Origin of the sequence: Aquabacterium sp. (genome assembly GCF_049317225.1) — a bacterium.
Classification (GTDB): domain Bacteria; phylum Pseudomonadota; class Gammaproteobacteria; order Burkholderiales; family Burkholderiaceae_C; genus Aquabacterium.
This window is the reverse complement of the sequence record NZ_JBMOIR010000009.1, coordinates 57,672-115,342: the sequence shown is the minus strand read 5'-3', so window position 1 is coordinate 115,342 and position 57,671 is coordinate 57,672. Positions and strand designations below refer to the sequence as shown.

The 57,671-nt window shown below is 59.1% G+C and carries 53 protein-coding genes (2 of these 53 cut by a window edge); 11 read left to right on the top strand and 42 right to left on the bottom strand.

Going from position 1 to position 57,671, the window contains the following annotated elements; all coding sequences use genetic code 11:
• From der to ACOYNB_RS08295, 12 genes are all read right to left on the bottom strand, one after another.
• Positions 1 to 873, bottom strand: partial view of a ribosome biogenesis GTPase Der gene (der, locus tag ACOYNB_RS08350; protein ID WP_422838637.1) — the 5' portion only. 468 nt of this gene lie to the left of the window's left edge; the window shows 873 of its 1,341 coding nt (coding positions 1-873); the start codon lies at positions 871 to 873; the stop codon falls past the left edge of the window.
• 20 nt (positions 874 to 893) lie between these two features.
• Positions 894 to 2,039, bottom strand: a complete 1,146-nt coding sequence (locus tag ACOYNB_RS08345; protein WP_422838636.1) for a PQQ-binding-like beta-propeller repeat protein — start codon at positions 2,037 to 2,039, stop codon at positions 894 to 896.
• A 58-nt stretch (positions 2,040 to 2,097) separates the two neighbouring features.
• A complete protein-coding gene (locus tag ACOYNB_RS08340) occupies positions 2,098 to 2,778 on the bottom strand; it encodes a YfgM family protein (protein ID WP_422838635.1) in 681 nt (226 codons plus the stop codon).
• A 36-nt stretch (positions 2,779 to 2,814) separates the two neighbouring features.
• The gene (gene hisS / locus ACOYNB_RS08335; RefSeq protein WP_422838634.1) at positions 2,815 to 4,116 is read right to left on the bottom strand and encodes a histidine--tRNA ligase; all 1,302 of its coding nucleotides are present in this window, start codon (positions 4,114 to 4,116) and stop codon (positions 2,815 to 2,817) included.
• Positions 4,117 to 4,142: 26 nt separating this feature from the next.
• Positions 4,143 to 5,414, bottom strand: a complete 1,272-nt coding sequence (ispG, locus tag ACOYNB_RS08330) for a flavodoxin-dependent (E)-4-hydroxy-3-methylbut-2-enyl-diphosphate synthase (protein WP_422838633.1) — start codon at positions 5,412 to 5,414, stop codon at positions 4,143 to 4,145.
• Positions 5,411 to 6,427 carry a helix-turn-helix domain-containing protein gene (locus ACOYNB_RS08325; protein WP_422838632.1) on the bottom strand — a complete coding sequence of 339 codons (1,017 nt, stop codon included), beginning with the start codon at positions 6,425 to 6,427 and terminating at the stop codon, positions 5,411 to 5,413. Before ACOYNB_RS08325 ends, ispG begins: the two co-directional genes overlap by 4 nt.
• Positions 6,420 to 7,241 (bottom strand): type IV pilus biogenesis/stability protein PilW, encoded by an 822-nt coding sequence (pilW, locus tag ACOYNB_RS08320; protein WP_422838631.1) that lies wholly within the window; start codon positions 7,239 to 7,241, stop codon positions 6,420 to 6,422. The genes ACOYNB_RS08325 and pilW overlap by 8 nt, the downstream gene beginning before the upstream one ends.
• A gap of 56 nt (positions 7,242 to 7,297) precedes the next feature.
• Positions 7,298 to 8,440 carry a 23S rRNA (adenine(2503)-C(2))-methyltransferase RlmN gene (rlmN, locus tag ACOYNB_RS08315; protein WP_374255315.1) on the bottom strand — a complete coding sequence of 381 codons (1,143 nt, stop codon included), beginning with the start codon at positions 8,438 to 8,440 and terminating at the stop codon, positions 7,298 to 7,300.
• A gap of 30 nt (positions 8,441 to 8,470) precedes the next feature.
• On the bottom strand, positions 8,471 to 8,896 hold the full coding sequence (ndk, locus tag ACOYNB_RS08310) for a nucleoside-diphosphate kinase (RefSeq protein ID WP_374255314.1): 426 nt from the start codon (positions 8,894 to 8,896) through the stop codon (positions 8,471 to 8,473).
• Positions 8,897 to 9,000: 104 nt separating this feature from the next.
• Entirely contained in the window at positions 9,001 to 10,950 is a 1,950-nt protein-coding gene (gene rluB, locus ACOYNB_RS08305; RefSeq protein WP_422838630.1) for a 23S rRNA pseudouridine(2605) synthase RluB, read from the bottom strand.
• Entirely contained in the window at positions 10,947 to 11,702 is a 756-nt protein-coding gene (gene scpB, locus ACOYNB_RS08300; RefSeq protein WP_422838629.1) for an SMC-Scp complex subunit ScpB, read from the bottom strand. Before scpB ends, rluB begins: the two co-directional genes overlap by 4 nt.
• Positions 11,703 to 11,936: 234 nt before the next feature.
• Positions 11,937 to 13,061 carry an RluA family pseudouridine synthase gene (locus ACOYNB_RS08295; RefSeq protein WP_422838628.1) on the bottom strand — a complete coding sequence of 375 codons (1,125 nt, stop codon included), beginning with the start codon at positions 13,059 to 13,061 and terminating at the stop codon, positions 11,937 to 11,939.
• A 165-nt stretch (positions 13,062 to 13,226) separates the two neighbouring features.
• Between ACOYNB_RS08295 and ACOYNB_RS08290 the strand changes: the two genes are divergently transcribed.
• A complete protein-coding gene (locus ACOYNB_RS08290; protein ID WP_422838647.1) occupies positions 13,227 to 14,015 on the top strand; it encodes an outer membrane protein assembly factor BamD in 789 nt (262 codons plus the stop codon).
• A gap of 6 nt (positions 14,016 to 14,021) precedes the next feature.
• Here the strand turns inward: ACOYNB_RS08290 and aceK are convergent, their stop codons facing one another.
• Together aceK and can are read right to left on the bottom strand one after the other, a co-directional pair.
• Positions 14,022 to 15,923 (bottom strand): bifunctional isocitrate dehydrogenase kinase/phosphatase, encoded by a 1,902-nt coding sequence (aceK, locus tag ACOYNB_RS08285; RefSeq protein ID WP_422838627.1) that lies wholly within the window; start codon positions 15,921 to 15,923, stop codon positions 14,022 to 14,024.
• Between the two features lie 21 nt (positions 15,924 to 15,944).
• Positions 15,945 to 16,607: a carbonate dehydratase gene (can, locus tag ACOYNB_RS08280; RefSeq protein ID WP_374255306.1), complete on the bottom strand. Its 663-nt coding sequence runs from the start codon at positions 16,605 to 16,607 to the stop codon at positions 15,945 to 15,947.
• Positions 16,608 to 16,727: 120 nt separating this feature from the next.
• Here can and ACOYNB_RS08275 point away from each other — a divergent pair, with 120 nt between their 5' ends.
• The gene (locus ACOYNB_RS08275; RefSeq protein WP_422838626.1) at positions 16,728 to 17,816 is read left to right on the top strand and encodes an MBL fold metallo-hydrolase; all 1,089 of its coding nucleotides are present in this window, start codon (positions 16,728 to 16,730) and stop codon (positions 17,814 to 17,816) included.
• Between the two features lie 16 nt (positions 17,817 to 17,832).
• Here ACOYNB_RS08275 and ACOYNB_RS08270 read toward each other — a convergent pair whose 3' ends face one another.
• From ACOYNB_RS08270 to ACOYNB_RS08245, 6 genes are all read right to left on the bottom strand, one after another.
• On the bottom strand, positions 17,833 to 18,693 hold the full coding sequence (locus tag ACOYNB_RS08270; RefSeq protein ID WP_422838625.1) for a M48 family metallopeptidase: 861 nt from the start codon (positions 18,691 to 18,693) through the stop codon (positions 17,833 to 17,835).
• Positions 18,690 to 19,298, bottom strand: coding sequence for a D-glycero-beta-D-manno-heptose 1,7-bisphosphate 7-phosphatase (gene gmhB / locus ACOYNB_RS08265; protein WP_422838624.1), 609 nt, complete (start codon positions 19,296 to 19,298; stop codon positions 18,690 to 18,692). The genes ACOYNB_RS08270 and gmhB overlap by 4 nt, the downstream gene beginning before the upstream one ends.
• A gap of 35 nt (positions 19,299 to 19,333) precedes the next feature.
• Entirely contained in the window at positions 19,334 to 21,505 is a 2,172-nt protein-coding gene (gene glyS / locus ACOYNB_RS08260; RefSeq protein WP_422838623.1) for a glycine--tRNA ligase subunit beta, read from the bottom strand.
• Between the two features lie 2 nt (positions 21,506 to 21,507).
• Positions 21,508 to 22,428, bottom strand: a complete 921-nt coding sequence (glyQ, locus tag ACOYNB_RS08255; protein WP_422838646.1) for a glycine--tRNA ligase subunit alpha — start codon at positions 22,426 to 22,428, stop codon at positions 21,508 to 21,510.
• Between the two features lie 111 nt (positions 22,429 to 22,539).
• A complete protein-coding gene (gene lnt, locus ACOYNB_RS08250) occupies positions 22,540 to 24,087 on the bottom strand; it encodes an apolipoprotein N-acyltransferase (RefSeq protein WP_422838622.1) in 1,548 nt (515 codons plus the stop codon).
• A gap of 23 nt (positions 24,088 to 24,110) precedes the next feature.
• Positions 24,111 to 24,956 (bottom strand): HlyC/CorC family transporter, encoded by an 846-nt coding sequence (locus ACOYNB_RS08245; protein ID WP_422838621.1) that lies wholly within the window; start codon positions 24,954 to 24,956, stop codon positions 24,111 to 24,113.
• Positions 24,957 to 25,118: 162 nt separating this feature from the next.
• Between ACOYNB_RS08245 and ACOYNB_RS08240 the strand changes: the two genes are divergently transcribed.
• The 5 genes from ACOYNB_RS08240 to hslU all read left to right on the top strand — a co-directional run bounded on the left by ACOYNB_RS08240 (position 25,119) and on the right by hslU (position 30,672).
• Positions 25,119 to 26,180, top strand: a complete 1,062-nt coding sequence (locus tag ACOYNB_RS08240; RefSeq protein ID WP_422838620.1) for a CobW family GTP-binding protein — start codon at positions 25,119 to 25,121, stop codon at positions 26,178 to 26,180.
• Between the two features lie 244 nt (positions 26,181 to 26,424).
• Positions 26,425 to 26,898, top strand: coding sequence for an RNA polymerase-binding protein DksA (gene dksA / locus ACOYNB_RS08235; RefSeq protein WP_374255293.1), 474 nt, complete (start codon positions 26,425 to 26,427; stop codon positions 26,896 to 26,898).
• Positions 26,899 to 26,950: 52 nt separating this feature from the next.
• Positions 26,951 to 28,726, top strand: coding sequence for a hypothetical protein (locus tag ACOYNB_RS08230; RefSeq protein WP_422838619.1), 1,776 nt, complete (start codon positions 26,951 to 26,953; stop codon positions 28,724 to 28,726).
• A gap of 59 nt (positions 28,727 to 28,785) precedes the next feature.
• A complete protein-coding gene (hslV, locus tag ACOYNB_RS08225; protein WP_422838645.1) occupies positions 28,786 to 29,334 on the top strand; it encodes an ATP-dependent protease subunit HslV in 549 nt (182 codons plus the stop codon).
• A 3-nt stretch (positions 29,335 to 29,337) separates the two neighbouring features.
• Positions 29,338 to 30,672 carry an ATP-dependent protease ATPase subunit HslU gene (hslU, locus tag ACOYNB_RS08220; protein ID WP_422838644.1) on the top strand — a complete coding sequence of 445 codons (1,335 nt, stop codon included), beginning with the start codon at positions 29,338 to 29,340 and terminating at the stop codon, positions 30,670 to 30,672.
• On the opposite strand, the gene ACOYNB_RS08215 is transcribed toward hslU, so the two are convergent.
• Positions 30,662 to 31,438: a type III pantothenate kinase gene (locus ACOYNB_RS08215; protein ID WP_422838618.1), complete on the bottom strand. Its 777-nt coding sequence runs from the start codon at positions 31,436 to 31,438 to the stop codon at positions 30,662 to 30,664. The genes hslU and ACOYNB_RS08215 overlap by 11 nt on opposite strands.
• Positions 31,439 to 31,676: 238 nt before the next feature.
• Here ACOYNB_RS08215 and ACOYNB_RS08210 point away from each other — a divergent pair, with 238 nt between their 5' ends.
• Positions 31,677 to 32,252: a chalcone isomerase family protein gene (locus ACOYNB_RS08210; protein ID WP_422838617.1), complete on the top strand. Its 576-nt coding sequence runs from the start codon at positions 31,677 to 31,679 to the stop codon at positions 32,250 to 32,252.
• A gap of 58 nt (positions 32,253 to 32,310) precedes the next feature.
• Positions 32,311 to 33,213 carry an HDOD domain-containing protein gene (locus tag ACOYNB_RS08205; protein WP_422838616.1) on the top strand — a complete coding sequence of 301 codons (903 nt, stop codon included), beginning with the start codon at positions 32,311 to 32,313 and terminating at the stop codon, positions 33,211 to 33,213.
• A gap of 37 nt (positions 33,214 to 33,250) precedes the next feature.
• Here the strand turns inward: ACOYNB_RS08205 and ACOYNB_RS08200 are convergent, their stop codons facing one another.
• The 4 genes from ACOYNB_RS08200 to ACOYNB_RS08185 are packed head-to-tail and all read right to left on the bottom strand — an operon-like array spanning position 33,251 to position 36,434.
• The gene (locus tag ACOYNB_RS08200; RefSeq protein WP_422838615.1) at positions 33,251 to 34,210 is read right to left on the bottom strand and encodes a S49 family peptidase; all 960 of its coding nucleotides are present in this window, start codon (positions 34,208 to 34,210) and stop codon (positions 33,251 to 33,253) included.
• A gap of 27 nt (positions 34,211 to 34,237) precedes the next feature.
• Positions 34,238 to 34,621, bottom strand: a complete 384-nt coding sequence (locus tag ACOYNB_RS08195) for a Rieske (2Fe-2S) protein (protein ID WP_422838614.1) — start codon at positions 34,619 to 34,621, stop codon at positions 34,238 to 34,240.
• Positions 34,614 to 35,297, bottom strand: coding sequence for an HAD-IA family hydrolase (locus tag ACOYNB_RS08190; protein WP_422838613.1), 684 nt, complete (start codon positions 35,295 to 35,297; stop codon positions 34,614 to 34,616). The genes ACOYNB_RS08195 and ACOYNB_RS08190 overlap by 8 nt, the downstream gene beginning before the upstream one ends.
• Before the next feature lie 21 nt (positions 35,298 to 35,318).
• The gene (locus ACOYNB_RS08185) at positions 35,319 to 36,434 is read right to left on the bottom strand and encodes an RluA family pseudouridine synthase (protein ID WP_422838612.1); all 1,116 of its coding nucleotides are present in this window, start codon (positions 36,432 to 36,434) and stop codon (positions 35,319 to 35,321) included.
• 677 nt (positions 36,435 to 37,111) lie between these two features.
• On the opposite strand from ACOYNB_RS08185, the gene ACOYNB_RS08180 reads away from it, so the two are divergent.
• Together ACOYNB_RS08180 and ACOYNB_RS08175 are read left to right on the top strand one after the other, a co-directional pair.
• The gene (locus ACOYNB_RS08180) at positions 37,112 to 39,886 is read left to right on the top strand and encodes an Rne/Rng family ribonuclease (RefSeq protein ID WP_422838611.1); all 2,775 of its coding nucleotides are present in this window, start codon (positions 37,112 to 37,114) and stop codon (positions 39,884 to 39,886) included.
• A 245-nt stretch (positions 39,887 to 40,131) separates the two neighbouring features.
• Positions 40,132 to 41,928, top strand: a complete 1,797-nt coding sequence (locus ACOYNB_RS08175) for an AMP-dependent synthetase/ligase (protein ID WP_422838610.1) — start codon at positions 40,132 to 40,134, stop codon at positions 41,926 to 41,928.
• Positions 41,929 to 41,960: 32 nt separating this feature from the next.
• Here the strand turns inward: ACOYNB_RS08175 and nagZ are convergent, their stop codons facing one another.
• From nagZ to fabD, 17 genes are all read right to left on the bottom strand, one after another.
• A complete protein-coding gene (nagZ, locus tag ACOYNB_RS08170) occupies positions 41,961 to 43,082 on the bottom strand; it encodes a beta-N-acetylhexosaminidase (RefSeq protein ID WP_422838609.1) in 1,122 nt (373 codons plus the stop codon).
• A complete protein-coding gene (acpS, locus tag ACOYNB_RS08165; protein ID WP_422838608.1) occupies positions 43,079 to 43,483 on the bottom strand; it encodes a holo-ACP synthase in 405 nt (134 codons plus the stop codon). Before acpS ends, nagZ begins: the two co-directional genes overlap by 4 nt.
• Positions 43,480 to 44,295: a pyridoxine 5'-phosphate synthase gene (locus ACOYNB_RS08160; protein WP_422838607.1), complete on the bottom strand. Its 816-nt coding sequence runs from the start codon at positions 44,293 to 44,295 to the stop codon at positions 43,480 to 43,482. The genes acpS and ACOYNB_RS08160 overlap by 4 nt, the downstream gene beginning before the upstream one ends.
• Positions 44,292 to 45,071: a DNA repair protein RecO gene (gene recO / locus ACOYNB_RS08155; protein WP_422838606.1), complete on the bottom strand. Its 780-nt coding sequence runs from the start codon at positions 45,069 to 45,071 to the stop codon at positions 44,292 to 44,294. The genes ACOYNB_RS08160 and recO overlap by 4 nt, the downstream gene beginning before the upstream one ends.
• Positions 45,072 to 45,091: 20 nt before the next feature.
• Positions 45,092 to 46,051: a GTPase Era gene (gene era / locus ACOYNB_RS08150; RefSeq protein WP_420816895.1), complete on the bottom strand. Its 960-nt coding sequence runs from the start codon at positions 46,049 to 46,051 to the stop codon at positions 45,092 to 45,094.
• Positions 46,052 to 46,158: 107 nt separating this feature from the next.
• Positions 46,159 to 46,962 carry a ribonuclease III gene (rnc, locus tag ACOYNB_RS08145; protein WP_422838605.1) on the bottom strand — a complete coding sequence of 268 codons (804 nt, stop codon included), beginning with the start codon at positions 46,960 to 46,962 and terminating at the stop codon, positions 46,159 to 46,161.
• Positions 46,963 to 47,025: 63 nt separating this feature from the next.
• Positions 47,026 to 47,394: a DUF4845 domain-containing protein gene (locus ACOYNB_RS08140; protein WP_422838604.1), complete on the bottom strand. Its 369-nt coding sequence runs from the start codon at positions 47,392 to 47,394 to the stop codon at positions 47,026 to 47,028.
• 25 nt (positions 47,395 to 47,419) lie between these two features.
• A complete protein-coding gene (gene lepB / locus ACOYNB_RS08135; protein ID WP_422838603.1) occupies positions 47,420 to 48,391 on the bottom strand; it encodes a signal peptidase I in 972 nt (323 codons plus the stop codon).
• Positions 48,391 to 50,199, bottom strand: a complete 1,809-nt coding sequence (lepA, locus tag ACOYNB_RS08130) for a translation elongation factor 4 (protein ID WP_422838602.1) — start codon at positions 50,197 to 50,199, stop codon at positions 48,391 to 48,393. The genes lepB and lepA overlap by 1 nt, the downstream gene beginning before the upstream one ends.
• A gap of 384 nt (positions 50,200 to 50,583) precedes the next feature.
• Positions 50,584 to 52,125, bottom strand: coding sequence for a DegQ family serine endoprotease (locus ACOYNB_RS08125; RefSeq protein WP_422838601.1), 1,542 nt, complete (start codon positions 52,123 to 52,125; stop codon positions 50,584 to 50,586).
• A 162-nt stretch (positions 52,126 to 52,287) separates the two neighbouring features.
• On the bottom strand, positions 52,288 to 53,037 hold the full coding sequence (locus ACOYNB_RS08120; protein WP_422838600.1) for a sigma-E factor negative regulatory protein: 750 nt from the start codon (positions 53,035 to 53,037) through the stop codon (positions 52,288 to 52,290).
• Positions 53,038 to 53,131: 94 nt separating this feature from the next.
• A complete protein-coding gene (gene rpoE / locus ACOYNB_RS08115) occupies positions 53,132 to 53,821 on the bottom strand; it encodes an RNA polymerase sigma factor RpoE (RefSeq protein ID WP_422838599.1) in 690 nt (229 codons plus the stop codon).
• Entirely contained in the window at positions 53,818 to 54,504 is a 687-nt protein-coding gene (locus ACOYNB_RS08110; RefSeq protein ID WP_422838598.1) for a hypothetical protein, read from the bottom strand. Before ACOYNB_RS08110 ends, rpoE begins: the two co-directional genes overlap by 4 nt.
• Before the next feature lie 38 nt (positions 54,505 to 54,542).
• Positions 54,543 to 55,787 (bottom strand): beta-ketoacyl-ACP synthase II, encoded by a 1,245-nt coding sequence (gene fabF, locus ACOYNB_RS08105; RefSeq protein WP_422838597.1) that lies wholly within the window; start codon positions 55,785 to 55,787, stop codon positions 54,543 to 54,545.
• 71 nt (positions 55,788 to 55,858) lie between these two features.
• Positions 55,859 to 56,098, bottom strand: a complete 240-nt coding sequence (gene acpP, locus ACOYNB_RS08100) for an acyl carrier protein (protein ID WP_109036166.1) — start codon at positions 56,096 to 56,098, stop codon at positions 55,859 to 55,861.
• Positions 56,099 to 56,206: 108 nt separating this feature from the next.
• Positions 56,207 to 56,953: a 3-oxoacyl-ACP reductase FabG gene (gene fabG / locus ACOYNB_RS08095; RefSeq protein ID WP_422838596.1), complete on the bottom strand. Its 747-nt coding sequence runs from the start codon at positions 56,951 to 56,953 to the stop codon at positions 56,207 to 56,209.
• A protein-coding gene (gene fabD / locus ACOYNB_RS08090; protein ID WP_422838595.1) for an ACP S-malonyltransferase crosses the window boundary here: on the bottom strand, positions 56,950 to 57,671 show its 3' portion. It continues 217 nt past the right edge of the window; the window shows 722 of its 939 coding nt (coding positions 218-939); its start codon lies beyond the right edge, outside the window; the stop codon is at positions 56,950 to 56,952. The genes fabG and fabD overlap by 4 nt, the downstream gene beginning before the upstream one ends.

Genomic DNA, 57,671 nt, shown 5'->3' with positions numbered 1-57,671 from the left:
GCCTGACTCCAGCACATAGCCGGCGATATGAGCGTCCTGCTCGGTCACACCTTGAGTAGCGTCAACCAGCAGCAGGACCACATTGGCATCGGAGATCGCCTGCAGAGTCTTGACCACCGAGAATTTCTCGATGGCCTCGAACACCTTGCCCTTGCGGCGCAAACCGGCGGTATCGATCAGCTCGTAAATCTTGCCGTCGCGCTCAAATGGGACGGTGATGGCGTCGCGGGTGGTGCCAGGCATGTCGAACGCCACCAAGCGCTCTTCACCCAGCCATGTGTTGATCAGCGTGGACTTGCCGACGTTTGGACGGCCAGCCACCGCCAGGCGAATGGGCCGCTCGGGATCGTCCAGATCCAGTTCGTCCTCATCCTCTTCGGTGATGAAGTCTTCTAACGCCATGTCGAGCAAGCTGCGAATGCCCTGCCCGTGCGCAGACGACACCGGAATCGGCTCACCCATACCCAACTCATAGAACTCAGCCAAATGCGGCGAGTCCTTCATGCCCTCGGCCTTGTTGGCCGCCAGCAGCACCTTCTTTTCGGTGCTGCGCAGATAACGGGCGATGTCGTGGTCTTGGGCGGAGAGGCCGCTTCGTGCATCCACGACAAAAATCACAGCATCGGCCTCAGCGACAGCTTGGCGTGTCTGCTTGGCCATTTCCTTGAAGATGCCAGACGTGCAATCAGGTTCAAACCCGCCCGTGTCGATGGCGATGAATTCGTGGGAGCCCATGCGGCCCTCACCGTAGTGGCGGTCGCGGGTCAGGCCAGCGTAATCAGCCACGATCGCATCGCGGCTTTTGGTCAGGCGATTGAACAACGTCGACTTGCCGACGTTGGGTCGTCCGACCAGCGCAATGACAGGTTTCATTTCAGTCCAAAAAAAACAGTTCAGTTCAAACGCAGTGCGTACACAGTGCCTTTGCGCGTCGTCACCAAGATGGTTTGATTCACCACCACGGGCGCCGCAGCGGCACCACTGTCCAACTCCACGCGCGTCAGGGTACGCCCATCGGCTGCAGCCAAAACATGGAGGTACCCGTCGTTATCCAACGTCACGACACGATCACCAACGACAGCTGGCGCACTCAGGCCACGATGCGTAAAACGATCAACTCGCCAAGCGATATCACCGGTCTCAGCCTTCCAAGCACTCAGTCGATCTGCACCATCAGCCCCAACAACCAAGGAGGTACTGGCTGCCACAGCTTGCACACCCGACTGCGGACGAGTCCATTTCAGACCACCTCGGCTGACGTCCACGCATGCAACCGACAATTGGAAAGCACGCACGCAAATATCATTGTCTGCAGCACGGGCGAGCGGACCGACCAGATCCGCCAAGCGCTCTACCTCGTTGGAGCCACGCGGTGTACCGACGGTCAGGTCAAAACGAGGCACACCCTTGACAGGGTCCAGCCCAACCAACCTTGCACCCTGCCCCACCAAAAGGGTGTCGCGCCAAGCCCCGACTACACCGGGAGAAGCCAAGGCCAGCGCATCGCCCCCCGGACGCTGGTATTGCCATAGCCACCGACCATCGAGCACGTCGTATGCACGAACACTGCGATCGACAGCCTGTACAAAAACGCGCTCGCCGGCGACAAACGGTGCGGTGATCACTCGCCCGGGCAAATGTTCGGTCCAAACCGGCTTACCTTGATCGAACACCCGCAGGTCGTTGTTGACGTCCACCACGGCGGCGTACCGACCATCACCACCGACTGCTGCGGTCAATTCAGATCCGGCACGCAAGCGCCACACCTCCTGACCGCTGGCAACATTCAGAGCCAACACATCACCGTCGGTGTTGGCGACAGTCACCACACCCTTGTTCACGGCCAGCGAGACAGGGCCGTTGGCTCCACTGAAGAACGCCCCTGTGCGTTTGGACCAGACTGTGTTGACACGCACTGCAGAGTCGGCCAGACGCTCCAGAGGCGCAGGCTCTGGCTTGGTTGACCCGCAAGCAGTCAAGGTGAGCAGCGCCGTTGCGGACAACAGACTCAGCCAAGTACGACGAGATGAATTAGACATGGTTACCTGCGAGGTACGCAAAGAGGTCATAAGGGGCCGCCGGGTCAGCGAGGAGCGGTTAGTTGCTTGCAGCGTGCTCTGCCGCCTTAGGCTGGTCTGCTGCCGGAGATTGTCCCAATGCAGTCAACTTGCCTTCAATGAAACGACGGTAGTCCACCGAAGCATCCATTTGCTGCCAAGCGGACTGATACGCTTTAACCGCGTCATCCTTCTTGCCTTGCGCCAACAAGATATCGCCACGACGATCATCCACCAAAGGCTTGAACTCGGCAGGCACTTCGGCAGACAAAGTTTTTTCAGCGTCGGCAAACGCCTTCGCATCCATTTGCATGCCGGCCAGACGCAGGCGGGCGATGGCGACCAGGTTGGCATTCTTACCAGACTCGACCTCCCAAGCCAAGGCACTCTTGGCCTGATCCGCATTCTGGTGATCGGCAGCGACCTTGGCTGCCAACAAGGCCCCCTGCTCAGCAAAGGTGGTGCCGGCATAGTCCTTCTTCAAGTCTGCAAACGCTTGCAGGGCTTTTTCGGTGTTGCCCGAGCCCGCGGCTCGATCGAGTTCCTCGTACAGGCCGCCCGCAGCTTGCGCACGCTTTTGCTGCCAGAATTGATAGCCCGTCCATGCTGCGTAGCCCCCCAGAGCCAAGGTCAACACCCAGGTGATCAGGTTGCCGTACTGTTTCCAGAAGTGCTTGAACTGATCCAGCTGTTCCTGCTGTTCGAGGTCGTAGGTTGCCATGTTACCGATGAAGAGATTGAAATCGTTAGATGGGGATTATGACTGCGCGCTGACCAGCAGGCTTGGCGCCCATTGTGCAGCCTCCGACAGGGCTCGCGTCGCTTGCTCGCCCGCCTCGCGCAACGGCTTCACGGACACAACGCCCTGAGCCACTTCGTCTGGGCCAAACACAAGGGCGTAACGTGCGCCACTGGCATCGGCCTTCTTGAACTGCGACTTGGGGCTGGCAGGGCCGTCTTTGCCTGCCGGATTGAGCACCACGTTGACGCCCCGCGCTCGCAGCGCTTCGAGGGTCGCCAGGACCTGCGGCATGGGCGTGCCAGCAAACACCATGGCAAAGGCATCAGGCGCCGTAGAGGGAGCAGCGATACCCACCTCTTGCAGCAACAGCAGCAGACGTTCCATGCCCAGACCCCAGCCAACCGCTGGCGCGGGCTTACCGCCCAACTGCGCGATCAGACCGTCATAACGACCACCGCCACAGACTGTGCCCTGGGCACCGAGCTTGTCGGTGACCCACTCAAACACGGTCAGGTTGTAGTAGTCCATGCCACGCACCAGACGCGTGTTGACCTCGTAAGGAATGCCTGCCACATCCAGCGCCTGGTTGACAGCCGAGAAGTGCGCCAGCGAGGACTCACCCAGGAAGTCGATGAGCTTGGGGGCGGCTTCAACCACCGCCTGCATGGCCGGATTCTTGGTGTCCAGGATCCGCAGCGGGTTGCTGTGAAGGCGACGCTTGCCGTCTTCGTCCAGCACGTCGGCATGTGCCTCCAGGTGGGCAATCAGGGCGGTGCGGTGCGCCAGACGCTCGTCGGGTTCACCCAAGCTGTTGATTTGCAGCTTGACGTCCTGCCCAACCGCCAGACCCAGGTCACGCCACAACGCGGCGGTCATCAAGATCAGTTCGGCATCGATGTCAGGGCCGGCAAACCCCAGCACTTCAGCACCCACCTGATGGAACTGGCGATAGCGACCCTTTTGAGGACGCTCATGACGGAACATGGGGCCGATGTAGTACAGGCGCTTGCCGCCTTCGTACAAAAAGTTGTGCTCATTGATGGCGCGCACGGCACCCGCCGTCCCCTCGGGACGCAAGGTCAATTTGTCGCCATTGAGGCTGTCTTCAAAGGAGTACATCTCCTTTTCGACGATGTCGGTCACCTCGCCTAACCCACGCACGAACAACGCGGTGGGCTCAACGATGGGGGTACGCATATTTTGGTACCCGTAGCGGCGCATCAAGGCGCGGACCTTGTCTTCGAGCCACTCCCACCGGGCGGATTCCGGCGGAAGGATGTCGTTCATGCCCTTGATGGCTTTAAGCAGTTCTGCCATGAGAAATGTTTTTCTTGTTGTCGGGTTCAGGCCTGAGTGGCCCCGCCGAAGCGGCGTTCGATGTAATTCTGGACGAGTTGCTGGAACTCATGGGCGATGCCCTCGCCCCGCAAGGTCAAGGCCTTCTCGCCATCAATGAAGACGGGGGCTGCAGGTGCCTCGCCATTGCCGGGCAGGCTGATGCCGATGTCTGCATGCTTGCTCTCACCCGGGCCATTGACGATACAGCCCATGACGGCAACCTTCAGGTTCTCGACGCCTGGATACTGGCTGCGCCACACCGGCATCTGCGCACGCAGAAAGTCGTCAATCTGCTTGGCCAATTCCTGGAACACCGTGCTGGTGGTGCGCCCACACCCGGGGCACGCTGTGACGCTGGGCACGAACGTGCGCAAGCCCAGCGCTTGTAGGATTTCGAGGGCCACAACAACTTCTTGCGTGCGGGCCTCGCCGGGCTGAGGCGTGAGCGACACGCGGATGGTGTCACCAATACCTTCTTGCAGCAGGATGGACAAGGCAGCAGCAGAAGCCACAGTGCCTTTGGCACCCATGCCTGCTTCGGTGAGACCGAGGTGCAAAGGATAGTCACAACGAGCGGCCAATCCACGGTAGACGCTGATCAGGTCCTGCACGCCACTGACCTTGCAAGACAGAATGATCTGCTCGGCAGGCATGCCCAAGTCGCGCGCAGCTTGAGCCGACTGCAAAGCCGAACTGATCAGCGCTTGATACATGATCTGCTGCGCAGACCAAGGATCCGCACTGCGGGCGTTTTCGTCCATCAAAGATGCCAACAGCTCTTGGTCCAGACTACCCCAGTTCACACCAATGCGCACTGGCTTGTTGTAGCGCATGGCAACTTCGATCATCTGAGCGAACTGACGATCCTTTTTGTCGCCCTTACCCACGTTACCAGGGTTGATCCGGTACTTGGACAAGGCCTCTGCGCACGCCGGGAAATCGGTCAACAGACGATGCCCGTTGTAGTGAAAGTCCCCCACCAACGGCACATCAATGCCCATACGATCGAGTTGCTCGCGGATGGCGGGCACAGCCTGCGCGGCTTCTGGCGTGTTGACGGTGATACGCACCAATTCGGAGCCCGCCAAGGCCAATTCTTTGACCTGGATGGCCGTGCCAATCACGTCGACTGTGTCGGTGTTGGTCATGGACTGCACACGCACCGGCGCATCACCACCAATTGTGACCACACGAGAACCCCAGACCACGCGCGCCTGCAGGGAGCGACGCGCTGCAGGACGGGCCACATCGATGAGGGTGTGATTGTGGAGACTCATTTCAACTCGATTCGGGCAACGTTGTTGCGGGTGTACGGCACCAGATCCACCACCTGGCCCTTGAAGGTCAACTGCACGGCCGGCGCATTGCCGACACGCACCACCAACGGGGCTACGCCATCCACAGAGAGGCTTTCACCGGCTTGTACCTGACGCGACAGAAGCTTGGCGCCCTGTGCATCCTTCACCTCAATCCAAGCAGTCTGTCGCGTCAGCAACTGGGCAGATGCACGTGCACCGCCTGCTGCCGGCGTGGCAGACGAAGCCACAGGTGTGGCACCAGCAGCGGCGACGGGATCCAGCATCAAGGTAACGCGTGGGGTAGACGCGGCACTGGCCGACACCGGCACCGAAACCGGCACAGCCAAGTCTGCCTGCGACGCGACAGAGGCTGGCTGAGCCGCAGACGCCACACCCGACGGCACCGACGGGATCAACTGAGACGCTGCTGAGGCAACCTGCGAGGCTGCTTCAGCAGCAGACGCGATCTCTGCGACGGATGGTGCGGCATCCGCAGGCTCCGCCACAGACGTCGTCCGATCCATCCACCGAGGGAGCTCAATCGAATCCGGCAAGAAATAGATCACCAACGCCGCCAACAACAAGGCAATCGGCGCCAGCCACTTGGGATGCATCAACGCGGCGAAACTCAAGCGACCGTGATCGAACATGGTTGTGCCAACGCGGCTTTCCTTGAAAGGCTGATTCAAGGGTTCTTTATCAGAAACCAGGGGCACCTGACGCGCTGCGGGCAACTGAGACAAGACTGCCTTCGCGTCGATCCGCAATGCACGACAAACCGTCATGGCGAGCGCACGGACGTAGTTGGGGTCTTGAAGCAGGTCATAGCGGCCTTTTTCAAGTGCATCCAATTTGGCGGGAGGCACTTTGATCGTGGCAGACAAGGCCTCGATGGTCATCCCATGCGCCTCGCGAGCCTGCCTCAGAATATCCCCTGCCCCGCGCTGCACGGCATCTGGTGTCGACAGCATGTTGGGCGTCAACTCACTCATCGAAGCTGCCCAGTTCAAGTTTGTTGGTTTCACGGGCCGTCGGAAACTTGCTGCGAAGTTGCGCGGCAAGTTCACTACGGGCGCTCAAGTTGCCTGCTTTGTTTTCAATGCGGATCGCCAGCCAAAGTGACTCTGCCGTAATCTGCCCAGGCACGCTGTTGACACGCTGGGCATAAAAGCGTGCCCGATCCAACTCACCGCGACGGTACAGAACTGCCGACAAGTTATAGGCCGTAGCCGGATTGGATGGGTCAAGCTCGTAAGAGCGAGCCAAGGTCTTTTCTGCGTCAGGATAAAGCCCTGCGTTCATTTGGCAGACTCCGCGAGCCAGCAAGGTCTTGCTCGTGTTCACTTCCTGAGGCAATGCGGCCGCACGCTCAAACATGGCGTCGGCTGCCGCAAACTGACCATTACGACAAAGGAACCATCCATAGTTGTGCAAAACACTGCCGTTGCGCTCATCAAGGCTCAATGCATGCTTGAAGCTGGCCTCGGCACGAGACTTGTCACCCATTGCATCGTAGATCAGCGCGCGCATTTCATGCGCATCAGGCAGAGACGGATCAATCGTGACAGCTTGCTTGAGTTCGTCCAGTGCGGTCGTCAACTGCCCCTGGCTGTAATAGGTTGCAGCCAACTCCAGACGAATGCGTGCGCGCCGCCGAACTTCGCTTTCATCCGAGGCCGTCGCGATGTCGCCGCGGGTTGGCGACGTCAATCCACCAGGCCCGGAACAGCCCACCATCACCCCACCGCCGACCAACAAGGTCGTAAGCATGCAACCCGTCAGCAACAACTCTCGCAGCTTACTCATGCAGCAATCTCCAGGAAAGGGCTCAGTGTAGAGCGTCAGACAGGCCTGACGCGGGCTCAATGTTGCGAGCCGTTGCGTTCACCCGACCGAGGCATCGCAACTTTGACAGCGACCGGCTGGCGCAACATGCGCGCCGACGCTCGCGTACGGTCTTGAACTTCGCCTGCCAACTGACCACAGGCGGCATCGATGTCATCACCACGCGTCTTGCGGACAGTCGTCACGATGCCTGCATCGGCCAGAATCTTGGCAAACGCTTGCACGCGTGCTGCGCCCGATCGGTGAAGACCTGATGCAGGAAACGGATTAAACGGGATCAGATTGAACTTGCAGTTGATACGCCCCTTTACCAGGGCAATCAACTGCCGAGCATGCTCGTCGGTGTCATTGACGCCATCGAGCATGCAGTATTCAAAGGTGATGAAGTCACGAGGCGCAGCCGTCAAGTAGTCCTTGCAGGCAGCCAAGAGTTCATCAATGGGGTATTTGCGATTGAGCGGGACCAACTCATCACGCAACGGATCGTTCGGGGCATGCAACGACACCGCCAACGCCACCGGGCAATCGCTCTTCAATCGCTCGATCATGGGCACCACACCCGACGTGGACACGGTCACACGGCGGCGGGACAAGCCATAACCATGGTCATCGAGCATTGTTTTCAGCGCAGGGATCAAGGCGCTGTAGTTTTGCAGCGGCTCCCCCATGCCCATCATCACCACATTGCTGATGATGCGCTCGGTCGTACCCAGACGCTTGCGCAACGCATGCTCGGCATGCCAGAGTTGCGCCACGATTTCACCCGTGGTGAGGTTGCGACTGAATCCCTGATGCCCCGTCGAGCAGAAGCGGCAGCCTACGGCACAGCCAGCTTGCGACGAAATGCACAAGGTCGCGCGATCATCCTCAGGGATGTAAACACTTTCAACGGCGTTGCCGCCGCCTACATCGAACAGCCACTTGATCGTGCCATCCGACGAAACGTGCTCGCTGATCACAGGCAAAGTCTTGAGCGTGGCAACGCCCTGAAGTTTGCTGCGCAGCGATTTGGCCAGATCCGACATCTGATCGAAGTCGGTGGCGCCTTTTTGATGGATCCATCGGAACAACTGGGTGGCGCGGAAACGCTTTTCACCCAGTTGCTCGCAGTACGCGGTCAACCCGTCAAGGTCAAAATCAAGCAGGTTGACGGCGTCCATACTTCTTCAGCCTTAAAGAGGTGCAGCAGCTCAGCGGCTGTACACGTTCATGCCGGGGAAGAAGAAAGCCACTTCGACAGCAGCCGTTTCAGCAGCGTCGGAACCGTGAACGGCGTTGGCGTCGATGCTGTCAGCGAAGTCAGCGCGGATGGTGCCAGGAGCGGCCTTCTTGGGGTCGGTCGCGCCCATCAGATCGCGGTTCTTCAGGATGGCGCCTTCGCCTTCCAGCACTTGCACGAACACGGGGCCGGAGATCATGAAGTTCACCAGGTCCTTGAAGAAAGGACGTTCTTTGTGAACAGCGTAGAACTGCTCGGCTTCGCCTTGCGACAGTTGCACCAGCTTGGCAGCCACAACCTTCAGGCCAGCGCCTTCAAAGCGGCTGACGATTTGACCGATGACGTTCTTGGCAACAGCGTCGGGCTTGATGATCGAGAGGGTACGTTCGATAGCCATGTTTTCTCCAGGTTCAGAGTGCTTGACAAAACCGAGCATTGTACTGCCCCGGTTTTGCCGGATGATGGAAAGAATGTGTGAATTCGCGCGCTGGGCGACTCAGATCAGCGACGGCCTCGACCACCGCCGCCACGACGTCCACCGCCGCCAGTTTTACCGAAATAAGCGTCGGCACCGATGTAGCCGACCGAGGTCTGCAGCGGATCAGGCTGACGGGGCCCCTTTTGCTTGCCACCGCCGCTGGGTTGATCCTGATTCTGATCAGGGCGACCAAAACCAGAGGTGATGCGCTTGGATCCCTTCACGAAGCGACGGTCAAAGGTCTGCTCCAGCGGGTTGGGAATGCGTGCAAATTCCAGATCGTCGTCATGCTCGCCTGCGGGCTGACGATCTCGGACCTGACCTTGGCGGGGGCCGCGGTCACCACGGTCACCGCGGGAACCCTGCTCACCGAACAGCGGCTTGCCTTGACCACCCTGGCCGCCTTGACCACCTTGCGGACGAGGGCCTTGAGGCTTGTTACCCCCCTTGAATCCCTGCTGCTGTGGCTTTTGTTGACCACGGCCACCACGTGCACCACCTTCCGGGCGATCCATGCCAGCCAGTGACTTCACTGCGCGGACATCCGACTCACCCAACTCGACCCACACACCACGGCGCAGACCGCGCGGCAGCACGATGGCGCCGTAACGGACGCGGATCAGTCGGTTCACGGTCAGGCCCACTGCATCGAACAGCTTGCGAACTTCACGATTGCGACCTTCGGTGATGACCACGCGATACCACTGGTTCACGCCTTCGCCGCCGCCCTTGCTGATCGACAAGAATTGCGCCTGCTGGCCATCGATCTCGACGCCATTGAGCAGCTTTTCACGCGACACATCATCCAAGCTACCCAGCACGCGCACAGCGTACTCACGCTCCACGCCGAAACGGGGGTGCATCAACTGGTTGGCCAGCTCACCGGAGTTGGTGAACAGCAGCAAGCCTTCGGTGTTCAGGTCCAAGCGCCCCACTGACATCCACTTGCCGTTCTGCAGACGAGGCAGACGGCGGAACACCGTCGGACGACCCTGAGGGTCGTCGTGCGTGACCACTTCACCCACGGGCTTGTGATACGCCAGAATGCGTGCAGCGGGCGGGGCAATGCGCACCTTGATCGGGCGGCCAGCCACCTTGATGCGGTCGCCATGCGACACGCGCTGACCAACGTGAGCGACCTGATCGTTCACCTCGATGCGACCGTCTTCGATCATTTGCTCGATGTCACGACGCGAGCCGACACCTGCCTGAGCCAGCACCTTTTGCAGCTTGGGCGCATCAGGCTCGGGCAACAGCACACGCTTATACGGGGCACCGTCTTCCGTGGCGGATTCTTCGGCCTCTTCGGCACGCTGGGTGTCGAACTCACCGGAGACCAGTTCTTCAAACACCTCGTTGGTTTGCTCGGCCGCCATGGCCACGCGACGCGAAGGACGGGCTTCGGCGGAGGCTTCATCCCCCTCCACGGCGACGTCGTCCTGACGACGTTCGCCACGTTGTCCACGCTCACTGCGACCACGACGGTCACGGCGACCACGATCACGGCGCTCGCCCGGCTGACCGTCATCACCAGCAGCCGGCTCTACCGCACCACCGTCAGACGAATTGGCCCCACCAACAGAAGCCAACTCAAGCACACCGTGTCCGGCATCCTCACGCGCAGCCACTTCAACAACAGGCACCGACTCCGTCGCACCGACCTCCTCGGCGAAGACCTTCTTGCGAGACGCGCGCTTTGGCTTTACTGGCACTTCCGCGGACCCAGACGCCTCGACTGCGGGGGCTTCAGCCCCTTCTGCCGCCTCAACCACCTTGCGGCGACGGGGCGCACGCTTGGCCGCAGGCGCAGCTTCCGCTGCATCAGGGGACGCATCCGCGACAGGCGTTGCCGAAACATCCGCCACCACATCGGCAGCGGCCTTGGTGCGACGGGTGCGCTTAGGCTTGACCACCTCTTCGGTGACCAAGGACGGGTCTTGGGGTTCTTGCATTGGCACGTTATCGGTGGTCATGGGGCAGAGAAAGTAGAGTCGCTGCCCTCTTCATCGGATGCAACAAACGTCGCACCTGGCAGCAATGATTCAGTTGAAAGATCCACCCCGTCCTCGGACGCAGCGGCATTGTCTTCAGTTGCTTGCGGCAACAACTCGGCAGACGCATCTGCAGTCACGTCGGACAGCTCACCAGATTCTGATGATCCACCAACCAATTCATCCAGCCCCGGCAACAAGCCTTGGCTGACAGGCAATCCATCCAGCGTCGGCAACTGCGACAGCGAGGCCAGGCCCAAGTCATCCAGAAAATGCCTCGTGGTCGCAAACAAGGCAGGACGCCCGGGCGCGTCACGGTGCCCGATCACCTCCACCCAGCCGCGGTCTTCAAGCTGCTTGATGATGTTCGAGCTCACGGTCACGCCCCGAATGTCTTCGATGTCCCCTCGGGTCACAGGCTGCTTGTAGGCAATGATCGCCAAAGTCTCCAGCGTCGCCCGAGAGTACTTGGGGGGCTTCTCGGGGTGCAATCGATCCAGATGCATCTGGACATCAGGCCGCGTCTGAAAACGCCAGCCTGACGCGGTCTCACGCAATTCGACACCACGGCCATCCCATTGCTCAGTCAATTGACCCAGCATTTGACGCACGGAATCCGCCGACATGGCATCGCCAAACAATTGACGCATATCCCGCACGGTCAGCGGTTGCTGCGCGCAAAGCAGAGCTGCTTCAAGAATGCGCAAGGCATCCTGAGGATTGAGGACTTCCATCTCTTCAATCGTGAGTGAGCTGCTATGAAATAGCGGCCCGAATCGACTGCCGACGATCAAACCCGGCAAACAACCCGCTTTCGTCGCATCCACCGGATAGGGGAAAACGGGGCATCAAGTCAGAACAGGAACCTCGTCAGCGAGGCAATGTCGGCGCTCTCTATGGAGCGAGGACACATCAAGGGCGGCCTAGCCAGCCCAAACCGATCGCACCGATCTTTGGTTTGGCGCTCATTATGCACCAGAAGAAGGATCTGTCACGCTCTTTTCCAATTCTGCCCAAGCGCACGCCATGTCGTCAGGCAGCGCAGCCTCAAAACGCAAGGCCTCACCTGTTCTGGGGTGCACAAAAGCCAACCGCGCCGCATGCAGGGCCTGACGGGTCATGCCCAACGCCTCGCCCCCTCCATACATGGTATCTGCGACCAGAGGGTGCTTTCGGCTGCTCAGGTGCACCCGAATCTGATGGGTGCGCCCGGTATGCAGGGTGCAAAGCACCCCGCTGAACAATCTGGGTGGAAACTGCGAGGTCGATTTTGCTTTTTGCTCAAGCGACCACTCTCCCACCAACAAGCGCTTGACATCGGTTTTCGCCGGCTTACCAGAGGGCACCACGGCCATTTTGACGCGTGTCACCGGATCCCGCCCAATGGACGAATTCACGCTGAACAGTTCAGGTACCTCGCCGTGAACCAACGCCAGATACTGGCGACTCACCTCTCTGGCGGCAATGGCGCGACTCAGCGAGGTCACAGCCTCCAGCGTCTTGCCCACGACCATCAAACCGCTGGTGTCTTTGTCCAGTCGATGCACGATACCGGCACGCGGCAGGCTCGCTGCCCCATGGTGATGGGCCAACAATCCGTTCATCAAGGTGCCTGTCCAATTCCCCGCGGCTGGGTGAACCACCAAACCAGCTGGCTTGTTCACCACCAGCAAGTCAGCGTCTTCGTAAACGATGGACAAGTCCATCGGCTCTGCCACAAAGGCCATGCTTTGCGCCGTGGGGCGAATCTTCACGGCCACAAGCTGCCCAGCCACGACTTTGCGAGATGGCGAAGACTGCACCGAGCCGACCACAGTCACACAACCCTCTTCAATCAAACTCTTGAGGTGACTGCGCGAATACGCCGAAATTCGCGACGCGATAAAGGCGTCCAGGCGCATGCCGTGCTCGGAAGCCTCGACAGTCAATGACTCTGTTGCGTCTTGGGCGGCGGGCGATTCATCCCCCTGCTCCTCCCAATCCTCTGCTTCGTCTGTCAATGAAGGGCTGGCGGCCAACTCACTCACGGGCAATTCAGGGGATTGCGCAGCGGTGGAAGCGGCCGCAGCCTTGGATGGAGAACGACGAGCCATGAGGGAATCTGCTGGAAGGTGAAAAAGAGGTGCACAGGCCTTCTATACTCTGCGCATTCTGGCGCTCTGTGGCGACTAATTTATGCGGACCGGATCCGCGAGAAATTCAACGTGAAACTGCTGACAAACACCACTTGGGGCAACCTGCGCGGCAGCCGCGCCGGCATGCTGGCTTTAGCAATGAGTGCGGCCCTGGTTGCCTGCGGCTCTGCACCGCAAGACGAGTTTGCCAATATCAGCCCGGACAAATTGTACGCAGACGCCAAAGACGACCAAGCTGACGGCAACTACGAGACCGCCATCAAGAAGCTGGAAAAGGTCGAAGCCCGAGGGTCTGGCACGCTGTTGGCTCAGCAAGCTCAACTGGACTTGGCCTACGCTTATTACAAGACAGGCGAGAAGGCTCAGGCTTTAGCCAAGCTGGAGCGGTTCATCCGTCTGCACCCCACCAGCCCCGCGCTGGATTACGCCTACTACCTGCAAGGTCTGATCAACTTCAATGACGATTTGGGGTTGTTCGGTCGCTTGGCCAGCCAGGACATTGCAGAACGTGACCAGCAGGCCTCGAAGGACGCGTACGAGTCCTTCAAGCAACTGACGGACCGTTTCCCGCAATCCAAGTACGCGACCGACGCGCGCCTGCGCATGAACCACATCGTGAACTCGCTGGCCGCCGGCGAAGTGCACGTGGCGCGCTACTACCTGCGTCGTGGCGCCAACCTCGCCGCAGCCAACCGCGCACAACAGGCCGTCAAGGACTACCCACAGTCCCCAGCCATTGAAGAAGCGCTGTACATCATGTCTCAGGCTTACGACCAGCTTGGCATGACACCGCTTCGTGACGACGCCTTGCGCGTGCTCAAGCAAAGCTTTCCCAGCAGCACATACCTGAGCGAGAACTCGGCCGAAGCAACCAGCCAGACCAAGAAAAAGGCCTGGTGGCGCTTCTGGTAAGGCGCTTCAATCGGCGCTGGTGGTGCCACCAGCGCTGAAGCCACTGAGCGTGCCTTGATCGTGTACGCCAGTGGGAGGATGAGGGATGTCGACAGGCTCTTCCACTGGCGCATCGTCATCCGAAGGCTCGTGGACTGCCATGGCCTCAGCCTGAATCTTGTGAATGAAACGACGCCCCCTGTCATAGGGGAAGACGTCATGCACATAGCCTTGCTTGATGCGTTCCTTATGCTGCTGCCAGAACTCGGGCTCCAGCAAATCGGCATGGTGCTTCATGAAAATCGCACGCACGCGCGGATCGCCCAGCAAGAACGGCCCGAAGGTTTCTGGGAACACATCGTGCGGCCCAACCGAGTACCAGATTTCACCTGACATCTCGTCTTCCTCATTGCGCGGCGCAGGCACCTTGCGGAAGTTGCAGTCAGTCACGTACTCGATTTCATCGTAGTCGTAGAACACCACCTTGCCGTTGCGGGTCACGCCAAAGTTCTTCCACAGCATGTCCCCCGGGAAGATGTTGGCTGCCACCAAGTCTTTCAGCGCATTGCCATACTCAATGACCGCGTGCTCCAGTGCCTCGCCTGTGGCCTCCTGGATATAGATGTTCAGCGGGATCATGCGGCGCTCGATGTAGAGATGCTTGATGACGAGCACTTGGCCGTCCTCATCCTCTTCCATCACGCTGGGCGCGAACTTCTTCAGCTCTTCGATCAGCTCATCGTCAAAGCGATGGCGCGGAAACGCCACGTTGGTGAACTCCAGCGAGTCCGCCATGCGCCCCACGCGATCGTGCTGCTTCACGAGCTGGTACTTGCCCATGATGCCTTCGCGGGTGGTCTCCTTCTGCGGCGGGAAGTAGTCCTTGATGACCTTGAACACAAAGGGGTAGGACGGCAGGTCAAACACCAGCATGACCATGCCCTTGATGCCCGGGGCAATGCGGAACTTGTCGCTTGAGTGCTTCAGGTGAAACAGGAAGTCGCGATAGAACAGGTTCTTGCCGTGCTTTTGCAAACCGATGGCGCTGTAGAGCTCCCCACGTGGTTTGCGAGGCATCAACGTGCGCAAGAACTGCACGTAAGCGGATGGCACCGGCATGTAGACCATGAAGTACGCGCGAGCAAAGCTGAACAGCGCGAGCAGGTCATCTTCCCCAAACAAGGCCGCATCAATGTACAGACGGCTCTTGGAGTTGTGCAGGATGGGTATGGCAAACGGCAAGCTGCGGAAACCATTGATCACCTTGCCAACGATGTACGCGCCCTTGTTCCGATAGAACAACGAATTCAGCACCTGAATCTGGAAATTTGTCCGCAGACGCACGTTGCCAATTTGCTCGATCAAGGCCTCGTAGACAAAGCTGATGTCACGATCCAGATCGTCAAATGGAACATTCAGTTCGTAGCTTTCGACGATGGTCTTGAGCATCTCCTGCAGGTTCTCACGCGTGGGGTAGTAGGCACGGAAGGTACCGCCTGCCACACCATCGTCGTCGTCGATGTATTCGGTGGACACCGCAGGCCGCACGAAGATGAAGTCGTTGCGGTAGTACTTGCGGTGCAGGATCTTGATCGTGACCGAATTGAAGAAGGTTTCGGCCAGCTCTGGCTGCCGGTGCCCCGTCAGCAGACCGATGTAGAACAGCTTGATCTGGTGCCACACGGCCATCGGCAAGGTGCTGGCACCATATTCCTGCTCCAGGCGCTCGACCGCCTCATCCACGCGCAAGTCATAGAACTCGATCCGCACACGCTGAGCGGTTTGCTGACTGTGCCAGTCGGCCTCCTCAAACCGCTTTTTGGACTGTGCGCTGGTTTCGCTGAAGATCTTGTAGTGGCGATCGAAGCCGTCCAGCAACGCCTTGGCAATTTCAAAGACGCGTGAGTCGGTGAGCTGTTGGGGAAACATCGTGAAGTCCTGCTGAGGTAATCAGACCATGTCCGCGTAGCGTTCGCGCAAGCGAGCCAAAGCCTCTGCAAACACTGGCGCCACGTCTTCCGGGCTTGACACCGTCATGCTGAGGTCATTGATCAGCCCATTATGCAAGCCGTATACCCAGCCGTGAACAACGACCTGCTGTCCACGCGCCCAAGCCTCATTGACCATGGTGGTCTGGCACACATTGAAGCTCTGCTGCAACACATTGAGTTCGCACAGGGCATCGTATCGACGCTGCCCTTCAGGCAAGGCCATCAGCCAGTCGAGGTGCTGATTACGAACGTCTTTGACATGACGAATCCAGTTGTCCACGATGCCGATCTTGAGGTCATCCATGGCCGCTCGCACACCACCACAACCATAGTGCCCCACCACCATGATGTGCTTGACCTTGAGCATGTCGATGGCGTATTCCATCACCGACAGGCAGTTCAGGTCAGAGTGCACCACCACGTTGGCCACGTTGCGATGCACAAACAACTCACCCGGCAAAAGCCCGCAAATTTCATTGGCAGGCACCCGACTGTCGCTACAACCAATCCACAGGTATTCGGGCGACTGTTGCTGCTGCAGCCTGGAAAAGAAGCCCGGGGTACGACGCTCGATATCTCGAGCCCAAGCCCGGTTCTTGTCAAAGAGTTGATGCAGTTTCATACCGAGAGTGTAGACAGCCCTCACTCAAGTTCGAGCAAATGCCCCCGCCCTCAGGCTGATATCCGACACAACATCCCTTGACGCGGCACAATGCACGGCAATCGTTCAAATCCGTGTCACATGCCAGATCGCAGTACCCAGTCGACCAGCCACGTCCCACTGACCTACCCATGGGGCGATGCCAAGCCGCCCACAGGTCAAGTCCAAACCTTGATGCCGGGCCTGCACTGGATTCGCATGCCCCTCCCCTTCGCGCTAAACCACATCAACCTGTGGGCGCTGGACGATCAAGATGAACGCAACCAACAGGTGTGGTCGATCGTGGACACAGGTGTTGCCACACCAACCGTTCAGGATGCTTGGGAATCCCTGTGGCAAGGCCCGCTGAGTGGCCGCCCTTTGCACCGCGTTCTGTCTACCCACATGCACCCAGACCATGTGGGCAATGCCGATTGGCTGATTCAGCAGTTCAGCAGCCATGTACCCGCACGCCTGTGGATGAGTGCGACAGACCACCTGGCCGCCATGGTGGCATCCAAAGAAACCACCGGCTATGGTGGCGAGCGTGCGGCAGCCTACTTTTTCAGCCATGGCATGCAACATGCCGACGGGGTTGAAAAAATCCGGGAACGGGGCAGTTACTACGCATCCATGGTGCCCAGCGTCCCCACAACGTTCAGACGGATGATGGACAGTCAACTCATCCACATCGGTCACCGCAAGTGGCGCTGCATCGCAGGTTATGGACACAGCCCTGAGCACATTGCCTTGTACTGCGAACGAGATGGCGTCCTGATTTCGGGCGACATGCTGCTCCCCAGCATCTCAACGAATGTGAGCGTGGTCGACATGGAGCCGGAAGCCGATGCCTTGGGCCTGTTCCTCGACTCACTGGACAGGATGCGTGACCTGCCATCAGACACACTGGCACTGCCATCGCATGGATTGCCGTTCAAAGGCGTGCATGCGCGGATTGAGGCCTTGCATGCCCACCACCGGGCACGACTGGATGACGTGCTGTCGGCCTGCGCAAACGGCCCGGCCACCGCTGCCGACATGTTGCCCGTGCTGTTCAAGCGCGAACTCGACTTGCACCAGACCACGTTCGCAATGGGCGAGGCCATCGCGCACCTTAACTACCTGTGGCATCGAGGCGCATTGCGCCGATGGCTAGATGCCGACGGCGTGTGGCGATTTGAGCGGACCTGATCGAATTCGGCTCAGATCATTCGGGCAACACTGCGCGGCGCAATTGCCCCCGGGGACCTTCATAGTCCGGCATCACGGAGCGAACCACATCCCAGAAGCGCGGGCTATGGTTCATTTCATGGAGGTGCGCCAGTTCGTGCACCACCACGTAGTCAATCACATCCTGCCCAAAATGAATCAAGCGCCAGTGAAGCCGGATGGAGCCGTCAACACTGGCACTACCCCATCGTGTCTTGGCTGACGACAGACTGACTTGCTTGACATCGACGTGAAGTAACTCGGCAAAGTACTGCACACGGAGCGCGAAATAGCGCTTCGCCTCGTTCTTCAGCCAAACATGGACCTGGTGACGAACAGCCTCGGCAGAAACGTCCGTCAAGACACCAATCTGCTGCTGCGGCATGGCCATCAATCCCGCATCCGCAACCGGCGCCATACTCAGGGCCATCGCGCACGCGTCATCCACACCGGCACTCGATGCAGGCACCATTGAGACCTCGACCAAGCCCCCCATGAATGGCACCCTCGCGCCATGCTGCCAAGTGATTCTTGCCGCCTGCTGACGATGCGCCCGCTCACGCTGCTCGTGCAGCTTGGCGCAAATCCATCGCTCTTTAGCGCGCAATGCAGTTTCAATATCAGACCATGACACCCAACGGGGTGCGCGAACCGTCAGCCCTTCGACGCCGACCACCATGCCGATGCTGCGGCGCCTGGCCCGCTCAACCGCATAACCCACCAGCGCCTTGCCGAACTGGATTTCGCGCTCAGCACGAGGGTGTCTGAAAAGTGCCTGTCCGGCCGGTGCTCCAGAAGCTCGCTCCTCGTCACCGCCTTGAGCCCATAGCCCTAACTGAACAGGCGACGTTTCGCTCAAGTGAGCTCTCCCATGTGGGTGGCCACAGGTGAATCTTCGCCATGGGCGTGACGGTCCCTCAGGATCACGAAGTCAGCAAAGGACGACAGATCAGGGTGAATCGTCAGATCGGGGACGCGCTGCCGCAGATCAAGCAACTCTGCATCGGTCATGGATGCTGCTTGCCCGGTACGCACCAGGTGGGGCTCACAGCCAACCGATTGCGCCGCCAGCACATCACGCGGCAAGTCGCCAACCATCGGCACGCCCTCGAGCGAGCAACCGAAACGCTGACCGATCATCTGGAACAAGCCCGGTGCAGGCTTGCGACAGGTGCAGTGATCCTCTGGCGTGTGGGGGCAGAAAAATACAGCCTCCACTCGCCCACCGACCCGGGACAGCAGCTGGTTCATCTTGGCATGCATGGCGTTGAGCGCCACCATGTCAAACAAGCCTCGCCCAATCCCGGACTGGTTGGTGGCCACCACCACATGCCAGCCAGCATGGTTGAGGCGGGCAATGGCTTCCAGCGCCCCGGGCAAAGGCACCCACTCGTCGCTGGACTTGATGTAGTCCTCGCGCTCATGGTTGATCGTACCGTCGCGGTCGAGGATGACGAGCTTCATACCCTCTCCGGGGTGGTGGGGTCGTACCGACAAGATCAGGCCGCCAGTCTGGACAGGTCGGCGACCTGATTCATCGCCTGATGCAGGCTCGCCAGCAAGCCCAGACGGTTTGCCTTCAAGGCCGCATCATCCGCGTTCACCATCACGCTGTCAAAGAAGGCATCGACCGGCCCGCGCAGTGCCGCCAAGGCCTGCAAGGACGCGGTGTAGTCACCCTGCTCGAACGCCGCCTGAGCCTTGGGCGCCACCTCTTGCAGCGACGAATACAACGCGGCTTCAGCGACTTCCTTCAGCAAGGCCGCATCGACCTTGGCCTCCACAGCGGTATCCGCCTTCTTGAGGATGTTGCCCACGCGCTTGTTGGCGGCAGCCAGCGCTGCGGCTTCAGGCAGCGCTGCAAAGGCGCGCACAGCGGCCAGGCGACGCGGAACCTCACCCAGACGCTCGGGCTGCAGAGCCAGCACGGCATCGACCTCCTGAGCGCTATAGCCTTGCTCACGCAGCGAAACAGCCAAGCGGTCCGAGAAGAACACCAGCAGTGGCTCGGTCGGGTTGGTGATCAGCTCACCAAAGGCCGGCACGGCCGCGCCAATCAGGGCAGGCAGCGACAGCGGCAGGTTCTTCTCAACCAGGATGCGGATCACACCCAGGGCATGACGACGCAGCGCGAACGGATCCTTGTCCCCGGTCGGCAGCTGACCGATGCCGAACAAACCAATCAGTGTTTCCAGCTTGTCGGCCAGCGCCACGACCTCACCCGTGTGGTTACGAGGCAGACTGTCGCCCGCAAAGCGCGGCTTGTAGTGATCCTCAATGGCGATGGCAACCCCGTCACGCAAGCCTTCGTGGCGAGCGTAGTAACCGCCCATGATGCCTTGCAACTCAGGGAACTCACCAACCATGTCGGTCAGCAAGTCCGTTTTGGCCAAGCGAGCGGCCTGCTGCGCCTTGCTGTCGAGCACGGCGAAGTGATCCCTGACATCGACGGTGTATGGCACGGTCCCGAGACTCAGTTGATTGACGACAGCGTGGGCAATGGCCCGCACACGCTCAGCGCGCTCACCTTGCGTGCCCAGCTTGCCGTGGTATACCACCTTGGCCAACCCGGCGACACGGGACTCCAGTGTCTTCTTGCGATCTTGGTCGAAGAAGAACTTGGCATCTGCCAGGCGCGGACGCACCACACGCTCATTGCCACCGATGACCGCACTGGGGTCTTCGGGGCTAATGTTGCTGACGATCAGGAACTGGTTGGTCAGTTTGTCCGAGGCATCCAGCAAGGGGAAATACTTCTGGTTGGCCTTCATCGTCAGAATCAGGCACTCCTGAGGCACTTCCAGGAAGGCCTCCTCGAAACGACCAATCAGCACGTTCGGGCGTTCCACCAAGGCGGTGACCTCATCGAGCAAGGCGTCGTCTTCAATGGGCTTGAGACCTGTGCCAGCCTTCTGAGCGGCCTGGGCCAACTGGCGCACGATCTCGGCACGACGCTCGGCAAAACTCGCGATCACGGCACCCTCGTGGCGCAGTTGATCTGCATAGGTATCCGCCGTGGTGATGATCACCGGGTTGACTCGCGCCTCGAAACGGTGACCCTGCGTGCTACGCCCCGACTTCAAGCCCAAGGTGGCCACAGGCACTTCCTGCAGGCCATGCAGCGCGACCAGGCCGTGGGCCGGACGCACGAAATTCACACTGGTCCAACCCGGCTGGAAATCAGCGTCCTCACCTTGCTCCAACTGGTAAGTCATGACCTTGGGGATGGGCAGCTTGCCGAGCGCCTCATCCAACGCCTTTTGCAGCCCTTCCGACAGGGTGGCGCCGGCCTTGATGCTGTCGAGGAACAAGGCCTCAGCCTTGCCGTCAGGCTGGCGCTTCAATTGCGGCACCACGGTTGCATCCAACCCCATAGAGGCCAGCTTCTTGACCAGCGCAGGGGTGGCGTTACCTTGGGTATCAAGGGCCACCGATACCGGCATCAGCTTTTGCTGAACGGCTTGATCTTCCGCTTTCGCGGCCACATCGGTGACATGCACAGCCAAGCGACGCGGTGATGCAAAGGGCGTCACCACGGCAGCAGCAGGCGCCAGACCTTGTACCTTCAGGCTGTCGGCTAACACATTGGCAAACGACTCACCCAGCTTCTTGAGTGCCTTGGGGGGCAACTCTTCCACAAACAGTTCGACGAGGAGATTCGCGGTGCTCATGATCAGGCCACCTTCTTGTTATTCAGTTGTTCGATCACTTCGTCAGCCCAGGCCTTCGGGGCCATGGGGAAGCCCAGACGGGCGCGGCTGTCCAGATAGCTGGCCGCCACACTGCGCGCCAGATTGCGGATGCGACCGATGTAGGCCGCCCGCTCGGTCACGGAAATCGCGCCGCGCGCATCCAGCAGGTTGAAGGTATGCGCCGCCTTGAGAACTTGCTCGTAAGCCGGCAAGGCCAACTGCTGCTCCATCAGGTACTTGGCCTGGGTTTCGTAGTTGGTGAAAGCACCCAGCAGGAATTCCACGTTGCTGTGCTCAAAGTTGTACGTCGACTGTTCCACTTCGTTCTGGTGGAACACATCACCGTACTTCACGCCCGGCGCGTAGACCAAGTCGTACACGCTCTCCACGCCCTGGAGGTACATGGCCAAACGCTCCAGACCATAGGTGATTTCGCCGGTGATGGGCTTGCAGTCGATGCCGCCCACTTGCTGGAAGTAGGTGAACTGAGTCACCTCCATCCCGTTCAGCCAGACTTCCCAGCCCAAGCCCCAAGCGCCCAGGGTTGGGTTTTCCCAGTCGTCTTCCACGAAACGGATGTCGTTCTTTTTCAGGTCAAAACCCAAAGCCTCCAGCGACCCCAGATAAAGCTCCAGGATGTTGGCAGGCGCGGGCTTCAGCACCACTTGGTATTGGTAGTAATGCTGCAGGCGGTTGGGGTTCTCGCCGTAGCGACCATCCTTGGGGCGGCGGCTCGGCTGAACATAAGCAGCCTTCCAGGGCTCAGGGCCCAAGGCACGCAGAAACGTAGCGGTGTGACTGGTACCGGCCCCGACTTCCATGTCATAGGGTTGCAGCAGCGCGCAGCCCTGGGCATCCCAGTAGCTTTGAAGACGCAGAATCAGTTGCTGGAAAGTCAGCATGGTCTTGCCTTTGAAAGGCGCCATCCGGCATCTGGCCGCTGGCGCCGATAAGTCATTGATGTGCAATTGCCTGCCCGCATGCGAAAACGGGCATACAAAAGCTCGATTCTATTAAATGGATGAGCCATTGCTCACGGCACGTCGTTGCATCCACATGGCCCACACCAAGAACGACACACTGATTGCGACCAAAGGCCACAACCCGAAACGGGCGGCCCACCACGCAAAGGGCGTGACGCCGGCCATGCCTTGCACCGTAGCGGTCAGTACGCCACGTGTGTTGGGAGTCAAATTGGCCAACACGGCCCCCGCGTGATCAATGACCACCGTCGCGCCCGTGTTGGTCGCTCGAATGGTGGGTACCTGAAACTCGAGGGAGCGCATCCGGGCGATCTGCAGGTGCTGGTGAATTGCCACCGACTCACCAAACCACGCCAGATTGCTCACATTGGCGAGCATGGTCGGCGCAACATCCGCCTGAAGAAAACGACGAGCAATTTCCTCGCCGAACAAATCTTCGTAGCATATGGTCGGGGCAACACGCTGCCCGTCTACCGAGAAGGACGACGCACCCAAGTGTCCGCGTGAAAAATCCCCTAGAGGCATGTTCATCATGCGAACAAACCAATGGAATCCATCCGGGATGAACTCACCAAACGGCACAAGGTGGTACTTGTCGTAACGATACTGACCGTCGGCCAACCGACCTGCCGCCGCAGACAAACCGACCACCGAATTGGTGTAACCCTGCCGAAAATCCCCCAGAGGCACACCAATCAGCGCATGCCGCCCCGGCGCATTGAAGCCTGCCGACAACTGACTCCAATAGCCCTCCGGCAACTGACTCGGCAGCAAGGGGATGGCCGTTTCAGGCGCCACGACCAACTGCCCCGGCGCAGACAGCAAGGTCTGAGCATGCCAAAGCAACATGCCCACCTGCCGCTCCATCACGAACTTTTCGTCCTGCGGAACATTGCTTTGCAGCAGCGACACGGTCAACGGCGACCGATGAGGTCGGGTAAAGTGCCCGCTACCTGCAGACTGCAGGCCACCCACGATCATCACCACGCAACACAGCGTCACCCATTTGGTTACGGTCCGCGCGCTCAAGGTTGCGAACACCGGCAAGGCCACCAACAGCGCCCAAATCGCACCCACACCGTAAACACCGACCCACGGTATCAATGCCATCAAGGGGGTGTCCAGCAGCACGTAGCCACTTGCACCCCACGGAAACCCGGTGAGGATGAGCGCACGCGCCAACTCACAAAGCAACCACAGTGCTGCAAAAAGGATGGCATCGCACCACCAAGAGCCAAGCCTTAGCCTCAACCATAGCCAGCCCAGCGCCGCCATATAGCCGGCCAAAGCAAGGCAAAGCAGTACAACCGCCCCGCCAGCCACCCAAGCCGGCAGCCCACCGTAACGATGCAGGCTGACGTACATCCAGCCTGTCGCCCCAACCAGCCAGGCAGCCCCATAAAGCCAAGCTACAAGCGCAGCCTGACCTGGCCGCGCCGCGCCAGCCAAAAGGCGCAGCAGCCCCACCAAAGCAACAGACTGGCCCACCGCAGGCATCCACGGCGCAAGCGCAGCCCACCAAGGAGACAGCGATAAGGCATGAAGCCCGCCACCGGCAACCGCGAGCAACGCAGCCATACGAACGGACAGAACACGCAACATCAAGATTCAGCCGTATCCGATGCTTCAGTCAGACGCGTCGCCTTGAACCAACGCACCGAACCACCACGAGCCAGCATCACGACCAAACGCAAACCACCCAAATCAACCTGCTCACCACGTCGCGGCACATGCCCCAACTCGTGCGACACCAACCCGCCAATCGTGTCGAAGTCTTCTTCGGGTAGTTGGGTACCAAAAGTTTGGTTCACCTCTTCGATCGGGGCATCACCAGCCACCCGCTGACTGCCATCGGCCAAGGTGAAGATGCTCGACTGTCGGTCCTCTTCATCGAACTCGTCTTCGATCTCGCCCACGATCTCTTCCAGGACATCCTCGATGGTGATCAGACCGGCCGTCTTGCCAAACTCGTCAATGACCACCGCCAAGTGACTGCGATTGGAGCGGAACTCACGCAACAACTCGTTCAGCCCCTTTGATTCGGGCACGAACTCGGGAGGTCGCAACAAGGTGCGCACGTTCAACTCGGGGGCACGCTGAAGCTTCAACAAGTCCTTGGCAAGCAAGATGCCAATGATGTTGTCCCGCGACCCCTCAAAAACAGGAAAACGGGAGTGACCGGTGTCGATAACCTGCCCCAGAATCTCGTCGTATGGCGCGTCAATGTCGAGCAAGTCCATGCGCCGCACGGCCACCATGACGTCGCCTGCAGTCATGTCGGCCATCCGAATCACACCTTCCAGCATGACCCGCGACTCGGGCTCGATCAGCTCACGGTGCTCGGCGTCAGCCAATGTTTCGATCAGCTCTGCTGTCGAGTCCGGACCAGGCGACAGAAACTCGACCAGCCTTACAAACAAACTGCGTTGATCTTTGTCGCGCGGCAACCGCGAGACGGAATTGTTTTTATCGCCCTTAGGCGGTCGACTAGGAGGGGTATCGGACACGGCATGGGTGTCTTGGTTGGAATGACGCAAGAATAACGCATGCCTGCGACAAATCCGTCACGCTCCTGTGGCACGCAGCACTTACCGCACTACACTGCAAAGATGAGCCTGATTCCTGTCACCATCCTCACCGGTTTTCTCGGCAGCGGCAAAACGACCCTGCTCAAACGTGTTCTCACCGAAGCGCACGGACAGCGTATTGCCGTGATTGAAAATGAATTCGGTGAAGAAAACATCGATAACGACATTCTGGTTGCCGACACAGAAGAGCACATCGTCCAGATGAGCAATGGTTGTGTCTGCTGCACCATCCGCGAAGACCTGCGCGAAACACTGGCCGACTTGGCCAAGCAGAAGAAGGCCGGCGCCCTGAATTTCGAACGTGTCGTGATCGAAACCACCGGTGTCGCGGATCCAGGCCCTGTTGCCCAGACTTTCTTCATGGATGACGAAATCGCCGAGCTTTATTTGCTCGACTCGATCATCACGCTGGTCGATGCCAAGCATGGCAACCAGCAACTGGATCAACGTCAGGAAGCACGCCGTCAGGTCGGTTTTGCGGACCAGATTTTCATCAGCAAAACCGATCTGGTCAGCGAGGACGATGCCAACCATCTGGCACATCGCATCAAGCACATGAATCCTCGTGCGCCGCAAAAGCGTGTGCATTTTGGTGAAGTGCCCATTGCTGAGGTGTTTGACCTCAAGGGCTTCAACCTCAACGCCAAACTGGACATCGATCCAGACTTCCTGACCGATGATGGTCACCATCACGGACACAAGCATGATCACAAGCACGGCCACGATTGCGGCCACGACCATGCTGAGGGAGAAGCGTGCAACCATCCACATCACCACGCCCACGATGATGATGTGAAGTCATTCGTCTACAAATCCAGCAAGCCCTTCAGCGCCACCAAGCTGGAGGATTTCCTGGGCTCCATGGTGCAGATTTATGGCCCTCGCATGCTGCGCTACAAAGGCGTGCTGCATGTCGCCGGCATGGACCGCAAAGTGGTTTTCCAAGGCGTGCATCAATTGATGGGAAGCGACGTTGGCCCAAAATGGACGTCAGGCGAGACAAAAATCAGCAAAATGGTGTTCATCGGGATTGATCTGCCTCAGGATTTGTTCAAAGCCGGGCTGGATCAGTGCCTGGCCTGACGTTTCTGCGGCAACTCAGGGATTCCCAGATGAAAACTGACAGCAAGCATGGCTACAATCCGCGCGCTTCTGTCAGGCTAATCCACACGTCGAACGGGGGCTGCGACGTCCCCCAAAGACGAGAACCGCGGGATTTCACAATCCCGTACATTCTTAAGCCAAAGCATTTTTTGCCGAAGCAGTCGTATCAGCCAAATCCGTGGCTACCGGACGCTCGTCGTCACACATCAGTAACTCAGACAACATGCCCACTCCCGCCACCAAGGTTGACACCAAACTCGCCAACGCCTGGAAACACAAAGCCGGGCGAGACCTCACTGAGGCCGAACTGCTGGCCATGCCTGAGGCAGAGTACATGAACGACAAGCAACTCGACTTCTTCCGCGCCCGACTGGAAGCGCAAAAGGAAGACTTGCTGTCCAACGCCGGCGAAACCACGGAACACCTCCGCGAAGACACCACCATCGTGCCCGATCCCGCCGATCGCGCCACGATCGAAGAAGAGCACGCGCTGGAGTTGCGCACCCGCGACCGCGAGCGCAAGCTGCTGAAGAAGATCTCCCAGGCGCTGGTTCGCATTGATGCTGGCGACTATGGCTTCTGCGATGAAACCGGAGAACCCATCGGCCTGGGTCGACTGATGGCTCGCCCAACGGCCACGCTGTCGCTGGAAGCCCAGCAACGTCGCGAGTTGAAGCAAAAAATGTTCGGGGATTGATCCTCGACAGGAGCAGGCAGTCCGTGATTTGTTGTCAACGAGCCCAGTCATCATGAGCAAGGAAACCGGTAGCTTTTTCCGGAAGGTGGCTCGTTTTGTCACCAATCCGACCACGGACTGGGCAGCGCTCGACAACCCGCCTCAAGATGCGGCCGAGAGCGAGTACGCCAAGACCGAAATCAAGGCGATGATCGAACGCAAGCGCCGAAACGACTTCGTGCGCAAGCGCGAACTCGACATGCTGCGCAAAATCCGTCGTGAAGGCCTGAGCCAAGATGCGGCGCTGGCGATGTCCAATCCGTCCAACATGGATCCGGACTCTCGCCCTCAACTCAATGGCCCGCGCTCGGACATTGCCGTCAAGGCAAAGATCGATGAAATCGAGCTCCAGATGGTGGGCGGCGGCGCCAATCGCCCCCCCGTCTCGCCCACACTGCCTCCCGCACCGACCATGCCGGATGCATTGGCGAATGCGCCAACTGCGCCCATGCCGATTCATGCCCATGCCGCAACACTGCCTGTGGAGCTGCCTCCGCTGGACATGGACGAACTACCGCAAGTCAGCGGTGAAATCCTGAAGTCTGGCCACACCTCAACAACGCAGGCCACATCGGCAGCTCCAGCGCCCATCACATCTCCGCTGGCGCCCACTGGATTTCAAAACGACATTGATCTGCATGTCACGGAAGTCGTTCACGACCCCGAACTCGACGAGGCCGTCATTGCGTTTGCCAACGCTGACTTCGATCAATGCGAACGCTGCCTGCTGGACCTGATCCAGCCCGGCGCAGCTCGACACGACCATTCGGAAACCTGGATGGTCTTGTTTGACTTCTATCGATCCCTCGATCTGCCTCAGCAGTTCGACCAACTGGCTGTTTCTTTCGCGCAAAAGTTCGGGCTGTCAGCCCCTCAGTGGTACTCCTTGCCCGCAAAGGTTGCCGCATTCGCGGCCTCGCAAGAACTGGCAAAGAAGAGCACCAAAGCAGTAGAGGAATCACCCGCGCCTTATGCTGACGCATCTGCTTCGGTGCCAGAGCAACCTGCCGTTGAAGGCTGGGTTGCACCAGCACTGATTGACGCAGAGGCTGTTGCCCAATTGCGGATGGAAATCCTGCAACGCCCTCGCCCATGGATCATGGACTGGAGCAATGTCCAGCAGGTCTCCCCTGAAGGCGCGGCGCACCTGGGGCAAGTAGTTCGCCAGTGGGCCAAAGAGCCTATGGAGTTGGCCTGGACTGGCACCGGACACCTGATGGCCATTTTGGGTGACACGTCACCAACCGGTAGCCGCGACGTCGATCCGACTTACTGGATGCTCCGCTTGGACATTCTTCGCCTCATCAACAACCCCATGTTGTTTGACGAGGTGGCGATTGATTACTGCGTCACCTATGAACTGTCTCCACCTTCATGGGAACCTGCCGCCTGCAAGGTTCGTGAAGTCAACGATGCAGTAAATCCGCACTCGCGTTCGCTGTCCATTGTGTCCGAGGTGGTGACCAGCTTCGTGGAATCACAGTTCCAGAACGAAGTGGGCTTCATTCAGGTTGCCGCGCTGAATCTTTCAGGACAATTGATTGGCGACATTGGCAACACACTCGCTCAACTGGAGACACAGTTGGGTGCAAGCATCTGTCTTGAGATCGATTGCCAATATTTGCTGCGCGTGGACTTCATCGCAGCAGGTGACTTGCTCAACTGGGTGCTCGCGCGTCGTGACGAGCAGCGTCAGGTCATTTTCGTGAACCCGCATCGACTGATCGCGCTGTTCTTTGGCGCCATGGGCATCAACGAGCACGCCAAAGTCAAACTTCAACTGGTTTGACTTGAAAAGCCTGCGGATGCCCGCAAGTGGTGAACTCTTCTCACCCTGTATTGGCATCCATGGAACCCTATCACGGCACGACCATCGTCAGCATCCGGCGACAAACCCCTCAAGGCTGGCAAGTTGCCATGGGCGGCGATGGGCAAGTGACCCTCGGTCACATCGTTGTCAAATCCACTGCTCGCAAAGTTCGCAAGCTGTATCGCGATCAGGTGCTAGCAGGCTTTGCCGGCGCGACTGCCGATGCGTTCACGCTGTTCGAGCGATTCGAAGCCAAGCTCGAAAAACACCAAGGACATCTCGCCCGCGCAGCTGTTGAGCTGACTCGGGACTGGCGTACGGACCGCGTACTCCGCAAGCTCGAAGCCATGCTGGCGGTGGCGGATCGTGAGACGTCATTGATCATCACTGGCAACGGGGACGTGCTGGAACCCGAACACGGCATCATCGCCATTGGGTCGGGCGGCGCCTACGCCCAAGCCGCAGCGCGGGCCCTGCAGACCAACACCGAGCTAGATGCCGCCGTCATGGTGAAAAAGTCGCTTGAAATCGCCGGCGACCTGTGCATCTACACCAATCAGAACCACCTCATTGAAACGCTGGGCTGACGCATCATGAGCATGACCCCACAAGATATCGTGTGCGAGCTGGATCAACACATCGTTGGCCAACACGCCGCCAAGCGCGCCGTCGCCATTGCTTTGCGAAACCGTTGGCGTCGTCAGCAAGTTGATCAATCATTGCGAACCGAGATCACACCTAAAAATATCCTCATGATCGGGCCGACCGGTGTGGGCAAGACCGAGATCGCTCGCCGCCTTGCCAAATTGGCGGATGCACCCTTCATCAAAGTGGAGGCAACCAAGTTCACCGAAGTGGGTTACGTCGGCAAGGATGTCGACACCATCATCCGCGATCTGGTCGAGAGTGCGGTCAAACAAGAACGTGCGCATCAGGTTCAGGCTCAACGCATGCGTGCGGAGGACGCGGCTGAAGACCGCATTCTGGATGTCCTGATCCCCGCGCCTCGCGCCGATTTCGGCGTCACGCCGCCGACCTCAACAGACAGCACCGCGCGTCAAGTGATGCGCAAGCGTTTGCGGGAGGGCTCACTGGATGACAAAGAGATCGACATCGAACTGGCGGACAGCAAAGCGCCTCCAGTGGAAATCCTAGGCCCCGCCGGCATGGAAGACATGGCCGAACAATTGCGTGGCATGTTCTCGCAGATGGGGCAACAGCGGAAAAAGACTCGCAAAGTCACCATCGCAGAGGCCCGCGCACAGTTGATCGAAGAAGAAGCGACCAAGCTGGTCAATGAAGATGAAATCCGTGCTCGTGCGCTGGAACGCGCAGAACAAAACGGCATTGTCTTCATCGATGAAATTGATAAAGTCGCCAGCAGATCAGAGGGGCAAGGGGCGGAGGTATCTCGCCAAGGGGTTCAACGTGACTTGCTCCCGCTCGTCGAAGGCACCACCGTCCACACCAAGTATGGGATGGTGAAAACCGATCACATCCTGTTCATCGCATCTGGCGCGTTCCACCTGAGCAAGCCCAGCGACCTCATCCCTGAACTACAAGGGCGATTCCCCATCCGCGTCGAACTGTCATCGCTGTCGGTGGATGACTTCGAAGCCATTCTGACTCAACCCAGCGCCAGTTTGATCAAGCAATACCAAGCACTCCTGTCTGCAGAAGGTGTGAACCTGAACTTCACACCGGAGGCTGTTCGTCGCTTGGCGCAAATTGCTTGCGAAGTAAACGAGCGCACTGAAAACATTGGCGCTCGCCGCCTGGCAACCGTCATGGAGCGACTGCTGGACGAACTCTCATTCAACGCCCCGAATCTCAGTGGCCAAACTCACCTGGTCGACGCAGATGAAGTGGATCGCAAGCTCAGCGAACTGGCTCGCAACGAGGATCTGTCCCGCTTTATTCTGTGAGCCCTTCTGCCAGGGTCAGCAGCCCCTCAAAAATGAGGTTCTCTGCGATCGTGGCAGGCAATTCGGTTACGTGAGACAAACGAGACACTGCCCCTCCTGACATGATCAAGAGAGGCTCCTTGCCTGCATGAACACGCAGCCTGCGAAGGCTGCGCTCAATGGCACCGGCGATTGCGTCCGTCCCTCCACTCATGAGCGCGTCACTGGTGTTGGTCGGAAAGTCGTGCACTTCACCCGTTGGCACTTTCAAGCCTGCGGTCCCACTCTCCAAGGCGCGGTACATCAAACCAAACCCCGGCAGGATCAAGCCCCCCAGAAAACGACCCGAGGCATCAATGGCGTCAACGGTCACAGCGGTTCCGACCATTACTGCCAATACTGGCGGGGGGGTCACTGGATCGGTGAGCAAGGCTCGCTGGCGAGCGCCGATGATGGCCGCCCATCGGTCAGCGCCCAAGCGCTGTGGGTGCTCATAGCCATTTTGAACGCCCCCGGCCTCTGAACTGGATGACACCCAATTAGGCTTGACACCCCAGCCCTCTTCCAGTTGCTCCTCAACTCGCCGCTTGATGGCCTCACCTGCCACGACACAACCCAGCATCGCCTTCGGTTGATGATGAAGGTTCTTCCAGTAGAGGTGCCAGAGATAGTCAATGTCTTCCAAGACAACGGCCCCATGAGCCAGCAACTCGGACTGACGAGAAGGCGCTGAATACAAGCCCCACTTCAACCGCGTGTTGCCGATGTCGATAACCAAAAAAGACATGACTTGAATTCCAATTCCCTGGGCGGTAGCCCCGGTGTTGGGTTGCCATTCTGCTGCATCTCTCTGTAAGAAACGTTGCAGAGCTGCTGCAATCGCGCCACGCCCCGATACAAATCGAGGGCAAACAGGCGCACCCTCGGGAATTTACCGCTATGGTCCTTGTCGTCCTTGGGGAGAAACTGTGCGTTTATGCCTTGTTCGGCCCATTTTGGACTGACCAATCAATGACGGAGAACCCATGAAATCTATCGCCCGCGCTCTGATCCTGAGCACTGCACTGGCTGCCGCACTGCCTGCCATGGCCCTGGAAATCAAAGGCGCCAAGTTCGGTGACACCGCTCAAGTAGCCAATCAACCGCTGCAACTCAACGGAGCTGGCGTCCGCGTCAAGATCATTGTCGACGTGTATGCAGCCGGCTTGTACCTGTCCAAGAAGGAAAAGAACGCTGCCGCGGCCATTGCTCAACCTGGCGCCAAATCGGTTCAAATCGTTCTGCTGCGCGAACTGACCGGCGAAGACTTTGCTGACGCCATGATCAAGGGTTTCAAGAAGAACGCGTCGGACGCAGAACTGGCCAAGTACCAAGGTCGCCTGGACGAACTGAAGAACCTGATGATGACCTTCGGCTCCGTCAAGAAGGGCACCACCATCAACATGAACCTGATCCCAGGCGCCGGCATGCGGGTGCTGGTGGATGGCGCACAAAAGGGTCGTGACATCGCCGGTGACGACTTCTACGCTGCGATCCTGAAGATCTGGCTGGGCAATGACCCCGTCGACAGCGACCTGAAGCACGCACTGTTAGGTAGCTAAAAGCAACACCACGCGGCAAACTGCGTGAGCAAGTTGGCAAGCCGAGGGGAGACCCGGCTTGCCTGCACTGCATAATGGGTCGATAACCCCCTTACCAATACAGGGGCTGCCTCACGCCATGATCGAATCCCCATTACCCAATTTACGAGCATGGGCTGAAACGCTGGCCAAGCTTGAGATTCCCGTTCTTCCCGGAACGGTGGCGGAGCTTTCCCAACTCCGGGAAATTGAAGAAAACAACGGCAACGTTGATGCGCATACCTTGGCAGAAGGGTTCAGCAATGACCCACTGATGACGCTCAAGGTCTTGGTAAACGTATCCAAGCACTGCACACGGTTGAGTGTCGAGCCACCCGAAACGCTGGTGGGCGCCATCGTCATGCAAGGCATCAGCCCGTTTTTCCACACCTTTCAAGACATCCACACCATTCTGGACTGGCTTCGCGATCGCCCAGAAGCATTGAGCGGCCTCATCAAGGTCATCACCCGGGCACGGCGCTCTGCGCACTTCGCCATGAATTTTGCGTTGCGCAGACAAGATCAAGACGCCGTCGTCATCCAGGAAGCCGCCCTGCTTCACGACTTCGCGGAGATGCTGCTTTGGTGCCACGCACCTGATCTGGCTCTTGAGATTGCCAACCGGCTAAAAACGGATCACACCCAGCGCTCACAGGTGGTTCAGCGGGAAGTACTGGGCATCACACTGGACGATCTCGGGCATGAACTCATGCGCCTATGGAATCTGCCAGAGTTGCTGATCGAGTGCACCGACGGCCACAAAATGAACGACCCGAGGGTGCGGTCTGTGATCCTCGGCGTTCAAATTGCCCGGCACACTCAGCACGGCTGGGATGACCCACATGCCGAGATGGCGCTACCGGCTGACATCAAAGATGTCGCGCAGTTGCTGACACTGTCATACGACGCAGCTCAAAGGCTGGTCATGAGCATCGACGGCTGAGGCCCAGCCTCAGCCAGCTTGTCACGCGAGCGGACGCTCAATGAATGGTGACGGCTGAGCGCATGGCGTGCACGGCACCTGCACCGATCGACGCACCAAAACGCTTTGCAAGGCGCTCCGCAAGGTTTTCCTTTTGCGTGTAGTCGATGATGTCTTCCGCCTTGACTTCGTCACGCGCCACCTGATCCAAGCTCCCCAGGCGGTCAGCCAAACCCAAACCCACGGCTTGCTGGCCATTCCAGAAGAGCCCGGAGAAGGTATCTGGCTCGGCCTTCAGGCGCTTGCCGCGGCCGTCTTTGACCACCTGGATGAACTGCTGGTGAATCTGATCCAGCATGGCTTGCGCATACGCTTCCTGATTCGGATTGCGAGGAGAGAATGGATCCAGCATGCCCTTATTTGAACCTGCCGTCATCAGTCGACGCTCGACACCGACCTTCTCCATCACGGAAGAAAAGCCAAAGCCATCCATCAACACACCGATGGAGCCCACGATGGACGCCTTGTCGACCACAATTTGATCTGCAGCCACCGCGATGTAGTAGGCAGCAGAGGCGCACATTTCTTCGCAAACGGCATACACCTTTTTCTTGTGTGCAGCCTTCAACCGACGGATCTCGTCGTTCACCAGCCCGGCCTGAACAGGACTCCCGCCCGGCGAGTTGATGCGCAACACCACGGCACGAGCGCCTTGATCTTCAAACGCACTGCGCAATGCAGCCATCAGGTTGTCGGCACTGGATTCGGTTTCGGCACCGATTTCTCCACGTACTTCGACCAGTGCGGTATGCGGCGTCACAGGCGCCTTGGCCGACGGCACCGTCTCGACGGCGGTCCAGATGACGCTCAGAGCAACGGCAATCCACAGCAGGCGCCAGAACCAGCGCCAACGTTGCTGTCGCCGCTGTTGGGCCAAGTACGCCGCGGCAAACTGCTCCAGCAGCATACGCTCGGTGTTTGTCGGCTGATCTGCCGAAGAGGAATCGACCGCACTCATGAATGATGTCCGCGCAACGGGTTGAAATCAAAAAACGGGTTGGAACTGCTCGCTAGGATACCAATAGACCTTCTGGTCGATCTCCTGAACCTCAATCTTCTTGAGGTGCGCACCACGACAGGGTCCACTGACGCACAGGCCACTGGGAGGATCGTACAAAGCGCCGTGGATCGAACAGATGAAAAAGCAGCGATCCATATCCCAAAACTTACCCGGCTGCCAATCCATCTCGGTGGGCACGTGTGCGCACTGATTCAAGTACGCAACGACCTGTCCTTGATAGCGAACCGCAAATGCCTGAACCGGCCTGGCAACCCCAAATGCGCTCACCTCAAACACCACAGCGTCGCCCGTCTCAGTCAGGCCAGACGCAAGGCAGAGAAATTGAGGCTCAGCCGAGTGGTCAGGCATGCTCAACCAACCAGCCATGCAACTCCGCCATGGAGTGCGCGACAAATTGTGTTGGGAATTCGGCAAACGTCGCGGGTTCGTGGGCACCGTAGCTGACAGCAACACTGTGCGCACCTGCGTTCAACGCCAATTGAAGATCGTGCGTCGTATCACCAATCATCAAGGTGCGCTCAGGATCGACACCAAACTCGGCCATCAACTCCAGCAACATGCGAGGGTGAGGCTTGGAAGCCGTCTCATCAGCGGTTCGTGTGCCGTCAAAAACCCCTCGCAGCTCCACATGCGTCAAGGCTTCGTTCAATCCCTGTCGACTTTTACCCGTGGCAACGGCCAACCAATGGTTCCGGGCTTTCAGCGCATCCAGCAACGCAAGCGTGCCATCAAACAGCGTGAGCTCGTGTTGCCGCTGGAAATAGTGATGCCGATAACGCTGCCCCAACTCAGGCACACGCGCAGGATCCAAAGAAGGCGCGACATGCGCCAAGGCCTCATAGAGCCCCATTCCGATCACATAGGCAGCTTCAGAGCGAGGTGGCACGGGCAAGCCCAAGTCCGCACATGCGGCCTGAATACACCCTGTGATCAGGGCGGTGGAGTCATACAAGGTGCCATCCCAGTCAAATACGATCAAGTCGTACGCACGGGGGCGCAATCCGGTGTCAACAGTGGTCGTCATTCGCGGCAAGGCATCGTTGGATCAGGGTTGCGCCAGCGGGCGCAAAGCACTCAGCAGATTCTCGCACTCCGCCGGCAGCGGTGCCTGCAAGGTCAACTCTTCACCTGAAACAGGATGGGGCAGACGCAGGTAACGCGCGTGCAAGAACATGCGCTCGAAGCGCCCGTCCTTCAATTGACTGCGCATGACACCTGGAAGGTCATCCGAACCACCTCGAGCCAAGGCTTTGTTCAGGGCGAAATCTCCGTACTTGTCGTCCCCGACGATGGGGTGCCCTTCGTTTTGAAGATGCACGCGGATCTGATGCGTCCGACCTGTCTTGATGGTCACGTCCAGCAAGCTGAAGTTCGCGAATCGCTGGACGACATGAACCAAGGAAATGGAGCGGCGCCCATCATCGTCGTCGTCCTTCACGGCCTTCACTCGTCGCTCCCCCTCGGGCGTCAAGTACTTGTGTAGCGCAACGTCAATCACCTTGCGTGCAGCAGGCCAGTCGCCGATCACCAGTGCGGCGTAGGTCTTGTGTGCCTGACGGTGGCGGAAGAAGTCTTGCAAGGAGGTCAAAGCGCTGCGCTTTTTCGCAATCAGCAAAATGCCGGAGGTTTCCTTGTCAAGCCGATGCACCAGCTCCAGAAATTTGGCCTGAGGCCTCGCCCGGCGCAGTTGCTCGATGACCCCGAAACTCACGCCACTACCGCCATGAACTGCGACACCGGCCGGCTTGTTGATGGCTAACATATGGTCATCCTCAAACAAGACGGGAAACTCGCGCGCCGGAACCGCTGCCTCACGCTGTTCGTCTTTTTCTGCCAGACGCAACGGCGGCACGCGGACTTCATCACCCAGTTCAAGCCGTGTATCCGCAGCCGCCCGCCCCTTATTGACGCGCACCTCACCGCTGCGAATGATTCGATAAACCAAGGTCTTGGGCGCACCTTTCAATATCTTGATCAGGTAATTATCAAGACGCTGACCTGCACTGCCTTCATCAATGGTCAATCGCTGAACAGAGGCCAACACCTCCGTCTGGGCTGCAGCGGGTTTTTTCGTAGTTTGAACGGTGGTTCGGGCGGTGTTTTTCGCACCTATAATGGTCTTGGCCACGTTGTGAATTTGTTGTGTGTTGATATGGCTCATGCGGTATCAGCGACAACCAACAGGCAAAGCCAGATCGCATTTTACCTTTGACGTCGATCTGGTGGTGCTGCATGACAAGGCCCGGCGGGGTGCCCCGCCAAATTGATGGTGATGCAACAGCATTCCTTCACTGGAGAGAGCGACCCAAGGTGTCGCCCTGCCGCGGAAAGATTGCTGTCAGAGCCAACGTAGATCGAACCATAAATCAAGGTTTTCCGGATTCCAGCGTGACACTTGGAGTTTTCATCAAACCCCTTTTGCGCTGGCATCTGTGTCGAGTGACTGCCCACGTGCCCCGGTCCATTCAGCCCATCGATTGCGTCGCCCAAGCGCTGGCCTGCTTCTTTCCAGAAGCATGGCCGAGTATTGGCGCTGTTGACGCACGCCGGCTGCTGGTGCCCTCTGACTCCCCCACCCTTACAACACAGGCGTTCAAGCCAGCCAGGATGCTGGCTCGCCCGTTCGCAGTTGGCTGGAGTCAGTCCCGTGTCCAAGTCTCGGCACGCGCGCCCTTGCTGCATTGACGCCTTTGTGCGCCATTGACAGCCCAGGCAATTCCTTTCCGGTTCAGCTTCGTTGCTCGTGCATGAAAGCTGCCACGGCCCGTCAGGGTCATGGTGAGTTGAGGTTTGCCCGGCGCCATCCCGGTCAGACCTCGCTTGAACTGTGGAGACCACATGAAGCGCATGCTGATCAACGCCACGCAGCCGGAAGAACGGCGCCTGGCCATTGTTGACGGACAGAAACTGCTCGACTTCGAGACCGAAATCGAAGGGCGCGAGCAGCGCAAGGGCAATATTTACAAGGCCGTCGTCACCCGCGTCGAGCCTTCTCTTGAGGCATGCTTCGTCGATTACGGCGAGGACCGTCACGGCTTCCTGCCTTTCAAGGAAATTTCGCGCCAGTACTTCAAGGAAGGCGTCGAAGTTCGTTCGGCCAAGATCCAGGACGTGATCAAGGAAGGCCAGGAACTGCTGGTGCAGGTTGAAAAGGAAGAGCGCGGCAACAAGGGTGCAGCCCTGACCACGTTCATTTCGCTGGCTGGCCGCTACCTGGTCCTGATGCCCAACAACCCCCGTGGCGGTGGCGTGAGTCGTCGCATCGAGGGCGACGAGCGCGAAGAACTCAAGGAAGCCATGGATCAGCTCGAGTACCCCAAGGGTATGAGCCTGATCGCCCGCACCGCTGGCATTGGCCGAACACCGGCTGAGCTGCAGTGGGACTTGAACTACATGCTCAAGCTGTGGACGGCCATTGACGAGGCCGCCCAAGCCGGCAAGGGCGCTTACCTGATTTATCAGGAGTCATCGCTGGTCATTCGCGCCATCCGCGACTACTTCACGGCTGACATCGGCGAGATCCTGATCGACACCGACGACATCTACGAGCAGGCCAAGCAGTTCATGCTGCATGTCATGCCCGACACGGCCAACCGCGTGAAGCGTTACCGTGACGATGCCGCACTGTTCTCTCGCTTCCAGATCGAGCATCAGATCGAGACGGCCTTCAGCCGCACGGTGAACCTGCCCTCCGGTGGCGCCATCGTGATCGACCACACCGAAGCCCTCGTGGCCGTGGACGTGAATTCGGCCCGCGCTACCCGTGGTGGCGACATCGAAGAAACAGCCTTCCGCACCAACCTGGAAGCGGCCGACGAAATTGCCCGTCAGATGCGCCTGCGCGACCTGGGCGGCCTGATCGTCATGGACTTCATCGACATGGAGGACAGCAAGCACCGCCGCGAGGTGGAGCAGCGCCTGCGTGACGCCCTGCGCACCGACCGTGCCCGCGTGCAGTTCAGCTCGATCTCGAAGTTCGGCCTGCTGGAGATGTCGCGTCAGCGTCTGCGTCCCGCCCTGTCGGAAGGCTCGCACATCACCTGCCCGCGCTGTAACGGCACCGGGCACATCCGTGATACCGAGTCGTCGGCCCTGCAGATCCTGCGCATCATTCAAGAAGAGTCCATGAAGGACAACACTGCTGCTGTGCACGTGCAAGTGCCTGTGGAAGTGACCTCCTTCCTGCTGAATGAAAAGCGGACCGAGATCACCAAGATCGAACTGAAGCAGCGCGTCACCGTGCTGTTGGTGCCGAACAAACATCTCGAAACGCCCAACTACAAACTGGAGCGCCTGCGCCACGACGATCCTCGCCTGGAAAACATCCAGGCCAGCTACTCCATGATCGAGGAGCCCAGCGAAGAGGTGGGCATCACCCGTCGCGAGAAGATCAAGCCCAAGCAAGAGCCGGTCATCAAGGGTGTTTTGCCCGATCAACCTGCTCCGATGGCTGTTCCCAAGAATGAACCCATGCTGGAGGCTGCCGTCGAGATTCCGCATCAGCCTGTGCCTGAAAGCAAGCCAAGCTCTGGTGGTTTCTTCGGCTGGGTGAAGCGCTTGTTTGGCTTCGGCGAAGCAGAAGCCACACCGGCACCTGCCACTGAAGCCACCCCCACCCCTGCTGCCGAACCTGCCAAGGATGGCAAGGGTCAAGGTCGCGGCCGTCGCGACGGTCAGCGTCGTGGCGAGCGCAACGGCGATCGTCGTGAACGCGGTGAGAAGTCGGAGCGCCAAGGCGACAACCGTCAAGGCCGTCGCCCTAACCGCGAGGATCGCAGTGAGGGCAACAACGAGGCAGCACGCGACGAAGCGCCACGTCAGGAAGGTCGCCGTGGCCGCGGCAACCGTGGTGGCGATCGTCCCGCCCTGAATCGCGAAGCGATTGCAGCAGAAGCGTTGGCACTGGGGCAAACCGTTGCGACGGAAGGCGCTGCCTTGCCTGGCGCCGATTCCGCTGTCGCACAAGATGGCGAACGCGAAGGCGGCCGTCGTCGTCGTCGTGGTGGCCGTGGTCGCGGTGAACGTGCTGACGACAGCCTGAATACGCAGCAAGACGGCACCATCGAGCCATCCACCGCTGCCGCTGCCGACAACAATAGCACTGAAGCTGGCATCAGCGAAGGTGCAGAGCAAGAGTCGCGCGGCCGTCGCCAACGTGGTGACCGTCCACGCCGCGATCGTCGCGACCGCTCGGCAGAGTCCAGCGAGGTGGTTGAGCAAAATGCTGACGCCCCCGCCACCGACCTGACACAGGCTTCTGAAGTCGTCGCGCCCGTCGTGGTGGCTCCGTCCGAGCCAACCACGATCGAAGCTACCTCAGCACCGTTTGCCGAGGTAGTTGCCGCAGAACCGGTTGCCCCTGCACCTGAGCCTTACAGCTTGCCAATCGAACAGTTGGTAGCGTTGGCAAAGGACGCCGGGCTGGAGTGGGTCAACTCAGATGCCGACAAGATCCGTGTTGCCCAAGAAGCGATCGCCAACGAGCCCAAGCCTGTGCATGTGCCACGCGAACGCAAGGCAGCCGTGTTGCTGGACGAAGGTCCATTGATCTTGGTCGAAACCAAGAAGGATCTGCGTCAAGTGACCTTGCCGTTCGAGACCACTGGGCAGTAAGACTGCGTCGCCTCGCCCAACAAAAAACCCGGCCTTCGCGCCGGGTTTTTTCATGCGCGGCAGCGATCGTGATCGGGGTCTTTCCCCAGAGGGTTTCACCTAAACGATAAACAGTTGACGTTTACGTCACCTTGCACTTTAATCTGTGCAAACACAAGGAGACGTACGTGTCTATTGCTCAAGCGGTTCGTATCGACAGCACAGTTGATATGGCAAATGATGCCCGCCAGGCGTCTCCGGACCCCATGGCCTCGTTTGTCCCTCCATCCGTTGTCTTGCAACGCACAGCCACGCGACTGGGCTCTCGGGAAGCCTACTTCGTACGCGGAGAACACGGATGGGAGGCGACGAGTTGGCAGGAATACGGCGAGCAAGTGTCGACCGCAGCGCGGGCGCTTTTAAGCTTGGGGGTGCGCCGAGGTGATGCCGTTGCAGTCCTCAGCTTCAACCGCCCGGAGTGGGCCATCATTGCCTTTGCGGCCATGTCGATCGGCGCCATGCCAGCCGGCATCTACTGGACAAGCTCGACACAGGACATTGCGTACGTCCTCAATCACAGCAAGGCACCGATTCTCTTTGTCGAGGACGAAAACCGGCTGGCATCGGTCACTGCATGCACCGATGAACTGCCCCACCTGAAAACAATCGTTTCATTCAAAGACCTGGCGGGTTTGGCGGTGCACTGCAACTTGCCAGTGAGTTCGTGGCAGGACTTCCTGTCACGCCACAGAGAGACGCCTGAGAGCGTGCTCCAGCAGCGAACCAGCGCGCTGACACCGGATGACATCGGCACATTGATCTACACCTCAGGCACCACAGGCCCATCCAAAGCCGTTGCCTTGAGCCAAGGCAACTTGTGGTGGACCGCCACCACCATGGTCCAAATCTGCAAAGCAGATGAGCATGACCGCCTGATCTCCTATCTGCCACTGGCACACGCTGCCGAGCAAATGGGGGGCATGCATAACCAAGCCCATTCAGGGTTGCAGATGTTTTACGCCACCAGCATGGAGACGCTGGGCGATCACCTCAAAGAGGTGCAGCCCACCGTGTTCTTTGGTGTCCCGCGCGTGTGGGAAAAAATGCAGGCAGCCATCGAAACCAAGTTGGACGACGCCAAGGGCTTCAAGGCGCACCTGGCCAAGTGGGCCATGGGCGTGGGCCAAGCATGGCACGAGCGTAAGCTGGCTGGACACCCCACCGGCGCCCTGCTGGACTTCAAACGCGTGCTGGCGGACAAACTCATCTACAAAAAAGTGCAGGCGGCATTGGGCTTCCAGCATGCACGCTTGCTCAGTTCTGGCGCAGCCCCCATTGCACCAGAGAGCTTGAAGTTTTTCACCGGATTGGATCTGGTGATCCGTGAGGTGTACGGTCAGTCCGAGGTCAGCGGACCCTCGACGATGAGTCTGGAAGGCAGTACCCGCATTGGGTCCGTCGGCAAGACGCTACCCGGAACCGAGATGCATGTCGCACAAGATGGCGAACTACTCGTACGGGGCCCACACGTTTTCAAAGGCTACATGGGGCAACCGGCCGCCACCGCAGAGACCATGTCTGGAGACTGGCTCCTGACTGGCGACTTGGGCCGCATTGACGAAGATGGCTATGTGTACATCACCGGTCGGAAAAAGGATCTGATCATCACGTCGGGTGGTAAAAACATTTCACCGGCCAACATCGAAGCGGCGCTCATGGACACGCACATGATCGAACACGCAGTGGTGGCTGGAGATGGTCGTAACTACCTGACGGCACTCGTGACATTGGATCAGGATGCGCTCAAGGCATTCGCCCGATCGCACGGTTTGGCCGCAGAACAATTGGATCGTCATCCGGACGTCTTGAAGGCGGTTCAACTGAACATCGACCACGTCAATCAAAGCTTGGCCCGCGTCGCTCAAATCCGCAAGTTCGCTGTCCTGCCATCCCCCATGACGGTTCAGGGTGGAGAACTGACGCCCACACTCAAGGTCAAACGCAAGATTGTCCTGGAACGCTACAAGCACATCGTCGACAGCCTCTACGCTGGGACTGCCTGAAAAACAAAGCCCCACGATGTGGGGCTTTTTGTTTAGCGGGGCAATTTCGATAAGGCTTGTTGATACTGCGGGTGGAACATCAACTCATCCCACGTCAATGGCGCCGTCTGAGGCAACAAATCCAGCCGACGCGCTTCGCTGTCTTCGCTGGGTGTCCAGCCCCCTCGAGCCAAGGCGGCCGAAAGCCCATCCAGCAGCGCGTCAACGGCCGCACCACCATTCAAGGACTGATTGCACAGCAGCACCATGTCGCACCCTGCATTCAGTGCGGCGATGGCACCTTGCGTGTGACTACCCGCAACACTGGCCCCCTCCATGCTCAGGTCATCACTGAAGATTGCACCCGTAAAGCCAAGACGCTCACGCAAGATGTCTTGCAACCAGCGTCGAGAAAAACCGGCTGGGTGCTGATCCACTTTGGGATAAATCACGTGTGCGGGCATGACACTCGTCAGGGAGGTGCTCAGCCACTCGTAAGGCTTGGCATCGTCTTTGAGAATGGCAGTCAAGCTACGCTTGTCGACGGGGATATCGACGTGTGAATCAGCCTTCACAAAGCCATGGCCTGGGAAGTGCTTGCCACAGTTCGCCATGCCGGCCAACAACAAGCCGTGCATCACACTCTTGGCCAGCATCGTGACCACGCGCGGGTCCTGATGGAAAGCACGGTCACCAATGACACCACTTTCGCCCCAGTCCAAATCCAGCACGGGCGTGAACGTCAGGTCTACACCGCAAGCACGCAATTCGCTGGCCAGAACATAGCCGCAGGCCGTGGCGGCGTCGGTGGCAGCCATGGCGCCTGCCCCCTCGCCACCTTTGCCATCCTTCAACCACATGTCACCGAGCTTGCGCATGGTGGGCACGTGGGTAAAGCCGTCCGTCTTGAAGCGTTGCACGCGACCGCCCTCGTGGTCAACACAGATCAGCACGTCGGGCCGAATGGCCTTGATCTCGGTGCACAGTCGGGTCAGTTGCGCGCGGGACTCCCAGTTGCGGGCAAACAGAATGAGACCACCAGTCAGTGGATGCGCCAGACGGCGCTTGTCATCGTCGTTGAGCGTCAGGCCGGCGATGTCCAGCACCACCGGTGCATGGGCCACTTCGGGTAGATGGGCGGACGCGGTCTTCGAGGTGCGAGAGGTCTTGCTCATACGGTGGGGAATGGTTGATCGATGACGACGAAGGCCAAGGCGTGGTGCCCCTCGTCAGAAAGAGACAGATGGGCGTGCCAGCCTTTGCTGGCAAACCAGCCTGCCAACTCGCCACTGAGTGCAATGCTGGGCTGACCCATGGCGTTGCTGACGACCTGGCAATCCTGCCAGTTCATCGGGTCACGCATGCCCAGACCAATGGCTTTGGCAAACGCTTCTTTGGCGGCAAAGCGGCTGGCGAGGTAACGCCAGCCACGCTCAGCATTTGCAGACTGGCGCTCGTGGAACACGTTGCGCTCCTGCTCGCCCAGGATGCGCGCAATGAAGCGCTCACCCTGACGCTGTGCGGTCTCTTCGAGGCGCCGCACATCACAAAAATCTGTGCCAATGCCAACAATCATGGTGCAGACCGACGGGCACGAATCGCTTCGGACTTGAAGTCAGCAATGGCTTGACGCAGGCCCACAAACACGGCGTGACCGATCAAGGCGTGGCCGATGTGCAGTTCAGCCACTTCGGGCAAGGCCGCCACCAAAGCTGCACTGCTGGTTTGCCCCGCCAGCCCGGCATCACCGGGCTGCGTCAGCGCCAAACCGTGGCCAGCGTGCGTACGCAAGCCAAGGCTGCGCCCCAGTTGCAAGCCGGCCTGCAAGCGGCTCAGCTCGTTTTGCAGCGCAACGGGATCATTGTCCCACCACGCATGGGCCAGCGGCCCGGTGTGCAGTTCGATGCAAGGCGCACCAGCTTTGGCAGCCGCCTCGATCTGAGCTGGATCAGCTCCGATGAACAGTGACACCCGGCTGCCCGCTTGCGCCAAGCGATCGCAGGCGTCCTTGACTCGGCCAAATTGACCCAGCACGTCCAGCCCTCCCTCGGTGGTGACTTCCTGTCGACGCTCGGGCACCAGACAGACATGTTCTGGCGCCGTACGCTCGATGATGTCCAGCATCTCGTCGGTGATGGCAGCTTCGAAGTTCAGCGGCACCGCGATGCACGCCTTCAGGCGAACCACATCGTCGTCACGGATATGGCGACGGTCTTCGCGCAAGTGGAACGTGATGATGTCGGCCCCCCCCTCCACGGCCAACTGCGCCGCTGCCACCGGGTCCGGGAAACGTCCGCCGCGCGCATTGCGAACCGTGGCAACGTGATCAATGTTGACCCCAAGCAGCGGGGCATCCATGGCGGTCAGATGGGTACCAGAGAAAGTCATACGTGTTGAAGCTCCATCATCAGCTGGCGTGTTCGCAGCGTCTGGGAACCGAGATGATAGTGAATATGTGTGCGTAGCAAGCTTTTGAGTTCACCCAAAACCGGCATGCAGGCAGCCATGACCGTCGGAATCACTTGATGTCCCTTGGAACGCATGGCTTGCTCCAAACTTTTCAGAACATGCCCGTCCAGCACCACGGGCCCTGAATCAGCCTCACCGCCCAGGCGGGCAGGCAGGACGCCAAAGTCGGGTTGCAACGCATACAGCTCACCAGCATTAACTGCGTTGCCATTGGCACTGATCGACGCCAGATCGGGCAAATGCCCTAACTGCCGCAACAAGACCAGCTCAAAGGCACGCAAGGCTGCGTGCAACAGCGTCGGATTACCCATGGCCAGGAGGGTCTGGGCGTAGGCATCGAAAAGCTCAGCATGCGGATCGTGGCGAACCATCAATCGCATCAACAACTCGTTGAGATAGAAACCCGACAACAGGGCCGATCCGCCAGGCCAGGCGGCCCCACCAGCCCATTCGGCTTGACGCAACAGCCAAACCTCTGCGTCTTCCGAGCGCTTGGCGCCAAAGTTCACCAGCAAGCGTTGAAATGGCATCAGCACCGGGCGCAGTTGCGAGTATGGACGCTTGGCCCCTTTGGCCACAGCCACCACACGTCCGTGCTCACGCGTAAACAACTCCAGAATCAGACTGGACTCACTCCAGTCGTGACTGTGGAGCACGAACGCTTCATTGACCGGACGTGACGCCGTGCGACTCATGCACCTATGCCCTGACGCCCTTATTCGTAGCCGTAGGTGCGCAAGCGGGCATCGTCATCTGCCCAACCCGAGCGAACCTTGACCCACAACTCCAAAAACACCTTGCTACCCATCAGTCGCTCCAACTCGGTCCGAGCCTCGGTGCCGATGCGTTTGAGACGCTCGCCCTTGTCGCCGATGATCATGCCTTTGTGCTGCTCTCGTTCGACAATGATGGTTGCCGCAATGCGCACCAAGCCAGTTGCTTTGGGCTTACCCGGAGGTGGCGGCTCTTCGGCATAGGCATCAATGACCACCGTCGACGTGTAGGGAAGCTCATCTCCGGTGAGACGGAACAGCTTTTCACGGATGATTTCACTGGCAAGGAATCGATCTGTGCGATCAGTCAACGCCTCAGAGTCGTACCACCAGCCTTGCTCAGGCAAATAGGGACGGAGGATGCCCAGCAAACGAACGGTATCAGCCTCTTTCTGGGCAGATAGCGGCACGTACTCCGTGAAGGGATGGTGCGCTTGCATGGACTGCAGCCAAGGGAACAAGTCTTCCCGACGATGAACCAGATCCAGCTTGTTGGCAACCAAAATGACCGGCTTGTCTTTTGGCAGCAAAGCCAGCACCTTGGCATCGTCCGGGCCGTAACGACCGGCCTCCACCAGGAACATCACCACGTCCACGTCGGACAGGGTGGCTTGCACTGTCTTGTTCAAATTGCGATTGAGGGCCGCTGTCCCACGCACCGTATGGCGCGTCTGGAAACCTGGTGTGTCCACGAACACAAACTGGGTGTCACCATCGGTACGAATGCCTGTAATGCGGTGACGCGTGGTCTGCGCCTTGCGCGATGTGATTGACACCTTCTGTCCGACCAGCGCATTCAACAAGGTGGACTTGCCGACGTTGGGGCGCCCCACGATCGCAATCAGGCCACAGCGCTGCTGGGCATCGGGGACTGCTTGCTCCGCCCCACCCTTCTTCGCCATAGAGAGATTGGCCAGCATGGCATCCAGCGAGGGATTGAGGTTGTCTTCGGGTTTGGTGGACATGAGCAGCGTTGCAGTAAACAGTTCAGTTGGCAATCAGACTGGGATCAGCCTTGATGTTGTGAAGAACGACGAGATTTCTTGACCACGACGGTCGGCACCTTTCGTGCGGACGGAATGTCTTTGGGCGACAGACTCTCCAGATGGCGAAGCACCAATTGGGCTGCCGCCTGTTCAGCGGCGCGACGCGATAAACCCTCGGCAGTCAAGCTCAAATCCATATCAGTCAGCTCGCATGCAACCACGAATACCTGCTCGTGGGCCTTGCCTCGCGTCGAATCGATACGGTAATGTGGGACAGACATCTTGCGCGCCTGCAGCCATTCCTGCAAGGCAGTTTTGGGGTCTTTCGCCCAAACCTCTGTGCTGGACTGCGCCACCACAGGCTCAAACAAGCGCATGACCAATCCGTGCGCCGTTGCGAAGCCAGCGTCCAGGTAAATGGCACCAATGATGGCTTCCAGCACGTCCGCCAAAATCGACGGACGCTGGGCTCCGCCCCCTTTGGCCTCACCTTCACTCAGACGCAACACCTCAGGCAAAGCCAGTTGCACAGCCAACTTGTGCAGCATGTCTTGGCGAACCAAATGTGCCCGAATGCGAGTCAAATCCCCCTCATCACTGTCGGAGTAGCGCTTGTAGAGCAGATCAGACACGCCCAGATTCAGGACAGCATCCCCGAGGAATTCAAGACGCTCGTAGTGGTCGGCACCAAAGCTCTTGTGGGTCACCGCACGGGCCAGCAACCGCGGCTCGGCGAAGACATGCCCGAGGCGCTGCTGCAAAGCCTGCAAGGCAGGCGTTTGCCCACGTGCTGGGTCAGGTTGAGATGAATGGGGCGAACGTGCCATAAAAAACAAAAGCGGGCCTGAAGTTCAGGCCCGTGAACAGACGTCAGTCGATGAGAGCCAGTCTTACTTGGATTGGCCTTGAAATTTGATCAACAGATAAACGGGATCCATCAATTCAATCTCCTTGTCGTAAGCGAACTTGATGACCACCTTATCGTTTTCCTTCGTGACATCCAGATCACGTGAATGAACAGATGTCACGCCATATTCGACCTGGGCCGCACGGTCAAATGCCGCGCGAATTTCGGGAACGGTTGACCCGCCGGTTTGAGCGACCTTGTTGACCATCGACGACAGCGTACGATATTCAGTCAGCGCAGGGATCACCTTCATCCCAACCAACGCAACGGAGCAAAACAACACGGCCCAGAACATCAAACCAATCAATGTGATGCCTGATTGGTGTTGGGCGGTCTTGGTATGGCGGGACATGTGATTCAACCTCTCTGTTCAATCCTTACTGGAAGAAGCCAATGCGCTTGACATCACCCAGGTTCATCCAGATCACAAAGGCCTTGCCGACGATGTTTTCGTCTGGCACAAAGCCCCAGAAACGCGAGTCCTGAGAATTGTCGCGGTTATCGCCCATCACGAAGTAGTGACCGGCAGGCACCTTGCACACGACACCTTCACCACTGTAGCGACAGTTCTCCTTGAATGGATAGTCTTCGATGGCCTGCGGTGGCACAAATGGTGGGCGATCTGTATCAATCAGGATACGGTGCGTCAAACCGGGCAAGGCTTCGCTGTACTGCTTGGAGTAGCGGAGGCTGTCTGCGTCGTAAAACTCGGACAAAGGCACTTCTTCAACAGGCTTGCCGTTGATCCTAAGTTCCTTGTTGAGGTAGCTGACCTCGTCCCCCGGCAACCCCACGACACGCTTGATGTAGTCCATCTTGGGGTTCACGGGGTAACGGAACACCATGACGTCGCCGCGCTGGGGCTCATTGTTAGGAATGATCTTCTTGTTGATCACTGGCAAGCGGATGCCGTAGTGAAACTTGTTGACCAGGATGAAGTCGCCCACCAGCAAGGTGGGAATCATCGAACCGGAGGGAATCTTGAAGGGCTCGAACAGGAACGAGCGCATCAGGAACACCACGCAGATCACCGGGAACAAGCCGGCTGTCCAATCCAGCCACCAAGGCTGCATGAGCAAGCGATCACGCGCCTGTGTCACATCGGTATCGACCTGGGTGATGCCTTGCGCCGCCAACTGCGCCTTGCGCGCCTCGGCCTCAGTCACCAGACGTGCTGCGGCAGCTTCACGCTCGGGACGGAACTTGTAGCGCTCGGCCAGCCAATACGCCAGGGTCACCACGGTCATCAGGAACAGCAGCAGAGAGAAATTCCCCTGCCACTGACCACCGTACCAGCCCCCCAAATAGACGGCAAATGCCGCCAGCAACACACTGGTAAAGAGATTCATCAATCGTCCACTTGCAGAATGGCCAAGAATGCTTCTTGTGGTACCTCGACGGCACCAATTTGCTTCATGCGCTTCTTGCCGGCCTTTTGTTTTTCGAGCAGCTTGCGCTTACGGGTGATGTCACCACCGTAGCATTTTGCCAGCACGTTCTTGCGCAGCGCCTTGATGTTTTCGCGGGCAATGATGTTGCCGCCAATGGCTGCCTGAATGGCCACGTCGTACATCTGACGCGGAATCTGCTCGCGCATCTTGGCCGCCACGGCACGGCCGCGGTACTGCGCCTGCGTCCGGTGCACGATGATGGACAAGGCATCCACGCGGTCACCGTTGATCAGCAGGTCGACCTTGACCACGTCAGAGGCACGGTACTCCTTGAACTCATAGTCCATCGACGCGTAACCACGCGACACCGACTTGAGCTTGTCGAAGAAATCCAGCACGATTTCGGCCAGCGGCATTTCGTAGGTCAGCATGACCTGACGACCGTGATAGGCCATGTTCATCTGCACGCCGCGCTTCTGGTTGGCCAGGGTCATGACCGGGCCCACATAGTCTTGCGGCATGTAGAGGTGCACGGTCACGATGGGCTCGCGGATCTCGCGGATACGGCCCACGTCCGGCATCTTCGAGGGATTCTCGACGTCGATGACAGTGCCGTCGTTGAGCTCCACCTCGTAGACCACGCTGGGCGCGGTGGTGACCAGATCCTGATCGAACTCACGCTCCAAGCGCTCCTGCACGATTTCCATGTGCAGCAGCCCCAGGAAACCACAGCGGAAACCAAAGCCCAGCGCCTGAGACACTTCGGGCTCGTAACGCAGCGAGCTGTCGTTGAGCTTGAGCTTTTCGAGTGCATCACGCAGTTGGTCGTATTCGGACGACTCGCTGGGATACAGCCCTGCAAACACCTGCGGCTGGATTTCCTTGAAGCCAGGCAGTGGTTGCTCGGCTGGACCGGCGTTGTTCGGCAGCTTCTTTTCAACGGTGATGGTGTCACCCACCTTGGCCGCAGCCAGCTCCTTGATACCGCAGATCACGAAGCCCACTTCACCAGCACGCAACTCGGGGCGATCCACCGACTTGGGCGTGAACACCCCCAGGTGGTCAACGGGATACACCGAGTTGGTGGCCATCAGACGGATGCGCTCGCCCTTCTTGAGCGAACCATCGACCACACGAACCAGCATGACCACGCCCACGTAGTTGTCGAACCACGCATCGATGATCATGGCGCGCAGCGGGCCGGTAGCATCCCCCTTGGGCGCGGGCATCTTGGCGACAACCGCTTCCAGGATGTCTTCCACACCCATGCCGGTCTTGGCCGAGCAAGGGATACCGTCCGAGGCGTCAATGCCGATCACATCTTCGATTTCAGCCTTGGCGCGATCGGGATCGGCCTGCGGCAAGTCCATCTTGTTGAGCACAGGTACCACTTCCACACCCAGATCGAGCGCGGTATAGCAGTTGGCCACAGTCTGTGCTTCGACGCCCTGGCTGGCGTCCACCACCAGCAAGGCGCCTTCACAGGCCGACAGCGAGCGACTGACTTCGTAAGAGAAGTCGACGTGACCCGGGGTGTCGATCAGGTTGAGGTTGTAAACCTTGCCATTGCGCGCCTTGTACTCCAGAGCAGCGGTCTGGGCCTTGATGGTGATGCCGCGCTCTTTCTCGATGTCCATCGAGTCGAGCACCTGGGCTTCCATCTCGCGGTCACTGAGGCCGCCGCAGCGCTGAATGATGCGATCAGCCAGGGTGGACTTCCCGTGGTCGATGTGCGCGATGATCGAGAAATTACGAATGTGATCCATAAAAAAAAGGCACGTGCGATGTAGCGACGCGCCTTCCAACAAAAACGTATGGCAACTGCTTGTTGGACTTCCATTCTAATGAAAGTCCCCCGGGGAACGCCGCGTCACAGCTCCCTTCAAGCGCTTGGCGGCCCCTTCCACCCCCGCTATGCACAACTTATCAACAAGTCTGTGTGGGTAACTTGATCCGAAATGGCAACTCAGACCGGGGATGCACCAGAGCGGCGATTGTAGCCAGATTCCACCCCGTCCTCGCGAGTTATCAACAGCAATTCGCGATGTCGAAGGCCGCCAACAACCCTTTTGCACACAAGGATTTAGCGCAAGAAAAACCCCGACCCGGCACCGCGGCCGGATCGGGGCTCATTGCTCAGCGGATCCGACTCATTGTCCCGGACGAATCACGGCGTATTGCGCCCATTCACCACGGCGCACCAGCACACTGACCGGACGGCTTTTGTCGAGCTTGCCAAGCATGGTTTCAAACTGCTTGACGTCCGCCACTTGGGTATTGGCCAACGCCAGGATCACATCCCCCGCAAGCAGGCCCGCACGCGCTGCAGGCCCCTGCGCGGCCTCCACCAGCACGCCGCCGTTGATGTTGAGTTCTCGCTTCTGCGCCGCACTCAAATCCATCAACTGCAAGCCGAGCGACGTGGCAGCCAGCTTGGTTTCTGCCGCCTTGTCTGCCTTGGACTTGGGGGCATCCATTTCACCCACGACCACGGTCAGGTCCTTGTAGGCGCCGCGGCGGAACACTTTCACGGTGGACTTGGTCCCGGGCTTGGTGCTGCCGACCAGACGCGGCAGATCAGAAGCCTTGTCGATGTCTTGCCCGTTGTACTTGGTGATGATGTCGCCGGCTTCGACGCCCGCCTTGTCAGCCGGCGTGCCCTGCTCCACGCCCTGCACCAACGCGCCAACAGGTTTACCCAAGCCAATCGACTCCGCGACCGCCTTGGTCACCGGCGCAATCGAGACACCGATGCGACCGCGCACCACCTTGCCACCTGCGCGCAACTGCTCCGCCACCTTCATGGCATCGTCAATCGGGATAGACAGTGAGATGCCCATGAAGCCCCCCGAACGACTCAGGATCTGGGAGTTGATACCCACCACCTCGCCTCGCATGTTGATCAGCGGGCCGCCCGAATTGCCGGGGTTGACGGCCACATCCGTTTGGATGAAGCGGATTTCTTCGCCAGTGTCACGCGCCTTGGCACTGACGATGCCGGCGGTCACGGTGTTCTCCAGACCGAACGGCGTCCCGATGGCCATGACCCACTCACCAACCTTCAGCCGATTCACGTCACCAATGCTGACGGCAGGAAGCTTGCTAGCTTCGATCTTCAAAACCGCCACGTCAGTGCGCTTGTCAGCCCCCACCACCTTGGCTTTGAATTCGCGCTTGTCAGTCAGGTTGACGTAAACCTCGTCAGCACCGTCAATGACGTGCGCGTTGGTCATCACATAGCCATCGGCACTCAGGATGAAGCCAGAACCGACACCGCGAGGTCGCTCTTCCCCCTGCGGCTTGGCTTGCGGGGGATTGTTCTTTCGGGGGGAAGGCGTTGGCAACGGGGTGCCAAAGAAGCGGCGGAAAAATTCGCGCATCTGCGCCTCAGCTTCATCCCCGCCATCTTCGTCATCCGCATTCACGCGCTGGGTGGTTCGAATGCTGACAACGGAGGGGCCCACCCGCTCCACCAGTTCAGTGAAGTCTGGCAACCCCTTGACCAACAGAGGCGCTTGATTACTTGCAGCCGAAGAAGGCTGCGTTGCAAAGGGCGCTGGCTGTTGTGCCTGAGATGCATGAGGAAACAGGCTTGAACTCAGGACCAACCCCACAGCGGTGACCACAGCACCGACCGTCAAGGTTCGCCGAATGACCGACGACGAGGGGGTCGAGGAACGAGAAAGCGACATGTGCATTCACCTCACAAAAGAAACACGAACGGTAAGTTGTCAACGTCAGAGTCCGACATTTCGCTGACAGTTCCTCCATTCGAGTCAATAAATGTAAAGCGCACCCAATGAAAAAAGCCGCCGGCACATGTGCTGGCGGCTTCGTATCACCGAGGTTGGCACTCAGGGGGATCCGAACACGACCTGACGCGTCACGACACTCTGACTTGGCGCAGAAAACACCTCCGAATCGCGACCGGCGCCCCGCCGAATGCCAAGGATCTGATCCAGTTGGGGGTCGTGAATCAAGATGACGCTTGCCTGAACGGGGCGATTGAAGGTGGGTTCGCTGGGTTGGTTCACGGCTTGCGCAGACTCCACTGCATCCGCCACGGTCATCAACCCTGGCGAACCAACAGCCGTGGGCATGACAGACTGAGCCAACACACTTGTTGCGACCCCTGCGCGCACGGCAGGCGCCTTCGCTGGCACCACCGCTGCGACATCAGATGTCGCACCACTACCGACCTGCTGGGTTTGCACAACGACCACAGCCCCGACCACCATCACGAAACTGGCTGCCACAGCCATCGGCCCAACCCATGCACGCTTACGCAAGGGAAGCGCGGCAGCCACCGAACCGGGTTGAGCGACTCGAACTTGTTCTGCCACCTGCGGCGCCAACACCACAGGCTCATCTGCCAGACGAGCCTGAAACCGTTTCAGAAAATCAGCTCCGGAGCAAGACTGCGCCAAATCCTCCGAGCGCATCACATCACCAATGACTTGATAGCTGTGCCATACCGCTCGCGTCTCAGCAGAGGTGCGCCACGACGCACAGACTTCGCCCACCTCATCTGGGTGAGCTGCGCCATCCGTCAGTGCGGAGAGCAACTCGTTTGTCTTGGTCGTGTCGTTGATTTGTTCAGGCATGGCGTGGGGCTCCGGCATCCTTGCTAAGGAAACTGATCACCGCTGCGGCAAAAAGTTCACTCATCTTTACACTTTACTTTGCGACACCGTGACATCACCAACGCTCCCCTTGCCTGGTATCCAGCAAGGGCCGCAACTTGGTGGCGATGGCTTCTCGTGCTCGAAAAATGCGTGAACGAACCGTCCCGATCGGGCAGTTCATCATTTCAGAGATCTCTTCATAGCTCAGGCCCTCGATTTCACGCAAGGTAATGGCCTGACGCAAATCGTCGGACAGCGCCTCAATGGCTGCATTGACCGTCTCAGCGATCTGGCGACTGGCCAGTACCGACTCAGGGGTTTCACCGTCGGTCAAAGTTTGCTCGACACGGGGGGCGTCATCTTCGTCATCGCGGGACGAACCGAGAGCCGCCTCAGTCAGCAATGGGTCTTTCTGAAGGCCAATCAGCGCCTTCTTGGCCGTGTTGACGGCAATTCTGTACAACCAGGTGTAGAAAGCACTCTCGCCACGGAATGTTGGCAAAGCCCGATATGCCCGGATAAACGTTTCCTGCGCAATATCGTCAATCAAATCAACATCGCGCACCATTCGCGCCAACAAACGCTCAATGCGACGCTGGTATTTGACGACCAACATTTCAAACGCACGCTGGTCTCCTCGCTGCGCACGCTCAACCAAAGGTGCGTCTGCGTCGTCAATCGGCGGCGCTGCGCCACGGATGACGTCCGCCTCACCCGAAGAAAGTTTGGGCGCTTGAGGGCCATCCATCTCTTGCTGACTCATGCCACTTCCTCGGTCGCAGCGACCGGCGATCGTGCGATGCGCCTCTCCGCCAAGGTTGACTGTGATGGCAAGACAACTCCCGAATGTTTGTTCGCTACGGATGATGCCACTGATACGCGATGACTTTCGATGTGCCCCCCGGACGTGAGGTGCGAGGGCAAAGCCAGCAGCGTGCGCAAGTAATGCGCATCGTCGCAATGGCGAAGGTCAACCCAGCACCAATACACTGAATGCACATCGCTCGACTCGGATGCCACGCTCAACCGGAGGAGGCGCACCTCACCCAAGTTCACGGTGCACCGAACATTCACAGGTTGAGGACGCTTGCCGTCGACCACCAAGGCCCAACCTGCCAGAGGAGCCTGACTGGAGCGGTTACCTCGATGCGCTTTAACCACGCCTCGCCAGGACAAGTCCATGGCGGACGACAGCGACACGCCGCCCCCTTGCCATAAGCGATAGGCCTGCCACATCAGCCAGAGCACCAGGATCGAGGCCCCAATCGGACTCAACCAAGAAGCGTTGCCCTGCGCCGCGTCGTCGACCACGCTGGACAGCCAACCTGTCAACATGGTCCCCGTGGCAAGCAGGAACAAACGGCCCCCAGAGCGCGCAAATGGCTGCGCCAGGAAACCAGAATGCAAGGTCCAGGACGCAGACCGCGCCAGAGGCGAGACGGGCATCGCAGCCACCAATCGTTGCTGTATGCCCGGCTCAGCGCTTAGACGCGCTTGAAAACCAACGAGCCGTTGGTACCACCGAAGCCGAAGTTGTTCTTCAAGGCTGCGTCGATCTTCATCTCACGCGCCGTATTGGCGCAGTAGTCCAGGTCGCACTCGGGATCCTGGTTGAAGATGTTGATGGTGGGCGGTGAAATCTGGTTGTGGATGGCCAGCACCGTGAACACCGACTCAATGCCACCCGCGCCACCCAAGAGGTGACCCGTCATGGACTTGGTCGAGTTGACCACCAACTTCTTGGCGTCGTCACCAAACGCCAGCTTGATGGCATTGGTTTCGTTGACGTCGCCCAGTGGAGTGGAAGTGCCGTGCGCGTTAAGGTATTGAACCTGATCGGTGTTCAGACCGGCGTTGCGCAGCGCTGCCAGCATGGAGCGCTTGGGGCCATCCACGTCCGGTGCGGTCATGTGATAGGCGTCACCGCTCATGCCAAAGCCAGCCAGTTCGGCGTAAATCTTTGCACCACGCGCCACGGCGCTTTCGTAGGACTCGAGCACCATCACGCCGGCGCCCTCGCCCAGCACGAAGCCGTCACGATCCTTGTCCCAAGGACGGGAGGCCGTCTTGGGATCGTCATTGCGACTCGACAGCGCGCGAGCTGCGGCAAAGCCACCCACACCCAAAGGCGACACGGTGGACTCCGCGCCACCGGCAACCATGATGTCGGCGTCACCAGCTTCGATCATGCGAGCAGCCAGACCGATCGCATGCAAACCGGTTGTACAGGCCGTCACCACACCAATGTTGGGCCCCTTGAAGCCGAACTGGATGGAAACGTGACCCGAGATCATGTTGATGATTGACGCGGGCACAAAGAAAGGCGAAATGCGACGAGGACCACGGTCGATGTAGTCCTTGTGCGTCTGCTCGATCATGGGCAGACCGCCAATGCCGGAGCCCACCATGACGCCAATGCGCTCGGCGACCTCCGGTGCCAGGGCCTCGCCCGTGGGCAGGCCGGCATCACGGACGGCTTGCATCGAGGCAGCCAGTCCGTAATGGATGAATGTGTCCATGTGACGGGCTTCCTTGGCGGGGATGTAATCCTCGATGGAAAAGCCCTTGACCTCGCCCGCGAACTGGCAGGCAAACGCCGAAGCGTCGAATTTCGTGATGGTTTGGATACCGGATTGACCGGCAACCAGGTTAGACCAGGAATCCTGAACGTTATTGCCCAGGGGGGTCACCAGGCCCAGGCCTGTGACGACGACGCGACGACGGGTCATGCTGGAATCTGCAAAAAAGTAGGTCGGATGTGAACAAGGCCCCGAAGGGCCTTGAACAGGGGTCAGCCGGCTCAGGCCTTGGCGTGGGCCTTGGCGTAGTCGATCGCCAACTGAACGGTGGTGATCTTTTCAGCCTCTTCGTCAGGGATCTCGATGCCGAACTCGTCTTCGAGGGCCATCACCAGCTCGACGGTGTCCAGGGAATCAGCGCCCAGATCAGCCACGAAGGCCTTTTCGTTGGTGACTTCAGACTCGGCCACGCCGAGTTGTTCTGCAATGATCTTCTTGACGCGTGCTTCGATATCGCTCATGACTCCTCCAGGAGGGTTGTGCAAACAAACCAGGGATTTTAGCGGTTCAGCGTGTCAATACGCTGACCACATGCAAAAGGATTGAGATTCCCCAGAAACATCTCAAATTCAGTTCATGTACATGCCACCGTTGACATGCAGCTCGACACCTGTCACATAGCCCGCTTGCGGCGATGCGAGATAGGCAACGGCTTCTGCAATGTCTTCAGGCTGACCCAGGCGCCCCAGAGGGATTTGCGCCTTGAGCGCCCCCTGCTGCTCGTCGGACAAGGCCTTGGTCATGTCCGTGTCGATGAAGCCAGGGGCCACGCAGTTGACGGTGATGTTGCGGCTACCCAGTTCGCGCGCCAAAGCGCGTGTCATCCCCGCGACACCAGCCTTGGCGGCGGCGTAGTTGGCTTGACCAGGATTGCCGCTGGCCCCTACCACCGAAGTGATGTTGACGATACGGCCATAGCGTTGCTTCATCATCGGGCGCATCACGCCACGGCTGAGGCGAAAGATGGCCTTGAGGTTGGTGTCGATCACGGCATCCCAGTCCTCGTCCTTCATGCGCATGGCGAGGTTGTCTCGGGTGATGCCTGCGTTGTTCACCAGAATGTGGAGCGCACCGTGTTCTTTGAGGATGGCATCGAGTGCAGCATCCACCGCGGCGGCGTCGGTGACATTCAGGGCCAGACCCTTGCTACCCTCGTAGGCGGCCAAGCCTTCGGAAATGGCCTGCGCACCCGCTTCGGTGGTGGCTGTGCCAATGACCTTCACACCACGCTCAGCCAAAGCCACCGCGATGGCGCGGCCAATGCCTCGGCTGGCACCGGTGACCAGTGCCACTTGTCCTTTGAATTCTGCGGTCATGCCAACAGTCCCTTCGCTTCAGCCAGAGAGGCTGGATCAAAAATGGTGGTGGAGATGAGTTCAGCGTCAATGCGCTTGACCATGCCTGCCAACACCTTACCGGGACCACATTCAATCACATGTGTGTGACCGCGAGACTTCAAAGCCTGGATGGTTTCCACCCAACGCACCGGACCAAAGGCCTGACGGTACAGCGCATCGCGCAGCGCGTCCGCGTCGGACACCACGGCCACGTCAATGTTGTTGATGACGGGGATGGCAGGCACGGCAAACGGCGTTGCCGACAGCTTTTCCTTCAGGCGCTCTGCGGCAGGCTTCATGAGGCTGGAGTGAAACGGTGCCGACACCGGCAGCGGTAGCGCACGCTTAGCACCCGCAGCCTTCAGTACTTCACACGCCTTTTCCACGGCGGCCTTGGTGCCAGCGATCACGGTTTGCTTGGGGTCGTTGAAATTAACGGCTTCAACCGCCTCGCCCACCGCAGCAGCGGCTTCGGCGCAACCGGCCTTCACGGCCTCACCGTCGAGACCGAGGATGGCAGCCATGCCACCCACGCCCACGGGCACGGCTTCTTGCATGGCTTGTGCGCGGAAGCGAACGAGGGGCAGCGCATCTTTCAGGGTCAGGGCACCCGCAGCAACCAAGGCGCTGTACTCACCCAACGAGTGACCGGCCACGGCAGCAGGCGTCAGGCCGGTTTCAGCCAGCCAGGCGCGCC

Coding starts and splice junctions, on each gene's coding strand:
- ACOYNB_RS08125 (WP_422838601.1), bottom strand. CDS start 52,125: ATGTCGCTTTCTCGTTCCTCGACCCCCTCGTCGTCGGTCATTCGGCGA.
- fabF (WP_422838597.1), bottom strand. CDS start 55,787: ATGACCCGTCGTCGCGTCGTCGTCACAGGCCTGGGCCTGGTGACCCCC.
- ACOYNB_RS08210 (WP_422838617.1), top strand. CDS start 31,677: ATGAAATCTATCGCCCGCGCTCTGATCCTGAGCACTGCACTGGCTGCC.
- gmhB (WP_422838624.1), bottom strand. CDS start 19,298: ATGAAGCTCGTCATCCTCGACCGCGACGGTACGATCAACCATGAGCGC.
- ACOYNB_RS08175 (WP_422838610.1), top strand. CDS start 40,132: ATGGCCTCGTTTGTCCCTCCATCCGTTGTCTTGCAACGCACAGCCACG.
- ACOYNB_RS08290 (WP_422838647.1), top strand. CDS start 13,227: ATGCTGGCTTTAGCAATGAGTGCGGCCCTGGTTGCCTGCGGCTCTGCA.
- ACOYNB_RS08275 (WP_422838626.1), top strand. CDS start 16,728: ATGCCAGATCGCAGTACCCAGTCGACCAGCCACGTCCCACTGACCTAC.
- ACOYNB_RS08160 (WP_422838607.1), bottom strand. CDS start 44,295: ATGACTTTCTCTGGTACCCATCTGACCGCCATGGATGCCCCGCTGCTT.
- glyS (WP_422838623.1), bottom strand. CDS start 21,505: ATGAGCACCGCGAATCTCCTCGTCGAACTGTTTGTGGAAGAGTTGCCC.
- ACOYNB_RS08295 (WP_422838628.1), bottom strand. CDS start 13,061: ATGGCTCGTCGTTCTCCATCCAAGGCTGCGGCCGCTTCCACCGCTGCG.
- ACOYNB_RS08120 (WP_422838600.1), bottom strand. CDS start 53,037: ATGCCTGAACAAATCAACGACACGACCAAGACAAACGAGTTGCTCTCC.
- ndk (WP_374255314.1), bottom strand. CDS start 8,896: ATGGCTATCGAACGTACCCTCTCGATCATCAAGCCCGACGCTGTTGCC.
- lnt (WP_422838622.1), bottom strand. CDS start 24,087: ATGGCTGCGTTGCTCGCGGTTGCCGGTGGCGGGCTTCATGCCTTATCG.
- rlmN (WP_374255315.1), bottom strand. CDS start 8,440: ATGGACGCCGTCAACCTGCTTGATTTTGACCTTGACGGGTTGACCGCG.
- ACOYNB_RS08180 (WP_422838611.1), top strand. CDS start 37,112: ATGAAGCGCATGCTGATCAACGCCACGCAGCCGGAAGAACGGCGCCTG.
- ACOYNB_RS08240 (WP_422838620.1), top strand. CDS start 25,119: ATGAGCCTGATTCCTGTCACCATCCTCACCGGTTTTCTCGGCAGCGGC.
- ACOYNB_RS08230 (WP_422838619.1), top strand. CDS start 26,951: ATGAGCAAGGAAACCGGTAGCTTTTTCCGGAAGGTGGCTCGTTTTGTC.
- ACOYNB_RS08110 (WP_422838598.1), bottom strand. CDS start 54,504: ATGCCCGTCTCGCCTCTGGCGCGGTCTGCGTCCTGGACCTTGCATTCT.
- nagZ (WP_422838609.1), bottom strand. CDS start 43,082: ATGAGCAAGACCTCTCGCACCTCGAAGACCGCGTCCGCCCATCTACCC.
- dksA (WP_374255293.1), top strand. CDS start 26,425: ATGCCCACTCCCGCCACCAAGGTTGACACCAAACTCGCCAACGCCTGG.
- ACOYNB_RS08325 (WP_422838632.1), bottom strand. CDS start 6,427: ATGAGTGAGTTGACGCCCAACATGCTGTCGACACCAGATGCCGTGCAG.
- recO (WP_422838606.1), bottom strand. CDS start 45,071: ATGAGTCGCACGGCGTCACGTCCGGTCAATGAAGCGTTCGTGCTCCAC.
- lepA (WP_422838602.1), bottom strand. CDS start 50,199: ATGGATCACATTCGTAATTTCTCGATCATCGCGCACATCGACCACGGG.
- aceK (WP_422838627.1), bottom strand. CDS start 15,923: ATGTTTCCCCAACAGCTCACCGACTCACGCGTCTTTGAAATTGCCAAG.
- ACOYNB_RS08345 (WP_422838636.1), bottom strand. CDS start 2,039: ATGTCTAATTCATCTCGTCGTACTTGGCTGAGTCTGTTGTCCGCAACG.
- ACOYNB_RS08200 (WP_422838615.1), bottom strand. CDS start 34,210: ATGAGTGCGGTCGATTCCTCTTCGGCAGATCAGCCGACAAACACCGAG.
- fabG (WP_422838596.1), bottom strand. CDS start 56,953: ATGACCGCAGAATTCAAAGGACAAGTGGCACTGGTCACCGGTGCCAGC.
- acpP (WP_109036166.1), bottom strand. CDS start 56,098: ATGAGCGATATCGAAGCACGCGTCAAGAAGATCATTGCAGAACAACTC.
- hslV (WP_422838645.1), top strand. CDS start 28,786: ATGGAACCCTATCACGGCACGACCATCGTCAGCATCCGGCGACAAACC.
- scpB (WP_422838629.1), bottom strand. CDS start 11,702: ATGGAAGTCCTCAATCCTCAGGATGCCTTGCGCATTCTTGAAGCAGCT.
- glyQ (WP_422838646.1), bottom strand. CDS start 22,428: ATGCTGACTTTCCAGCAACTGATTCTGCGTCTTCAAAGCTACTGGGAT.
- acpS (WP_422838608.1), bottom strand. CDS start 43,483: ATGATTGTTGGCATTGGCACAGATTTTTGTGATGTGCGGCGCCTCGAA.
- ACOYNB_RS08340 (WP_422838635.1), bottom strand. CDS start 2,778: ATGGCAACCTACGACCTCGAACAGCAGGAACAGCTGGATCAGTTCAAG.
- rluB (WP_422838630.1), bottom strand. CDS start 10,950: ATGACCACCGATAACGTGCCAATGCAAGAACCCCAAGACCCGTCCTTG.
- rnc (WP_422838605.1), bottom strand. CDS start 46,962: ATGGCACGTTCGCCCCATTCATCTCAACCTGACCCAGCACGTGGGCAA.
- era (WP_420816895.1), bottom strand. CDS start 46,051: ATGGCGAAGAAGGGTGGGGCGGAGCAAGCAGTCCCCGATGCCCAGCAG.
- can (WP_374255306.1), bottom strand. CDS start 16,607: ATGAAACTGCATCAACTCTTTGACAAGAACCGGGCTTGGGCTCGAGAT.
- ACOYNB_RS08215 (WP_422838618.1), bottom strand. CDS start 31,438: ATGTCTTTTTTGGTTATCGACATCGGCAACACGCGGTTGAAGTGGGGC.
- ACOYNB_RS08140 (WP_422838604.1), bottom strand. CDS start 47,394: ATGTCCCGCCATACCAAGACCGCCCAACACCAATCAGGCATCACATTG.
- ACOYNB_RS08190 (WP_422838613.1), bottom strand. CDS start 35,297: ATGACGACCACTGTTGACACCGGATTGCGCCCCCGTGCGTACGACTTG.
- ACOYNB_RS08195 (WP_422838614.1), bottom strand. CDS start 34,621: ATGCCTGACCACTCGGCTGAGCCTCAATTTCTCTGCCTTGCGTCTGGC.
- lepB (WP_422838603.1), bottom strand. CDS start 48,391: ATGAATCTCTTTACCAGTGTGTTGCTGGCGGCATTTGCCGTCTATTTG.
- ACOYNB_RS08185 (WP_422838612.1), bottom strand. CDS start 36,434: ATGAGCCATATCAACACACAACAAATTCACAACGTGGCCAAGACCATT.
- rpoE (WP_422838599.1), bottom strand. CDS start 53,821: ATGAGTCAGCAAGAGATGGATGGCCCTCAAGCGCCCAAACTTTCTTCG.
- ispG (WP_422838633.1), bottom strand. CDS start 5,414: ATGAGTCTCCACAATCACACCCTCATCGATGTGGCCCGTCCTGCAGCG.
- hisS (WP_422838634.1), bottom strand. CDS start 4,116: ATGGCAGAACTGCTTAAAGCCATCAAGGGCATGAACGACATCCTTCCG.
- pilW (WP_422838631.1), bottom strand. CDS start 7,241: ATGAGTAAGCTGCGAGAGTTGTTGCTGACGGGTTGCATGCTTACGACC.